Origin of the sequence: Winogradskyella psychrotolerans, assembly GCF_018860565.1 — a bacterium.
Lineage (GTDB): Bacteria > Bacteroidota > Bacteroidia > Flavobacteriales > Flavobacteriaceae > Winogradskyella > Winogradskyella damuponensis.
This window is the reverse complement of the sequence record NZ_JAHKPS010000013.1, coordinates 353,097-410,767: the sequence shown is the minus strand read 5'-3', so window position 1 is coordinate 410,767 and position 57,671 is coordinate 353,097. Positions and strand designations below refer to the sequence as shown.

The window sequence follows — 57,671 nt, the reverse complement described above, 5'->3', positions numbered from 1 at the left end:
GCCTGTAATATTTAATGAATGCTGTTGCGGACCTTAAGGCGTGTAAATATTTTTAACCAAAGAATGTTTGCGAAAACATGCAAATCCGCTTATTTTCGTGAAAATATTTTCAAAATTAAATGCTGGAATTATTGAATTTCTTTGCGTCTATTTAAAGAAATTAATAATGTATTTGTAATATAAATACTGGCAATATTTAATGTAGAACTATCTCAATTTTAAAATTTATCTATGACATTTGCTATCATAAAAGAACGTAAAAATCCACCAGACAGACGAGTTGTCTTTTCTCCTGAAACTTTAGCCGAAGCTAGAACTCAATTTCCTGAAGCTAATTTTATAATAGAATCTTCAGATATTCGTGTTTTTCCTGATGAGGCATACAGAACGTTAGGTTTTGAAGTATTAGAAGATGTGTCGCATGCCGATGTAATGATTGGTGTAAAAGAAGTGCCAATAGAACATCTAGTTCCAAATAAGAAATACTTTTATTTTTCACATACCATAAAAAAACAACCTTACAATAGAAAGCTTCTAGTTGCTATGCTAGAGAAAAATATTGAAATGTTTGATCATGAAACTATAGTGAAGAAGAGTGGAGCAAGACTTATAGGTTTTGGTCGCTATGCAGGTTTAGTTGGAGCTTACAATGGTTTTAGAGCTTTAGGATTGAGAGATAATTTATTCAATTTACCAAAAGTAGAAACACTTGCCGATTTAGATGCTGTAAAAGCAGAGTTAGATAAAATTACACTTCCTAATATCAAAATATTACTTACAGGAACAGGGAAAGTGGCTTACGGAGCAAAAGAGATTTTAGATCATTTAGGTATTAAAGAAGTTAGCGACGCCTTGTATTTAACCTCTCAGTTTACAGAGCCTGTTTACGTTATGGCAGATGTTATGGAGTATGCCAAACGTAAAGATGGTAAAGTAGGAGATAAGTACAAGTTTTATAAAGACCCTTCAGGTTACGAGAGTAATTTTATGCCTTATGCTAAGGAAACTGACTTTTTTATAGCAGGTCATTTTTATGGTAATAATGCACCTTATTTATTTACAAGAGAAGACGCCAAACATCCTGATTTTAGAATAAATTTAGTGGCAGATATATCTTGTGATATTGATGGTCCTGTAGCAAGTACTATTAGACCATCAACAATAGCAGACCCTTTTTATGGTTACGATCCTCAAAAAGAAGTCGAAGTAGATTTTGATGCAAAAGATGCCATTACAGTTATGGCTGTAGATAATTTACCTTGCGAATTACCAAAAGATGCCAGTGAAGGTTTTGGTACTACCTTTTTAGAACATGTGATTCCTGCATTTTTTAATAATGATAAAAACGAAGTTTTAAAACGCGCAAAAATCACAGAAAACGGTAAGTTAACAAAACGTTTTAGCTATCTACAGGATTATATTGATGGGAAACAATAATATTAAAACAGCTTTAGTAACAGGAGCGGCTTCAGGTTTAGGGTTTGAGTTAGCACTTTTGTTAGCTAAGGATGGTTACCATCTGGTTTTAATTGATATAGATTCAGCAAAATTAGAAGCGGCAAAAGCTAATATTTTAAAAGAGTATCCAACTCAAATTATCGTAATGGTAAAGGATTTGAGTGTTATAAATATTGCTCAAGAGATTTATGACGATCTCAATACGCTTAACATAGATGTTATTATAAACAATGCAGGTTTTGGTTTGTTTGGTACTTTTTACGAGACAGATTGGGAGCGAGGATCGCAAATGCTGCATCTTCATATTTTAACAACAACGCATTTAATAAAGTTAATTTTACCAGGCATGGTTGAACGTGGTTCGGGTAAAATTTTAAACTTATCGTCTTTAGCCGCATTTCAACCTGGTCCATTAATGGCTTTATACTATGCTTCAAAAGCTTATATTTTATCTTTTTCTGAAGCTATTTCTAACGAATTAAAAGGCACAGGAGTGACAGTGACAGCATTATGTCCTGGTCCAACAAAAACAGCGTTTCAAAGTACTGTATCTGAAGATATTGCAGAAAATAAAATAGCTTTTAATATGGCCTGCGCAAAAGAAGTTGCTCTTTATGGCTATAAAGCAATGCAAAAAGGTAAGGTCATAGCAATTCCTGGTGTGTTTAATAAGTTTTTATCTTTTCTGCCACGAGTTTTAACTCGAAATAGAACGACTAAAATTGTAAGGAAAATTCAGGATAAGAATAGAGATTGTTAATGGTTGTTTGTAGGTGTTTAAGGCTTCTATATTAGGTTGTTATATTTTAAATTAGCATGCTAATAATTAATTTTGGTTTTTTTTTAAACCTCTTTCTGAAATGTAAATTTCAAATATTAAAACGGTAATGATTCCTAGAGTATAAGCGACCAAATCTGTGACCTGAAATGTGCTTCCAAATATAAGTTTCGCAGTAAAACTATCCTCTAAATTAAAGTAGGTTAAGAATGGGGTAAGCTGAAGGAATTCTACGAGATAAGCAATTAAGAGGACGACTAATGCCGAAACCCAAATTTTCAGATTGGTACATCCTCTAATAATTGCATATAATAAAATAACACATAGATAATCGCCAATTGTATAGCGAATAAATCCGGTTTTAACGATAAAGGCAATAGCTAATTCTACGAGAAAAAGGCTGTGTGCTAATACTAAATAGTTTTTATTGAATTGTAGGTACATATTAAATGTTTATTTAACGACTATAAAAAAATAACAAATGGCAATAGGAATATTTAAGAGTAACAAACCACACGTTCTTAAAACTAGGCTTCTGTAAGTCCAGTATACAAATGCTGTAATTATTAATATCAGAAACATAATACATTGGTTATTGTGGCATAGCTAACATAATACAAGCCGGTAATAACTATTGAGTTTGTGTTTGGAAATAGTAAAAACGAAACCAATAAACAAGTGCCAAGCATAAAACTGATTAAACCAATGAGTTTGGCTGTATTAATAATATGATATAAAGTTTTCATACATTTTCTGTTAAAAAACCTCGCTCATTCTTTTGGGATAGAAGCGGAGCGAGGATCATCACACTAACTAATTATCCGTTATTCCAATCAATTTTACGAGAGACAAACATTACCGTTGCTAAGATTAAGAACAATCCAATGCTGCCAACTAATAGGGCGTAGTTTTTAAGTTGAATAATAACGTAAATAAATGAATACAAAGCAGTTAATGATAAGCCAATTAATGCCGAAAATTTAAAATTCCTAAGTATAGATTTAGAATAAAGTGTTATAAGTAATACCACAGATACACCAGCTATTAAATATGCTTTTAAGAAATTACTATGTTCTGAGATTGAAACTAATAAGGTGTAAAACATTACCAAAGCCAAACCAATCATTAAATATTGAAATGGATGAATATGGATTTTACTCATGGTTTGAATTAAGAAAAATATTAAGAATGTGAGCCCAATAACCAAGAATCCATATTTAGCAGAACGCTCACTTTTTTGATATTCATCTACTAAAACCACGAATTTAGTACCAAAAGCAAACGGTTTTAAACTAGGAACTTTCTTTAAGTATTTTTGTGAAAACGCTCTGTTTATAGATAACACTTTCCAATCTACTTTAAAGCCTTCTTTTGTTATGCTTCTGGTTTCATCATTAGGAGAATAGTTGCCTATAAATCCAGGGTCTGCCCAATTTGATGTCATTTGCATGGTTGTTGTTTTCCCAACAGGAATGGCTTGTATTTGTTCACTACCATCATAAGTTACTTTCATGTTAAACTTAAAATTGGTTTTTAATAGCGCTTCGTTTATAAATCCTGTTTCTAATTCATCTAAATGCTTGCCTGATGTATTGTCATTATAGTTAGTTTCAAAAAGATAAGGAGTGCCGTCTATGTTTATTGCCATTTCATTTTTAATACCTTTTAAGTTGGTTGTTCTAAATAAAATTGAAGCTTTTTCCCAAATGATATCCTCATTTTTAATGCCTTTATCTTTAAGGCTTGGTTGCTTGTAATTACCTTCTATTATCATGTTAGAGGTAAAAACAGCAGATTCAAAATTACCTAAATGCAAGGTTTTTGATTTCACTGAAGCATCAATATCTAGTTTTTCTGGAAATATATAAGCGAAATTAATGTGTGTTTTGGTTTCCTTTAAATAGGTCTTTGTTTTTTCATTAAAGGTTGAAGTTTCTGAATAGGTTTTATAGGGTAGTTTTAAAATAGGACCATACATCATCACCTCATTTCCCCATTTTTGATTAATCTCTTGTACAACATCTTGTTGTCTGTAAGAGCGTTCTTCAATGAGTAAATTAACGTAGGTTAAGGGAATAAGCAATACGAGAATTAAAGTACCAACCATTAGCATTCTTGCTGTGATTGAGGTTTTTAACCATTGACCAAACTTGTTAGATTGGTGTATGGGTTTTTGATTCTCGGTGTTTGGGTGTTCAGGATTTTCCATGTTGTGTGTATTTAATTTGTGGTGTTGTAAAGTACTTTGTTTTTCAAAGTGAATAGTTAAAAAAAAGGAGACATACTGAGCGTAGTCTATATATTATGTTTTGTGTATTAATTTTTCTAGGGCTTCAATATGTTTTTTAAATTCTGCTTTTCCGAGTTTAGTAACACTATATCTTGTGTTTGGTTTTCGGCCAATAAATTGTTTTTCTACTAAAATATAGTCTGCTTTTTCTAAAGCTTTGGTATGGCTTGCCAAATTGCCATCTGTAGCACCAAGCAATTCTTTCAGCATATTAAAATCGGCAAACTCGTTTACCATAAGAACAGACATAATACCAAGTCTTATCCTATGATCAAAAAGTTTATTTATGTTTGTTATTATACTCATCTTGTTTCCTGTAAAAACAGGAATTTATTTAATTTCATAAGGGGTGTCAAATTTACTATTAATCATAATAGTGTCATTTAAAACCGTAATATTAATAACGTCTTCAATTTGATACCCATTTGTATAGTATCCAAAACGTTTAGAAATAATGGTGTTGTTTTCAGAATTTTTAAATGATATGACATAACTACCATCAGAAGTTACCTTATTCATTTTTGTGATAAAATCAATCGTTTTACTTTTTCCTAAACGGATGAACTGCTGTTTAGAATCGGGTAAAATACTTAAGGAATCTATATCAAAGTTACTCTTATTTGTAATCATAAATTTTCCTTCATTAGAACGGCACGAAAACAAAAGTAAAATGGTTAAGGTGTAAACCCAAACGTTTTTTAGTTTCATTTTACGTCATATTTAAAATGCATCCAAGTGCCATAAACAATGTGCATAATACCAAAACCAATAACCCATAACCAAAATCCAAATCCTGGATAAAGCGCTGCAATAAGACCTAAAATTATTTGAATAAATCCTAAGTATTTAATATCACCAATACTATATTTTGAAGCATTTATTAAAGCTAAACCATAAAAAATAAGCATTAAGCCACCTGTTTGTCCATATTTTCCTTGACTTAAAATAATGAGTATATAAAGTCCGCCAGCAATTAATGGAATTAAAAAGTTAAAGAGTAATCGCTTAGAAGAGTTATCCCATATTTTCTCGTCATTCTTTTTTGCTTTTCTTGTGGTTAGAAAAATTCCTGTTGTGGCACTAAAAAATGCAACTAAGAATAAGATGAGCATCACAGTTCTAAAAACCCAACCATCTAATATAAGTGTTCCGTAACTGTAAGTTGTTACTAAATAATAGGTGAGTGCAGCACCAATGAGCGCATAAATGCCAGCTAAGATTCCAGACAAGCCACTTAATGAAATAAAACGAGATGATTTATTCATTAAATTTTTAATCTCACTGATATCTTTTAAATAATCTTTGTTACTCATAATTAAAGTACTTTGAAATACAAAGTAAAATAAAATTATTGAATTATACAAAACAATATTTAAAAGATATTAATTAAATAGTATTGTACACATAAAAACAGATTATAAGTGATTTGCTTAGCCACATTGAATGAACGGGATGGGAGAGGTGTTTCTTTGTTGGGCTAATCTGTTTATTCGAGGTCATTATTAATCTTAAAATCTAAGATTTTTTGATTGTTGTAATATAGGCTTAAAACTTTAGCTGATTTAGATCTGTATCTCAAAGTGGCTACAAAGTCATCAATATCACTTTTTCTTAAATTAAGTTTTTTAAGTTCTATTTCATTTTCAAATTTGTAGTATATGTTTGTTTTTTCGTTTTTGAATTTAAGTCTAATTTTTTTTTTGCTTTTAGATACAGACAATAAGCCATTTTGATTGTTAGAAAGTTGTAATCCACTTTCAAAATAGTTGTTGTAAAATATTGGGAGTTTAAAAAATGCTTCTATATCTATAGGGTGTGAAACAAACTGAAATTGAGCTTTTGCTGGTAAATGTGAAGACAATAATATTTCTGGATTTGTAAAAAAATAAAAATCATTTAATACGTTAACCCATTTGCCTGTAGTCGTGTTTTCGTAACCTGAAGAAAATGTAATGTCAATCAGTTTCCATTGATTATTGATTTTTACTGCATTCCATGAGTGATTTTTAGAATACTGTAAGTTGTCGATATCATTTACAGAGGTTTTAACAATACCGTTAATGGTTTTTACTTCAATATTAGAGCGTAAACAAAGCTCAGTAAAAAGAGCACTATAACCTAAGCATAGTGCTTTTCTATCTTTGAAAACGTGTTCTGCTTTTTTTTTTCTTCTGTAATTGTCTATGCTTATGTTAGCGTCTTTTGAATTAAAAACTAATTTTAAAACAGGTGGCCGAATAGCGTAATATTTGTTTAAATCATATGCAACATTGAGAGCAATCCAAGTGTAAAAGGCTCTTACTTTTTCTGTATCTGTTTCGAAACTATTGTTTACACGAAGTACTAATTCATCAATTTTGGAATAATTTGGATAGTTTTTTACATTTTCATCAATCAATTCGTAATTTTGAGATTGAATGGTTATAACTGAAAAGGTGAATAGAATGGTGATTAATAATTTCATAAGTCTAAAGATAAACTAATTTTACAAAAAATGAATCCAGCCGAAGCACACATTCTTAAACAATCAGAGCCTTTTAAATCTATTTTTATGCATATACAGGTTTTGGTAGAACATACTTTGCCAGAAGTAGATTTGCTATACAAATGGAGGATGCCTTGTTACTACATTGGAAAAAGACCTATATGCTATATTAATAAAACCAAAGATTATGTAGATGTTGGGTTTTGGCACTCTGCACACTTATCTAAAAAATGGGATGCTTATCTGATAACAGAAAATCGAAAAGTTGTAAAATCATTACGTTATAAAACGCTAGAAGATATTGATGATGCTGTTTTTATTTCAATATTAAAAGAAGTGGATAGTTTTAAGGAAAAGGGATTTTATCGAAAAAATTAATAACCGTTTTTTAATTGTTATGGTTTTAGGGGATTAAAATATTTGGTTGTGTAATTCTAAAAAGACCTCTATCAATCTCAGTAACTTTTAAGAGGCTTATTTTACTAAAAAGAGTCCTAAAAAAACAGCTAAAAAGCCTATGACAAAACTAGCAACCGTATAAATAGCAAAACTTGTAAAATCACCAGATTTTAAAAACACATGGTTTTCATAAGCAAAGGTAGAAAAGGTTGTAAAACCACCACAAAAACCAGTAGCTAAAAGTAAGGTCTGGCTTTGAGATAAGGTTTCGTTTTTAGCGGCCATACCAAGAATAATTCCTATTAATAAACTCCCTATAATATTAGCTGCAAATGTGCCATAAGGAATTCCTGTATTAGAGTTATTAAGCCATTTACCAATAATAAAACGGAGGACGCTACCAAAACCACCACCTAGAAATACGAGAATTAGCTGTTTCAAATTTTAGTTTAATCGTTAGTTGTTAGTTTTTTTGTCATTTTTAAATCAATCTACTTAATTTCTATATAGATTTCAGTAATCCATTTTGAAGGGTTTAGTTCATTCATTGGATCTGTGATATAGGTTTCAAGCATCGATCCGCCATCAACCATTTCTAAATTATTATTGGCAATATAAGTCATGGTCGTTTCCCATGCTTCTTTTAGGTTAGAATAATTACCCTTTAAAACAGTTTTTACAGTTCTAAAAGATTCTAGTTTTCCTGTTAAAATATCAGGATCATCAGAAACAATTTTAGAATTGGTAGGTACAGCACAAGAAAAAATAACAGCATCATTCTCTTCATCCCATTTATGATATAAAACAAAAGGAGGGCCAGCCATGGTGATATTGTGCGTTATAGCATAGGCACCAACTTTTGGTAGCATAGTTGTCATGTGTTTTTTAAAATCACCAAACTTACAAGATGTTGTGTTATATAAATAGTAACCTCCACTGTGCTGTGTAATGCCTTCAACCTTTATGCTATATACTTTCATTTCGGCCTGTATTACACTGTCTAGCTTTTCTAAACCTCTTTCGTAATCAGGACCAATTTGTTTTTCCATACCACCTGTAAATGCAGAAAACATTTTAAAACCAAAAGGTAAATCTTTTCCAGAAATAGTCCAGGTTACCTCTGTTGAGCCATCTTCGTTAGGTTCAAATTTCCAAGTAACATCAGATTTTGGGAATTCGCCAAATTGCATTTCTTGTGTAATCGTTGTATTGGGTTTTGTTTCAGTTGTAGTCATGTTTCCTATGTCATTGTCATCATTCCATTGGAAAGTACCGCCAATACCTTTAGTTTTTTCTCCTAATGTAATTATAATATCAGGTTTTGCTTCAACCCAAGCAGACCAAGATTCCCAATTTTTAAAATCAATAACATTATCATACACTACAGATTGTGGTGCATTTATGGTTCTACTTCGTGTAACTTCAAAGGAATTTGGTTGTACAGCAACATAAATTGATAACCCAATGATAAGTATTAATAGTAGTAATAGTATGTATTTTAAGATTTTCATTTTTAGGGATTAAATGGTGTTGTTTTTCAAAGATAGTCATTTTATCATATGTGATATATATGTTACATTTGTGTAGAACTAAAAACTAACAAATATGAATTTAAAATCACTATTTAAAATTTGTCTTTTTGCCTTATTAATTGTGGCATGTAAGAATGATGTAAAGGAGGAACCAACTGAAACTGTAGAAACAGCTAAAACAGACTTCAGTTTTAATGTAGAAGAGTTTGCCGATATTAAAATATTACGTTACCAAATACCAGGTTGGGATAACTTGAGTTTAAAGGAGCAAAAGTTAGTTTACTATTTAACAGAAGCAGGTCTTGCTGGTAGAGATATAATGTGGGATCAGAATTACAGACACAACCTTAAAATTAGACGTGCTTTAGAAAATGTTTATACCAAATATTCAGGTGATAAAACATCTGATACATGGAAAAATTTCACTATTTATTTAAAGCGTGTATGGTTTAGTAATGGAATTCACCATCACTATTCTAACGATAAAATAAAGCCAGATTTCTCTAGAGAAGATTTAAGAGAATTGTTTAAAGCAACAGAAACAGAGCTTGCTGAAGACGTGTTTGATGTCATTTTTAACGATAAGGATGCTAAGAAAGTGAATCAAGCAAAAGGCGTTGATAATGTATTGGCATCTGCAGTAAACTTTTATGGTCCAGATGTTACAAACGCGGATGTTCTTAATTTCTACAAAGGCAAAACATCACCTGATCCAGATAAGCCATTATCTTATGGTTTAAATTCTCAATTGGTAAAGGAAGACGGAGTCTTAAAAGAGCGTGTGTATCATTTAGATGGTTTATATGGCTCTGCTATTGCTCAAATAATTAAATGGCTAGGAAAAGCAAGAGAAGTTGCAGAAAATGAAGAACAAGGTCATGCTTTAGATTTATTAATAAAGTATTATATGACAGGTGATTTACAAACTTGGGACGATTATAACGTTGCATGGACAAAAGCAACTAAAGGTAATATTGATTACATCAATAGTTTTATTGAAGTCTATAACGATCCAATAGGTTACAGAGGGTCTTATGAGAGTATTGTTCAGATTAATGATTTTGATATGTCTAAAAAAATGGCTGTGCTTTCTGAAAATGCACAGTGGTTTGAAGATAACTCACCTTTAATGGATGCTCATAAAAAAGATAATGTTGTTGGTGTAACTTATAAAGTTGTTAACGTAGCTGGTGAAGCTGGAGATGCATCTCCAAGTACTCCAATTGGAGTTAATTTACCAAATGCCAATTGGATTAGAGCTGCTGTAGGAAGTAAATCAGTATCTCTTGGAAATATTATTCATGCCTATAATAACGCAGGTGGTTCTGGACGATTGAGAGAATTTGCAAACGATGAAGAAGAGATTCAATTAGAAGAAGAATACGGACAATTAGCAGATAAATTACACACAGCACTGCACGAAGTGATTGGTCATGCTTCAGGACAATTAAATCCTGGTGTAGGTGAAACTAAAGAAACACTAAAAACATATGCATCTACTTTAGAAGAAGGACGTGCAGATTTAGTTGGTTTGTACTATTTATACGATTCTAAATTACAAGAGCTTGGTTTAGTTGACGATTGGGAAAAAGTAGGTAAGGCTGCCTTTGATGGTTATATTAGAAATGGATTAATGACGCAGTTAATTCGTTTAAATCTCGGTGATGATGTAGAAGAAGCACACATGAGAAACAGACAGTGGGTTTCTGCTTGGGCTTACGAAAAAGGAAAAGCAGATAATGTGATTGAGAAAATTACAAGAGATGGAAAAACCTATTTTAATATCAATGATTATGGAAAATTACATGATCTTTTTGGACAATTATTAAGAGAAACTCAACGTATTAAATCTGAAGGCGATTACGAGGCTGTTGAAGCTTTAGTTGAAGGTTACGGAGTAAAAGTAGATCAAAATATTCATAAAGAAGTTATTGAGCGTAACAAGCAATTTCCTTCGCCTCCTTACAGTGGTTTTGTTAACCCTGTTTTAGAGCCAAAAATGGATAAAGACGGTGAAATTACAGCGATTAAAATTACGCAACCAAAAACATTCGCAGAGCAAATGTTAAAATATGGGAAAATCTATAGTCATCTTCCTGATGTAAATTAATAGATTGCTATTATATAATAAAAAAAGCACTTACAGTTTTGTAGGTGCTTTTTTTATATTTACAAGACCTGTATTTAGAATAATGTTAAATTGAAAAAAAGGAAGCCTATATACACTAATTTTTTATGTAAAAATTTAGTGTATTCACGAATTAGTATATCCGAATTTTCTCGTGCTCATTTTAGTTTATTACATTAGTTGCAAAATCACGCAACTAATAAACACGTTACAAGTAATTATCAAGAACCAATAGTAACTTTAAAACTTATCACCAATGAAAAAAATGAAATTATGTTATGGCATTTTAATAGGACTTATGATGTTCTCATCTTGCTCAAGCGATGATGATAATGGTAATTCCCCAAATGAAAATCAAAATGGATTTGAGTACAATGGTACTTTTTATGCTACTCAATTTGCATTTGTAAGTGATGAAAATATTGTTGACGACACACCTTCTGACATTTCAATAATACTATCAAGTGTTAATCCATTTGAGACTGACCAAAGTTCGGGATTAAACTATGTTTTTTTTGACTTTGAAGCTGTTAACTTAGACGCTGGAACTATAACTTCATTTCCAGATTATAGAATTTTAGAAAATGCAGAATTGAATTTTCTTGATATTAGTGGAGGAAATACAATCTTAGATGATACAGAAAACGGACTTATGGCTACCTCAAGTTCTGTTACAATTAATGCTGTTTCAAATACAAATATTGATTTTAATTTTTCATTTACACGTGAAGATGGAGAAATAATACATGGGAGTTATTCTGGAACATACATAGACACGAGTAATTAATAACTGTTTTAATATTGTTTAATTTTCTAGTTTAATCACTAAACGCTCTCTGATCTTCTATTGGGTATGTAGTTGCTAAATGAGTTACTTAACCATGCATTAACCAGACATAAATAATTTGCATTTATTATGAAAAAAAGCATTACAACCTTGTTAATTCTTTTGTTTTTAGTGAATTTTAGTTTTTCTCAAATTCCAATTGAAGAATACCGAACAGAAGTTGAAAATTTAAAGTCGGTAAATGAATTAGAAGCCTATTGGAATAAACTTTATCGCATTGATCAAGAAGTTTTAGTCAACACAACCGATTTAAGAATCGCAGATAGTATTTCTATTTCAAATATGATTAAAACCACTTTAATGTTTGATATTCATAAATCAAATGGCTATAAACCAAATGGTTCTAGTGGTTTGTTAACAGTACTTAATCTTTCTCATAATTATATAGGGCAATGCCAAATCGCATATTGGCCAATAATTGAAAAATGCGCGGAAATTGGAGGTGCTATTGATAGTTTTGGTGGAAAATATCCCGCATATCAACTAGAAAGTGTATCGCTTACATTTTATAACTATTCATTAATCAATCAAGAACTAAAGTATCCAGAGCTCTTAAATAAATTGAGCAAAATAAAAAGAGACCATATTGTTGATGAACTTTTAAAGTCATATCAAAATCAAAATAAATTGCGTGAATTAAATGAAGTTGCCGTTTTAAATAGTTGGTATCTTCAATCGTTCAAAAATCAAAAGGATAAAGGAGAATTTTCATTTGTAAAAATGTCAGATAATAATTTATACATAAAAAAGTACAAACGAATAGAAAAACTCGAATTGATTGAAACTAAAGAAAAATCAAAAATTTATAGGATAGAAAATGAACCTTTTGGTTGGACATACATTTATGGAAATAACGGAAGTTTATCTTTAGTTGACCATGAAAAAAATGAATTAATAAAATATACTTTAGCTAAATCAAATAACTAAACATTAACAAACACGCAGGCATTCATTATAAAACTCAATCAAAAAAAATATTAAGATGAGAAAAAGAACATTTGATATCGTTTTTATAATATTAGCAACTGCACTATTGGTCTTGTTATCGGAATACAGAATTTTAGAAAAATATATTGCTTTTTCAATAGTTCCTATCTTGATTGCGTATTTTTTAGGACAATACTCTGAAAGAAAATTTAGAAATTAAGTGTAAAGGTTTGAATTGAAAATCGTGAACTTAATGCAGAATTAAACGATTAATTTATCAATCCAAACCAAATAGTAAAAGTAGAATGATAAATTTTGGTCTTTTGCAGTTGAATATAGAAATCTATAAATCCTTATTTGCATTATTTATACTAGCGTTTTCTCTTATAACGTATTATTTTTATAAAAAGGACAATAAGGTAAAAAAAGCAAGTGCTAACACTGTATCACATTAATTAAGGGAGAAAAGTCCTTTATGAGAATCGTACCGAATTACATGTTGTTTTTCTATGCTCATAACGATTAGATTTTTAATGATTAAATTCGTGCAATGTCAGGTAGCTCATTCTATCCAGGCTCTTAAAGTCTAGAATGAATTCCTAACAAAGACTTCAGGCTATTCTGAACAACATTCTGAATCCATTATTATGAAATTAAATCTATTATCATGCGACGCTCATAGACCAGACAAAAGAGCCATAGCTAACTGTATTACTGAGATTTCTACGAATGGAAATGCATCACTGTCTAATGAGCTTACAGAGATTCTTTTAGAAGGAGACGTTGTAGATATAGAGGTGGCAGATAAAAATTCAGGCTCAGCCTTAAGAGCCTTACGAAAGCTTGATATAGATTACGAAATAGTTGAATAAAAATTGAATGAAAAATGATTCACCTCATAGTCGGAAATACAGGTTCCGGTAAAACCACCTACGCTAACGAACTCAAAAGAAACATTAAAGGTGTGGTGTTTTCAATAGATACTTGGAACAATGTCTTGTTTCTTCCAGACAAAAAAGAAACAGATGGTTTACATTGGTTTTTAGAACGCATTGAACGTTCTGAACATATGATGCTAGAGTTAATTCATCAGTTAGAGAGTTTAAAAACAGATGCCATCTTAGATTTAGGATTGTCTAAATTTGGACATCGTGAAAAGTTTAGAAAATTCGCAGAAATGAATAACTATAAAATAAAACTACATTTTCTAGATGTTTCTAAAGCCACAAGATTAGAGCGCGTAATGAAACGGAATACAGAAAAAGGTGATACGTTTGAGTTTGAAGTGACAAAAGAGAACTTCGATTTTATGGAAACCTGGTTTGAAAGACCCTCAGAAGATGAACTTAGGGATGGTTTTGTGATTTCAGAATAAAAATTAATTAAATAATCAGAATATGGATAAGCGAGAAAATTCAATAGAAATCAGTAAAACTGAATTTCGAAAAATGGGTTATCAGCTCATCGATACCATTTCTGATTTTCTCGATGATATTTCAAATCAACCCGTCACAACAACCAAGTCAACAAAAGAATTACAACAGCTATTAGGTAATTCATCTTTACCCAATAAAGGTGTTTCGGCAGATGAGCTTTTAATAGCAACTTCAAAATTATTATTTGATAATTCGTTATTAAACGGTCATCCTAAATTTTTCGGATTTATAACATCGTCAGCAGCACCAATTGGAGCTCTAGCCGATTTGCTAGCCGCTTCGGTTAATCCTAATGTAGGTGGACAAATTTTAAGTCCGATAGCCACCGAAATAGAAAAACAAACCATTACGTGGTTAGCCGAATTTATAGGAGTGTCTCCAAGTTATGGTGGGGTTTTAGTTAGCGGAGGTAATATGGCTAATTTTACGGCGTTTTTAGCAGCAAGAACAGCTAAGGCACCAAAAAGTATAAAAGAAAACGGACTTTCAAATACTTCTAAACAGCTCATTTCATACTGTTCAAAATCTACGCATACATGGATAGATAAAGCCGCGATTCTGTTTGGTCATGGTAGCAATTCTATTCGTTGGATTCCAACCGACGCTTCAAATAAAATGAATATTGAAATTTTAGCACAAACCATTAAAGAAGATATTACACAAGGCCATCAACCCTTCTTGGTTGTTGGTACAGCTGGTGATGTCAGCACTGGAGTTGTCGATAATCTTGAAGCTATTGGAACGACTTGTAAAGTTCACGATTTATGGTTTCATATCGATGGTGCTTATGGTATTCCTGCGGCTGTTATTCCTGAGTTAAAAGATTTATTTAATGGAGTAGAGGAAGCAGATTCCATAGCACTCGATCCTCACAAATGGTTGTACAGCCCTTTAGAAGCCGGTTGTACGTTGGTTAAAAATCCAAAACACTTAATAGATACTTATAGTTCGCATCCCGAATATTACAATTTTAGTTTAACAGAAGAAGGAGGTGCTTTGAATTTCTTTGAATATGGACTTCAAAATTCAAGAGGATTTAGAGCTTTAAAAGTTTGGTTGGCCTTGCAGCAAATAGGCCGTGATGGTTATGTGAAGTTAATTAGAGAAGATATATCCTTATCAAAATATTTTGCTGAATTAGCAGAACAACATTCAGAATTAGAACCTGTGACACAAAATCTAAGTATTGCAACCTTAAGATATATTCCTCAAAATATTGAAGTAAAGGGTGAAAAACGAGCCGAATATTTAAATACATTAAATGAAGCTTTAGTGAATGGACTACAAGCGGGAGGTGAGTTGTTTTTATCTAATGCTATTATTGATGAGAAGTATTGTATGAGAGCTTGCATTGTTAATTTTAGAACAACCAAAAAGGATATTGAAGAGTGTATTGAAATTATTGTCAAAGAAGGTCAAAAATTACATTCGTCACATAGTTTGACTTAGATAGCTACTATAGCTTAATCAAGTTGCTATTCGTAAGCCAAAGAAGTAATTTCTATTAACCCAATAAATCGTCTAAAGCAGGTCTTAAGTTTACATACGTAAAGTTAAAGCCTTCAGATTCTACTTTTTGAGAACTGACGCGTTGGCTTTCAAACAAAAGAATATGCATCTCTCCTAAAACGAGTTTCATAGCAAATTTTGGAATGTTGGGTAATATTAATGGTCGATGTAAAACCTTTGCTGTAGCTTTGGTTAACTCTTCATTGGTTACGGGATTTGGAGCTACACCATTATAAATACCTTCAAAATTGTTTTGTACGGCATAAACAAAAAGTGAGGCTAAATCTTTAACATGAATCCAACTTTGCCACTGTTTGCCACTTCCAAATGCTGCGCCAGCACCAAACTTAATGGGTTTTACAATTTCGGGTAAGGCACCACCATCTTTGGCTAAAACGAGTCCGATTCTAATTTTTGCAACTTTACAGCCTAAAGCTTTAAAACCATCTACAGCAGTTTCCCATTTGTCTACAACGTTACCTAAAAATGATTCTGATATTTCAGTATTTATTTCTTGGTAATATTTGGTTAAACTCGTTGGGTAAATTCCAATAGCACTAGCAGACACTACTAAGTTAACTTTATAATTGTATTTTTTTATGGTGTCTTGTAGTAGTTGTGCTGTTTTAGTTCGGCTTTCAAGTATGGCTTTTTTATAGCTATCGGTCCAACGTTTAGATATGGAAGCGCCAACCATATTGATAATTGCAGTAACGTTTTCAAAACATTTAGGATCAATTTCATTGGTGTTAGGATTCCAGTAAAACCCTTTATAGTTTTCTTTGGTACTAAGTTTAGATTTTGAAGTTGTTAAATAATGTACAGCGATGCCTTTAGCATGACATTGTTTTACAATTTCCTGCCCAATTAATCCTGTCGCTCCTGTTATTAAAACGGTCATCTTTCCTTTTTATGTAAAGATACGAAATGGGGAAGGTGTGGGTGTAGAGTTTAGTTTGGATTTAACGTTTAATAGGTCATTGTAAAAATGATTTACCTATATGGTAATCTATTTCACCAGAAATGACTGTAACTAAAGAATATTGTTTTAAAAATTTAACCTATGATGTTTAGAATGTTATAGACTCTTTTTTTGAGCTCGTAACATTTCGCGTTTTCCAGGAGGTCCAGGCAGTCGCTCTACTGTAAAACCAACAGCTTGCATAGCACGTCTTACACTTCCTTTTGCAGAGTAAGTTACTAACACACCATTCTCTTTTAGTGCATCAAACATGATTTTAAAAATGTCTTCTGTCCATAAATTTGGTTGAACGCGTGCACCAAAAGCATCAAAGTATATGAGATTAAATTCGTTTTTATCTTCTATATCCTTGAAGAATTTTTGTTGTTTTTTTAACTGAAAGCATGAAGTGATTTCATGTTGTTCCTCCCAAGACGTATTATGAAGTTTTTCAAAAATAGCGTCGTGATTTTTTGAAATTAGCTCAACATAATTTAGCTCATTTATTTCCTCTAATTGAACAGGATAAGCTTCTACCCCAACATAATTAAGTGCTAATTTTAGCTTTTCGGCTTCAATTAAAGTTAAGAAAGCGTTTAGTCCTGTACCAAAGCCTATTTCTAGAATGGAAATGGGTTTAGATGCCGAATAATTCTCAGAATAAAAAAGCAAACCATGTTTTAAAAATACGTGGTTTGCTTCTTGTATGGCACCATGAATAGAGTGGTATTGTTCGTTCCATTCTTCAATTTGTATGGTTTTAGAACCATCTGAGGTGGTAATTATTTTTCTCTTCAAATTATTGAATCAATAGTTTTTTAATTTTAGGAATAGGACCTGTACATTCTGTTTTATGGCAATTAAGACAATTCGTAATTGCTGTATTAAAACGCTCTTTTAGCTCCGTATTTGAAAGTGTATCTGCAATAGCTTCTTGTGATTCTATAAATACATTTACAAAACTCTGCCAATTTTTGGTTCTAGATTTACCATCTGTCATTTCTGCCGAATGTAATTTTAGTAAATCTAAAGGCATTGAATTTGGTGTTTCTCCTGCAACAATTTGCGCTTTTAATTGTTGGTTGTATGCGTACATTGCATTCATAAAACCTGCCATTTCAGAAGGTTGGTACATCTCGTATACGACCTTTTCTTGTGTAGGTTCTATAGGTGTTTTTTCTTCATTTTTACAATTATAAAATATTGAAAATGATAGAAATATTAGTGCGTAGTGCTTATTTTTTAAGTAGAACTCCATCAGCTTCAAAACCATATTCAAATTTAGGATCTGTAATCGCAGCAATTTCTTCTTCTGATTTACCAGCATCTTCTGCATAATGTTTTAATTCATCAACAGATGTTTCAGAAACATAAGCTTTTCCGTTCATTACAACTTCACCTTCAGCATTTAATGGCATAAAAAAACCGTAATCTTTAAATTTTACCATTATTTTATCTTCACCGTTTACATCTATAGTCATCCAACAACCTTTCTTAGAGCAAACTTCTACAATTTTTCCTCTCATTTTTGCGTTAATAGTGTCTCCTGCTTTTAAGCCTTTATAGTGTTCCATCATACGCTCTGTAGTTAAGGCATCAGCATCGTTTATTTCTTTTCCGAAAGATGCATAAGCGATTTCTTGTGTAGCTTCTTCCACTTTGTTTTCAGTAGTTTTAGCTTCGTTTTTACAAGAAAATGCTACTAAGCTAATCGCTAAAAGTAAAATGATTTTTTTCATTATTTATGAATTTTGAATTGAATTATTATCGAATTGCGAATTTAAGCAATTTAAAGGAATATTACCTTTTTTTAACGGTGCCGATTATGTATTTTTGTTGCAAAACCGCATTCAATTATGGCTATTTATACAGATAAAATCAGTGTTGAAGTATCTAAGACGTCTAAAATCGAAAATGTAGATTTTAGTGATTTAACATTTGGCCGTGTATTTACCGACCACATGTTTGTCTGCGATTATGAAGATGGTAAATGGCAAAATCCAAAGATTATGCCTTATCAAGCTATGACTTTTGAGCCATCGGCACGTGTGTTTCATTACGGACAAGCCGTTTTTGAAGGCATGAAAGCTTATAAAGATGATGATGGAAAGGTTTTTTTATTTAGGCCTAAACAAAATTTTAACAGAATTAATAAGTCGTCTGCTCGATTAGCAATGCCTGTTTTTCCTGAAAACTATTTTTTTGAAGGTTTAGAAGCTTTATTGAAATTAGATAGCGATTGGATTAAACCAGGAGTTGGTAACTCATTGTACTTACGTCCATTTGTAATTGCTACAGAACCAGCGATTTCTGCATCACCTGCTAGTACCTATAGGTTTATGATTATTTGCTCGCCTGCAAAATCGTATTATAACTCTGCAGTACGTGTTTTAATTGCAGATCATTATAGTCGCTCTGCCAATGGTGGAGTTGGTGCGGCAAAAGCGGCAGGGAATTATGCTGCTCAGTTTTATCCGACAAGTTTAGCACAACAAAAAGGATTTCAACAAGTGGTTTGGACAGATGCAGATACGCATACTTTTCTTGAAGAAGCAGGAACCATGAATGTGTTCTTTAGAGTAAATGATAAGCTAATTACAGCACCAACAAGTGATCGAATTTTAGATGGAATTACTCGTAAAAGTATTATTCAACTCGCAGAAGATTTAGGCATTACTTGTGAGGTAAGACAAATTACAGTAGAGGAAATAAAAAATGCAGCAAAAGATGGAAGCTTAAAAGAGGTTTTTGGCGCCGGAACAGCTGCGGTAATTAGTCCAATATCTGCATTTGAGCACCAAGATGAATTATTTGAAATTTCGGGTGTTGATGCAGAAGATTCTTATGCTAAATTATTTAAGCAAACCTTATTAAATATTCAACATAATTTATCTGAAGATAAGCACGGTTGGAGACATGAGGTAAAATAAAATAATAGTAATATTAAAAAGAAAAGCAGCCCATGGGCTGCTTTTTTTATGATTCTAAAATGGCTTTAATGTGAGGTTTAAAATAGTTAGGACCTTTTAAAACTTTGCCATCTTCACGATAAATTGGTTCTCCATCTGCGCCTAATTTACTCATGTTACTGCGTTGTATCTCTTCAAAGACTTCTTCTATTTTGTGCTGCATACCGTGTTCTATAATGGTACCACACAAAATGTAGAGCATATCACCTAAAGCATCTGCAACTTCAACTAAGTCATTATTATTTGCAGCTTCTAAGTATTCTTCATTTTCTTCGCGCATTAATTTGTAGCGTAACATGTTTTTTTCGTGACCTAAGTCGGCTTTAGGTGTTTCACGATGTCCTATTTTGAAAGCCGTATGAAACGCTTTTACTGCATTAATTTTGTCTTGCATAGTTGTTGTTTTAATCCTTATTTTTGCATAAAAATAAGAAGATGTTTAGTACTGGTCAATTGATTTTTGGAATATTATTTTTTATTGCATTTGTAATCGTTATTGCATATCAGTATCGTAAAGATCTTCAACTTCATAAGAAACACTATAAAGGAACCTTTTGGGTACTCATTGCTTTTATTGGTTTTATTGGTATGATTGCAGCAATTAAGTATGTTTTTATGTAATCATCTGTTTTTTAGTCTTTTTGTCTAAGATTAGTATACAATTCAAATTTTATAACTTATTTTCAGAAATATACCTCTTATTAGGTATGTTTTGGTGTGTTTTTACTTTGCATCTTTGACCTGAAAAATGATTTTTAAATCAAAAATTTATAAATCCCCTGAGATTTTATGAAAGTAGATTGCCGTTATACAAATTTTAAGATTATACTATGTGTCTTACTACTGCCATTGATATGTAATAGCCAAAAACAACAGGATTCTTTATATACAATTTGGGGGAATACGCAATTAGCTGATACTACAAGAGCTAGTGCTTACAGGGATTTTATTTACAATAATTATTTCGAAAATAAAACAGATAGTGCTTATGCTATGGCATTACGTTTAATGGATTTTACAGAAGTACATCAATTAAAAAAACACAAGGCAGATGCACTTATACTTTTAGGTAAAATAGAACATATTTTTGGAGACACTCCAAAGGCGTCAAAGCACTTTGAGTCAAGTTTGAGTATTTATAAGGAATTAAACAATAAAAGAGGGCAAGCAAAAGCTATAAATGGTTTAGGTATTTCTTATAAAAAAGTGTTTAATCTTGATGAAGCTAAAACATATTATGAAAAATCATTAGAGCTCAGTAAAGAGATTAAAGATACTATTTTAATGTCTCAATCTTTAGTTAATATAGGTAATATCTATATTTGGAGATATAAATCAGACAAAGCACTAAGTTATTATACGGAAAGTTTAAAGCTATCTAAAGCCGCTAAAAATAAACGAGAAGAAGCTGTAGCTTTAATAAATATAAGTAATGCTTATACCCAGAAACAGGATTATAAACGGTCTGAAAATTATATGAATGATGCCATAAAAATTGGAGATTCATTATATAATTATAACATTTTAGCTCATGCCTACCAAGGGTTGTGTCTTAAATATTTTAAACAAAAGGATTACGATAAGCTTATAAGTACAGCAGATAAGCTATTAGGCTATGGGCAAAAGACATTTAATGATGAAATGATTGGTTCCGCTTATTATTTTCTTTTAGAAGGCCATAAGGGAAAACGAAACTTTGATTTAACCGTAAAATATCTAGAGTTAATTAAAGATTTTAAAACCAATATAGATGATGTTCTTACAATAAGAACACTAGCAAAAATAAAAATAGATAACCACCGCACAAAAGATAGCCTTCTTCATATAAACCATACATTAAAAACAGGAATGTCGCATCAAAAGGAGAAAGCGAATCTGTTTTTAGCTTGGGGCGGAAGCTTATCAGTGCTTTCAGTTATAGCGTTTTTTATATACAAAAATATAAAGCGAAAACAACATAAGGCAGAGAAAGAACGTCAAGATGAAATTGATGAAAAAGAAAAAATTCTAAAAGATTTAGAGCTATCTACGATTGATGCTATGATTGAAGGTCAGGAAAAAGAGCGCAAACGTTTGGCTGCCGACTTACACGATAGTGTTGGTGCTACTTTGGCAGCAGCAAAATTACAGTTCGATTATTTAGTGAATCATCAAAAAGATACTGCAGATTCAGAAGAGCTCACAAAAAAAATAAGCACATTATTAGAAACGGCCTATGTTGAAATTCGCTCTATGGCACATCTAAAAAATTCTGGTGTAATTGCAAAAAATGGTTTACTACCAGCTGTAGAAAAATTAGCAAAAAATGCATCCGGAATAAACGGGTTAGAGTTTGAAGTTCAGAGTTTTGGTTTGGATCAGCGTTTAGATAATTCGTTAGAAATTTCAATTTTTAGAATTATTCAAGAATTGGTAACTAATATTATAAAGCACGCTAAGGCAACTCAAGGAACAATTCATATTACGAATCACTCTGATAATCTCAATATTATGGTCGAAGATAATGGTGTTGGCTTTAATCCTAAGCAACTATCTAAAGTAAAATCGAAAATGGGAATCACTAGTATAGATAGGCGTGTAGAGTCTTTGGGTGGAGAGTTTACAATTGAGTCTGAAATAAGTAAAGGAACAACAGTAATAATAGATCTGCCATTATGATAACAATAGCTATAGCCGAAGACCACCAGTCTTTTATAGATGGTATCAAATTGCTTTTAGAATACGAAGAAGATATAGAAATTGTAGGCACTGTAAACGATGGTGAAGCGCTTTTAGATTTAGTACGCCTTAAACAACCTAATGTGGTGATTACAGATATAAGAATGCCAAAAAAGGATGGTATTACGGCAACAAAAAAGATAAAAAAAGAATGGCCACACATAAAAATATTAGGCTTTACAATGTTTGATCAAAAAGATGCCATTAAGCAAATGTTAGAAGCAGGAGCTTCTGGGTATTTATTAAAAAACTCACCTTTAGAAGAGGTTCTGAAAGCCGTAAGATCGGTATATGAAGGCAATACTTATTTTGACGCTAACATTGAAATAGAAGTAGAGAATGATGCCAATAAAAAGGCAAAAAGCATTCTAACGAAACGACAAGTTGAAATCTTAAGTTTAGTAGCACAAGGAAAAACATCTCGAGAAATTGCAGACGAACTTTTTATAGGTGTGCATACCGTTGAAACACATCGTAAAAACATGATTCGAATTCTTGGACTTCATGGTAAAGGAGAGTTAATGCGTTATGCTTTAGAAAAGAAGTATAGGTTTTAAGATTATTACCAGCTTGCTATATGTCAATTCCAGAGCAAAAGTATATCCTGTTATCGGCATATTATTAAAGCAACTAAAATTTTAACCTTTAAAAAGGTTTTATATCTAAAAAAAAAACTCAAACTCAATTATAATTCTAATTTAGCTATTAACCAACCTTAATGTATTATGAAACATAAAAAACTATTAAACATTTCTTTTTTTCTCTTAATTCTTAATTTATCCTACGGCCAAAGTTATGTTGGTCATTCTATTGATAATTATTCTGGTATCCAAGGTGTAGTTTACAATCCATCGAGTATTGTGGGCTCTAACTTAAGAGCTGATGTAAACTTAGTATCTGCTAGTATCTTTGGAGGTAGCGATTATTTTGGAATAAATGCCAGTGATATTATAAATTCTAATGGTAGTTTTGATTTTGAAGAGGATAGTGAAAAATTCTCAAGTAATTCTAATAACTTTTTTTTAAACGCAGACATTGTCCTGCCATCGTTTATGTTCAACCTTACTAAAAAGAGTAGTATTGGTATCGTAACTAGAGCAAGAGCAAACTTTAATATTAATAATATAAATGGAGAGCTTTATGAAGTCATTGCAGATGATTTTAATTCAGATGAAGACTTTGACTTCGATTCTAAAAACTTAAATGGTACAGTGCATGCATGGGCAGAAATAGGATTAGCCTATGGTAGAATACTTATGGAGAAACCTAATCATATCTTAAAAGGAGGTGTGACCTTAAAATACCTCCAAGGTGCAGGTAGTGTATTTATGAGCAGTCCTGGTTTACAGGGAAACTATGTGGCATCAACAGAAACATTAACAACTCAAGGTGTTTTAAATTACGGTACAAGCCAAGATTTTGATAACGATGATATAGATTTTAGTAATCTTACCTCTGGTTTTGGTTTAGATATTGGCTTTACTTACCAATGGTATAAGGAGCGTGAGAATGATGATCTTCCTACTTACAAAGATCCTTATAAATTAAAAGTGGGTGTCTCTGTTACAGATATTGGTTCTATAAATTATGATAATTCTACTGTTAATAGTTACGATTTAGATGCCACGGTAAATACGGCAAATTATGAAGACGATGTAGAAGACTTTTTAGATTCTAACTATGCAACTGTAGAAACTAACAAAGCAGCAAAAATAAACTTGCCAACGGCATTACATTTACTTATAGATTACAGACTGACAAAAAAGTGGTTTGTGAGTGCGCAAGCAGATTTGTCTATGATAAAAAAAGAATCAGAGTTAAGTACTTCTGTTCTTAATACGGTAACTATGGCACCAAGGTTAGAAACAAAATGGTTTAGCTTTTACGCACCGCTTAGTTTTAGGCAATATGGAGATGTGTCTTTTGGAGGTGGTATTCGATTAGGACCTTTAACGGTAGGTTCTGGATCTGTTTTTACAAACCTTTTATCTGATAGTTCTAAAACTACAGATGTTTATTTGGGGTTAAAGATTCCGTTGTATAGATAATATTAGATATAAAAGATAAATTAAAAAATACCCAATAGCGGGTATTTTTTAATTTATAGCGTTTTGTAAATTTACAGAGCTATTAATCAGTAAATTATAATATTATGAAGCAATTAAAAATTTTATCTGTTCTTTTTATTTTTGTTATTTTTTCAACCTCTTGTAGTAAAGATGATGATGAAGCCAGTGATTTTGATGGTAGTATAGAGTCTGTTAAAGACTTTTTTACACCAGAACTTGTAGTCGCATTAGAAGACCTTGGCTTCAATATTAATCAAGGAGATACTCCTCCAAATATAGAAGGATCTTATTTGTCTGCACCTGTTAAGCTAGAAGCCTCAACAGTATCTGGAGATTTTGTAGGTAAAAGTTTTCCAGATTATACTTCTATTTTTTCAAACCAAAATAATAGTCGTTTAAAAATAGATTTTAATGGCATGGGGGGCAGCCAAACAGACGAAGGTTATGGGTCTTTAATTTCTGGAACTGATAATGAATTTTCGGTTTACTTAAAACTTACTTCACAAATATCTGGATCTGTAGAAGTGGTGTCTGCCTATGCTATATCTGGTAGAATGACCGATAATGGTATCGAAGATTTTCAAATGGCTATTTTAATGTTAGATGACAAAGGTGATCCAGACGGTGTCTACATTGATAACAATACAGGTAGGTTACTATACGATACAGATAACTTTTCAGAAAAAATTAATTAAAAACCTAAATTATGAGAATTTAAAAATTTATCTCTCTTTTAATAAAAAAAGCAGCCATTTTAATAAAAAGCAGCCATTTTAATGACTGCTTTTTTTTGTGATAACAATGGGATCTTTTAAGCTTTATTTGCAGTTAAAGTTACTTTTAACTCAATGTCATCGTTAATAAATTTATCTCCTAAATTATCAAAGAATGATTTAGAGCCATATTCAACATTCCACTTAGAACGATCTATTGTAAACGTTTCACTTGTTAGCGTTAATTTATCACCATTAACAGTTGTTGTTACAGGGATACTGATATTGTTTGTAGCGTCTTTTAATGTTAAATTGCCAGATAGCATAGTTTTTCCATCTTTAGTTTCAATTCCTGTAATCTGAAATTTTGATACAGGATATTTTTCTACATCAAAGAAATCAGCACTTGATAAGTGTCCTACTAATTTGGCATTACCTTCTTTTTCTACTGGAATATCTAAAACAGTAATACTAGTCATGTCAATAGCAAATTTACCACTTTCAATAGCTCCGTCATTAACATTTATTATTCCTTCTTTAATGTTAATTGTGCCATTATGAGTGCCAGTTGGTTTAAAACCTTTCCATTCAATAGTAGAACCATCGGTATTGACATTGTATGTTACAGACATAGCTTCAGCAACTGCCGCTTCTGCAGCTTTCTTCGTTTCTGCTTCTTTTGCTTTATCACCACAACTTGTAAATGTAATTATAGTAATTAGCGTAAAAATGTTTAAAAAATTAGATTTCATGTTAGTGTTTTTTTATTAGAGTTGTTAAAAACAAAGATATGAAATACTGTGTTTCATGTATGATAAAAAAATGTTAATGACATTTTGACATTTTTATAATAATGGCAGTACTTTTGCCTATCTAATTGAAAGTTAAAAAAGAACTCAAAATGAGTAAAAGAGATAAAAACAATAAGGTTGAGGATCCACAAGTAGAGGATCAAGCAACAACTACTGCAGAAGCTGATGTTGAAACACAAGAAAACGAGATGAAATCTCCAGAAGAACAATTACAAGATCAACTGGTTGCTGAGAAGGATAAATTTATGCGTTTGTTTGCTGAATTTGAAAATTACAAAAAGCGAACTACAAAAGAACGTATAGAATTGTTTAAAACAGCAAGTCAAGACGTTATGATGTCTATGTTGCCTATTTTGGATGATTTTGAACGTGCTTTAACACACATAGAAGACGATAAAGAAGCCGAAGAATTAAGAAAAGGTGTCTTATTAATTTACAATAAGTTAGTAAGTACATTAGGGCAAAAAGGCTTGTCTAAAATAGAAGTAAGACAAGGAGATGTCTTTAATGCTGACAACCACGAAGCAATTACCCAAATTTCTGCTCCAAGCGAAGACTTAAAAGGAAAAATTATTGATGTTGTAGAACATGGTTATAAGTTGGGAGATAAAGTCATTCGTTTTCCTAAAGTGGTAATTGGGCAATAAAATTAAAAAAAAGAGTTTTCCTTTATACGGAAACGAACAATAAAGCATTCGATGAAAGAAGATTATTACGATATATTAGGCATAAGCAAAGGAGCTTCTGATGCAGAGATAAAAAAAGCATATCGAAAGATGGCTTTAAAATATCATCCAGATAAAAATCCAGATAATACTGAAGCAGAAGAAAAGTTTAAGAAAGCAGCTGAAGCTTATGAAGTCTTAAGTAACGCTGATAAAAAAGCACGTTATGACCAATTTGGTCATCAAGCCTTCAACGGTGGCGGTGGTGGCGGCTTCGGTGGCGGCGGAATGAATATGGACGATATCTTTAGTCAGTTTGGCGATATTTTCGGAGGAGGCTTCGGAGGTAGAGGCGGTTTCAGTGGCTTTGGCGGAGGTGGCAGACAGCGCGTAGTTAAAGGTAGTAATTTACGTATTCGTGTAACGTTAACTCTAGAAGAAGTCGCTAACGGTATTGAAAAGAAGATAAAAGTAAAGCGTAAAATTCAAGCGCCAGGAACAACGTACAAAACGTGTAGTACCTGTAATGGATCTGGTCAGGTTACAAGGGTTACTAATACTATTTTAGGCCGAATGCAAACTGCAGCAGCTTGTCCAACTTGTGGAGGAGCAGGTCAAAGTATTGATAAAAAACCTTCAGATGCAGATGCACAAGGTTTAAAAGTGTCTGAAGAAACCGTAACGGTTAAAATACCAGCTGGTGTTGTAGATGGTATGCAACTAAAAGTAACAGGAAAAGGTAACGATGCACCTGGAAATGGTATTGCTGGTGATTTGTTAGTTGCCATACAGGAAGAAGATCACCCAACATTAAAACGAGAAGGTGATAACTTACATTACGATATGTATGTTAGTCTTCCAGATGCCGTATTGGGTAACTCAAAAGAAATAGATACCGTAACCGGAAAAGTAAGAATTAAGATTGAAGCTGGCGTGCAGTCAGGTAAGATATTAAGATTACGTGGCAAAGGTATACCTAGTATTAATGGGTATGGTAAAGGAGATTTATTGGTTCATGTAAATGTCTGGACACCAAAGACTTTAAATAAAAAGCAAAAAGACTTTTTTGAAAGTATGAAAGAAGATGAACATTTTGAGCCTAAACCTGAAAGTTCAGATAAATCTTTTTTCGAAAAGGTAAAAGATATGTTTTCATAAGCACATCTATTTAATAAAAAATAGTATATTTGAATTATCGCTAATGCTAATTAGCGGTAATTTTTCTTTTTCATAGCAATTTTTTCCCATCCTTATTTAGTTATAAGGGTGGGTTTTGTTTTTATAATATTCGATGTTTTAGCGCATTATAAAAAAGAATAATTAGTAAGGTTTTTATTCTTTATAACTCTTCAACATTTAATATATTTACATACGAACCTATTTATAAAAAACTAATTGAATATGAATGACTTATTAGTCGCAAATTCTGTATCAAAAAATTTTGGGGATTTTAAGGCGTTAAATAAAGTTTCTATTGCGGTACCAAAAGGTAGTATTTTTGGCTTACTAGGGCCAAATGGCGCAGGGAAAACAACGCTAATTCGTATTGTAAATCAAATTACAATGCCAGACGAAGGCACTGTGCTATTAGATGGAAAAACATTAAAGCCAGAACACATTAGAGATATTGGTTATTTACCAGAAGAACGAGGCTTATATAAGTCTATGAAAGTTGGTGAGCAATGTTTGTATTTAGCACAATTAAAGGGTTTAAGTAAATCTGAAGCTAAAACAAGATTAAAATATTGGTTCGATAAGTTAGAAATTGGAGACTGGTGGAATAAAAAAATTCAAGAATTAAGTAAAGGACAAGCACAGAAAATACAGTTTGTAGTAACGGTTTTACACCAACCTAAATTATTGATTTTTGACGAACCTTTTTCAGGTTTTGACCCTATAAATGCGAATCTTATTAAAGATGAAATCTTACAGCTTAGAGATGAAGGAGCAACGGTGATTTTTTCAACCCATCGTATGGAATCTGTTGAAGAATTATGCGATCATATTGCTTTAATTCATAAATCTAATAAGGTTTTAGATGGTAAACTGAATGATATAAAACGCCAATACAAAACAAATACGTTTGAAGTAGCCTTAGAGTCCCCAAATAAGGAAAGAGTACTTTCAGAAATTCAAAATACTTTTGAAGTGCTTCCTGCAACGTTTAAAAATTTGAATAACGATATTAAATTGAATGTGAAAATAGGAGAAAACACATCACCAAATGATTTATTGTCGTTTTTAACCTCAAAAGCAGAAGTACATCATTTTGTAGAAGTTATACCTTCAGCTAATGACATTTTTATTCAAACTGTAAAAAATAACTAAAAATGAATCATTTACCACTCATTATAAAGCGTGAATATTTAACAAAGGTTAAGAATAAGTCATTCATTATAATGACCTTTTTAAGTCCTTTAATAATGATAGCGCTGATTGCAGTTGTTGCTTATTTATCACAATTAAATAACGATAAGCAACGTACAATTTCGATATTGGATGAAACCGGTTATTTGTCTGATATTTTTCAAAATACTGAAAATACAACTTACACCAAATTAAACGGATTAGATTTAGATGATGCTATAGCTTTGGTTAAAGAAAAAGAAGATTACGGACTTTTGCATATTGCTAAAGTAGATGCTTTGGATGCCGTTTCTAATAATGTAAAATTCTATTCAGAAGAGTCGCCTTCATTGAGTATTATGTCTGGTTTAGAACGAAAAATTGAAAAGCGTTTGCAAGAAATAAAATTGCAAAAAGATGGAGTGACACTTACTCAAATAGAAGCTTCTAAAACCAATGTAGATATTGCTCAAGAAAGTTTTGAAGGTGAGAAAAGCTCTAAGATAGACAATGTGGTCAAATTGGCTTTTGGAGGTATTGCAGGGTATTTGCTATTTATGTTCATAATTATTTATGGTAATATGATCATGCGAAGCGTAATAGAAGAAAAAACCAGTAGAATTATTGAAGTAATTATTTCTTCCGTTAAGCCTATTCAATTAATGATGGGTAAAATTATTGGGACGTCACTAGCCGGTGTTACGCAGTTTGCTATTTGGGTTATTTTAGGCGGCGTTTTAATGATGGTAGTGTCTTCAATTTTTGGAATAGATTTGTCACAAGCCTCTACACCACAACAAGAATTAATGAACCAAGCTATGGAAGCCGAAGGAGCGCAAGCCATGGCAGAAAATTTAATTACTGCGATTAGCAACTTGCCATTAGCAAACCTTGTAGTTGCCTTTATGTTTTTCTTTATCGGAGGTTATTTATTGTATAGTTCTTTATACGCAGCAATTGGTGCAGCGGTAGATAATGAAACAGATACACAACAATTTATGCTGCCAATATTAATGCCATTAATTTTAGCCGTTTATGTTGGTGTATTTACCGTTATTGAAGATCCTCATGGAACGGTTTCAACCGTATTCTCGTTTATTCCATTTACATCTCCTGTGGTAATGTTAATGCGTATTCCGTTTGGTGTGCCGCTTTGGCAACAAGGCTTATCATTAGTGTTACTAATAGGAACATTTATTCTTGCAGTTTGGTTTGCAGCTAAAATTTATCGCGTAGGTATTTTAATGTACGGTAAAAAACCAACCTATAAAGAATTATTTAAGTGGTTGAAATATTAATTAATGGTTCAAGATTTAGAACATATTGAAGATACGATTACCAATAGTAGTTTTTGGGAAGCAACTAAAAATTTCTTAGGATTACACATGAATATCGGTAACGATATTAGTATTTCAATTCTTGATGTTCTCGTTATCATTACAGCTATTTTTATTACAACAGTTGTATTAAGAATAGTTTTAAAAATAATGATAAGAAAGATACCAGAAGAAAATAAAGGTAAGTTTGGTGTTGTATATGGGTATTTTAGATGGCTTGTATATATTATAATATTCTTAATAACCTTACATAGTGTAGGTGTAAATATAACAGCTGTTTTTGCAGCTTCTGCAGCACTTTTAATAGGTATTGGTTTAGCCTTGCAAACCTTATTTCAAGATATTATATCAGGTATATTTATTATAATTGATCAATCAGTACATGTAGGTGATATAATTGAAATTGATGGTAAAGTAGGTAGAGTAGAGGAAATTAAACTACGAACAACAAGAGCCGTAACCATTGATAATAAGGTGCTTGTAATTCCTAATCATTTGTATTTAGAAAACAGTTTATACAATTGGACACAAAATGGAAATACAACTCGCGAAAGTGTAGAAGTTGGTGTAGCTTATGGCAGTGATGTTCAGTTGGTAAAGAAATTGCTGTTGCAAGCAGCAAATACAAATGAGCGTGTGCTTTCAGAACCAGCACCATCAGTCATTTTTACAAATTTTGGAGACAGTTCTTTAGATTTTAAGGTTTCATTTACAATAGCAGACAGTTTTAAAGCGCAGTTTCCTAAAAGCGATATTAGGTTTGAAATCGATCGTCTTTTTAGAGAGAACAATGTTTCTATTCCGTTTCCTCAACGCGATATTCATATTATTAAAACATAAAATATGTTAGTGATTTTAATCGATTGAAGTATTAAAATTAGTTATAAAATAAAATAGAGTTATGCCAAAAATATTAATTATAGAAGATGAAGCTGCAATTCGCCGCGTATTAGTAAAAATACTTTCTGAAGAAAATAGCACGTATCAAGTTGAAGAAGCAGAAGATGGTTTGGTTGGTATTGAAAAAATAAAAAAGAACGATTACGATTTAGTATTGTGCGATATTAAAATGCCCAAAATGGATGGTGTAGAGGTATTAGAAGCAGCTAAAAAAATAAAGCCAGAAATACCAATGGTAATGATTTCTGGACATGGAGATTTAGATACGGCAGTAAATACAATGCGTTTAGGAGCTTTTGATTATATCTCAAAACCACCCGATTTAAACCGGTTATTAAATACCGTTCGTATTGCTTTAGATCGAAAAGAACTCGTTGTTGAGAATAAGATGCTTAAGAAAAAAGTAAGCAAAAACTACGAGATGATTGGTGAGAGTGACGGCATTGCGCGTATAAAAGATATGATTGATAAGGTTGCACCAACAGATGCAAGAGTATTAGTTACAGGTCCAAACGGAACAGGAAAAGAGCTTGTTGCGCATTGGTTACACCAAAAAAGTGACCGTTCAAAAGGGCCAATGATAGAAGTGAATTGTGCTGCAATCCCTTCAGAGTTAATAGAAAGTGAACTGTTTGGTCATGTTAAAGGAGCATTTACATCTGCTGCAAAAGACAGAGCAGGTAAGTTTGAAGCAGCTAATGGAGGTACCATTTTTTTAGATGAAATTGGTGATATGAGTTTGTCTGCGCAAGCCAAAGTGTTACGTGCTTTACAAGAAAGTCGTATACAACGTGTTGGTAGTGACAAGGATATAAAAGTAAATGTAAGGGTAATAGCTGCAACCAATAAGAATCTTAAAAAGGAAATCGAAGACGGTAAATTTAGAGAAGATTTATATCACAGATTAGCTGTAATTTTAATTGAAGTTCCTGCTTTAAATGAAAGAAGAGAAGATATTCCTTTACTGATCAATTATTTCACAGATAAAATTTCTAAAGAGCAAGGCACATCTAAAAAATCATTTTCTGAAAAAGCGATAAAATTGCTTCAGAATTATGACTGGACAGGTAATATTCGTGAACTCCGAAATGTGGTAGAGCGTTTAATCATTTTAGGAGGAACTGAAGTTAGTGAGAGTGATGTAAAAGCATTTGCTTCAAAATAAAATGTATAAATATGAAAGATATTAGCATTGATGATTTTAAAATTTCGTCTCCAATAAATATTAAGGACTTGCAAACGTCCTTCGATTTAGAAACAAAGAAAAAGAAGATTGAGCGTGAACTTAGAACGGTTAGCGAAAACTTAGCAGACATACAAAACACCATGTATGCACATGGTAAATATGCCGTTTTAATGTGTATTCAAGGTATGGATACAGCAGGTAAAGATAGTTTGATTCGTGAGGTTTTTAAGGAGTTTAATGTTAGAGGAATTGTGGCTCACAGTTTTAAAAAACCTACAGAGTTAGAATTAAAACACGATTACCTATGGCGGCATGTCATTGCACTGCCAGCAAGAGGGAAATTTGGCATTTTCAATAGAACACATTACGAAAATGTATTGGTAACAAGAGTACATCCAGAATACTTAATGTATGAGAACATGCCAAACGTTAAAACAGTTGAGGATGTTACTGAAGCATTTTGGGATAAGCGTTTTAATGAAATCAATAATTTTGAAAAACACATTGCAGATAATGGAACGATAATTTTTAAGTTTTTCCTAAACATTTCTAAAGACGAACAAAAAAACAGATTACTAAGACGACTTGAAAAACCAGAAAAAAACTGGAAATTCTCACCAGATGATTTAGACGAACGTTTATGCTGGGATGCATATCAAACTTACTATGAAGATGTCTTAAACCGAACTTCTAAATCACATGCACCTTGGTATAATATTCCTGCAGACGACAAACCAACGGCAAGATATATTGTAGCTAAAATTCTTTACGATACTTTAAAAGAATACAAAGATATTAAAGAACCAGAATTACCGGCACATCAAAAAGCAAATATAGATTCTTACAAACAGCAATTAGAAAATGAAGACTAAACTATTTACAATAATTTTATGTTGTTTTTTAACATTCAATTATGCACAAGAAGATGAAACTGTATTAAGAACACTATATACAGCATCATTAACAGATGGTATGAGTTACGAGTGGTTAGATCATTTGTCTAATGAAATTGGCGGACGATTATCAGGTTCTAAAAATGCTGAGTTAGCTGTTCAATACACAAAAGCAGAACTTGAAAAATTAGGTCTAGATAAGGTGTGGTTACAGCCGGTTATGGTTCCAAAATGGGAAAGAGGCGAAAAAGAAAAAGCATTTTTTGAAGTTGCTGGTTTTGTTAACGAAGTTAATATTTGTGCTTTAGGTGGTTCTGTTGCGACTCCAAAAGATGGGATTTCTTCAGAGGTTGTAGAAGTTCAGAATTTTGAAGAATTAGCCGCCTTAGGAAAAGAGAATATAGAGGGTAAAATTGTGTTTTACAACAGACCAATGCAAGCCGATTTAATAAGCACGTTTAATGCTTATGGAGGTTGTGTAAATCAGCGTTATGCTGGAGCCATGGAAGCTGGTAAATATGGAGCGGTAGGTGTTATTGTAAGATCTATGACTTTGCGTCAAGACGATTTACCACATACAGGAAGTATGAGTTATGGAGATTTACCTGTTAATCAGCGTATTCCCTCTGCAGCAATAAGTACTAATGATGCAGATTTACTGAGTAAAGCATTAAAGAAAAATAAAGGAATTCAATTCTATTTTAAACAAAGTTGTCAGCAATTTGAGGATGTGTTATCTTATAATGTCATTGGTGAAATTACTGGAAGCAAATTTCCAAATGAATATATTATTGTTGGTGGTCATTTAGATTCTTGGGATTTAGGAGATGGAGCACACGATGATGGTGCTGGAGTGGTGCAGTCTATGGATGTATTAAGACTTTTAAAGAAAAGTGGCATTACTCCAAAACGAACTATCAGAGTCGTTTTATTTATGAATGAAGAAAACGGTTTACGTGGTGCTACGGAATATGCCAAAGTGGCTAAAGAAAAAAATGAAAATCATATTTTTGCCTTAGAAAGCGATGCTGGTGGTTTTACTCCAAGAGGCTTTTCGTTTGCAGCAAATGAAACTAATTTTAATCAAGTACTAGGTTGGAAAGCTTTATTTAAACCTTATTTAATTCATTATTTTGAATTAGGAGGAAGTGGCGCAGATGTTGGACCATTAAAGTCAGAAACCAATGTATTGGCAGGTTTACGACCAGATTCGCAGCGTTATTTTGATCATCATCATGCTGCAAATGATACGTTTGAACATGTTAATAAACGCGAATTAGAATTGGGGGCCGCAACAATGGCATCGTTAGTATATCTGTTTGATAAATATGGCGTTAATCCAATTACAAATCATCGTAAAATTAAGGAGTAATAAGATATGAATAAATTGTGCTTAATTCTAATGTCAATGGTTTCTATTAATAGTTTTTTGCAAGACAAAGACCAACTTCCATACTACGAAATTCCTGATTATCCTGAAACATATACAGCAGGTACAATAGCTGCAAGAATGGTAGATGCTTTAGGATTTCGGTTTTATTGGGCTTCAGAAGGTTTAACAGAAAAAGATTTAGCATACAAAGCTAATGCTGATGGTAGAACCTCATTAGAAACTATTGAGCATATCTATAGTTTGTCTAAAACCATCGTTAATTCTACTTTAAAACAATCCAATTCTAGAGCAAAAGAAGATTTAAGTTATTCAGAATTACGATCTAAAACATTACAAAACTTAAAAAAAGCTGCAGATATTTTGCGAGAGAGTGATGATATCTCGCAATACAATATCATTTTTGGTGATCGCGAAATTCCATTTTGGAATCAGGTCAATGGTCCAATTGCAGACGCAATTTGGCATTGTGGCCAATTATCTATTTATAGACGGTCAACTGGTAATCCGATGAGTCCTAAAGTAAATCATTTTAGTGGTAAAATTAAGGACTAAATCATAATCATTGAGTATTATATCTAAAACAATTGTGTGTTTTTATGTTGAAAAAAGAGACTTTTAATTTAGTCTTTTTTTTCGCCTTCATCTTCTTTTTTCATTTTAATATATTTAGAGACTAATCGCATTCCTAATCTTGCAAAAAGGATTACGGCAAATACCAATACAATATCTAATCCTGTCATTATTTTATATTAATTACCTGTTGCTGGAAGGGGAAATTGAGGTGCTTTAACTTCAGGTTTACTTCGTAACTGTGTCATTAATTCCTTAACGGCTCTTTCGAGTTGAGGATCGTTTCCATTAGATAATGCTTTTGCATCTTGCCTTACTTCAATATCTGGAGCGACTCCTTCATTCTCCGCAATCCATTTGTTGTTTATAGGATCAAATACTGCATTGTCAGGTGCTGTTAAACCTCCGCCGTCAATTAAAGCATAATGTGTTGACGATTTTACCAAGCCTCCCCAAGTTGTCATACCTATGAGTTTTCCAACATTTTGTTGTCTAAACACCCAAGGGAAAAAATCTCCACCAGAACCAGCAAGTTCATTTATCAATAATACTTTTGGACCTAATATACCTGCAGGCAAGGTTAATGGTTTGCCATTGGGTACTTCATTGGTTAAGCCTGCTCTTAAGCTTCGCGTCATTAAATCTACCATATAATCATCTAGTAAACCACCACCATTAAAACGCTCATCTATAACAGCCCCTTCTTTATCTTGCTGTGCAAAGTAATATCTGTTGAAAGATACAAACCCTGGACCTCCTGTATTTGGAACCCAGATATAACCGAGGCGTCCATTTGATAGTTTGTCGACTAACCTACGATTGTCTTCCACCCAAGTCCGTTGTCTCAAAGAGTTTTCGTTAGAAATAGGTTCTACAATTTCAGTCCAATGGCCTTTAAATTCAGGTTTGTCATTAATATGTAAAAGGGTTTGTTTTCCTGATGTACCATCTAGATACTTGTAAAAATTGTCGCCAGCCTTTATTTCGTTCCCGTTAATACCCACAATATATTGGCCTTCTTTTATGTTTAGTCCAGGCGCATCTAGTGGTCCTGTTAAGCCTGGATTCCAACTTTCTGTTGTGTATATACGGTCAATTTTCCAATGGCCTTTATCTAGTGTTAAATCGGCTCCGAGTAATCCTGTTGTAGAACGTTCTACATCTGGATAATCACCTCCAAACACAAAGCTGTGACCAACGGATAACTCACCATTTACCTGATCTAAAATATAATATAAATCTGTACGATGCTTTATAAACGGAACCAATGGAGCGTAACGTTTATATACAACGTTCCAATCACGTCCATGCATGTTGGGATCGTAAAAATAATCGCGCTCGTATCTCCAAGCCTCTTCAAACATTTGTTCCCATTCGGCAGAACGATCTAATTTCATTTGTAAATTAACCTTAAGACGTTTGCCTCCTTTTGCATCGCTACCGCTTGTGCTTATAACTTGCCAATCTCCATTAATTTGAGCAAGCATGTGTTCACCATTTGTGGTTACAGAAACTGAACGTATGCCAGAAGCAAATTCTTTGCTTTCTTGTTTTTCAAGATTAAATTTATGTAGTGTTGCGCCTCTGTCATTTGGAATGTATTCTGAAATAAACATTGATCCTTTTGGACCAGCAATGATATAACCATAATTTCTTGAAGGTATTGAAAGCGCTAGCGTACGACGACCAATAGCTTCAAAATCTATAATCATGGATTTATTTTCGTCGTCCTTCTTTTCTTTATCTTCTTTTTTTGCTTTGTCTTCACTTTTGCTGTCGTCCTCTTTTTTTATGTCTTCTTCATCACTTTTGGGTTTAAAAGGGGAATCGTCGTTAGCATCTAAATTAATGACATAAGCGGAGTAGGCTGGGTTTGCTGTCATAGAGCTTGTATTAGCCCAACCAGAACCAAGAGCTACATCGGTACTCGCTAAAAAGTAGAGTTGTTTTTTGTTTAAATCCCAAGCCGGTGAAAATGAATCGGCAAAAGGATCTGTAATTGGAGTTGTTGTGTCGTTTTCAATAGAGTAGATATAAATCTGTCTAAAGTTATTTGAAGCCGATTTTTCATAAGCAATCCATTTACTATCTGGTGACCATTTTAATTCAATACTGCCACGCTCTAGGTTAGTGCCGCCTATGTCAAAGGTTTTTATTTTTTTTGTCTCTAAATTCACAAAACGCAAGCGCACGTCATCATCAACAAAGGCAATGTGCTTTCCATCCGGAGACCATGTTGGGTTCCAACCCAATTTAGATTCTCCAATAGAAATGACTTCAGGTTTTGATAAACCATTCTGATCTGAAATCATTAACGCATAATTCTTTCTATCGGCATCAGAAAACCAAGCTATTTTATCTCCTTTTGGTGACCAAATAGGACGTCTATCTGCTATGCCAGAGCTCTTAGTAATATTTCTTGAATCACCGAATTCTACAGGAATTGTAAAGATATCGCCACGAGATTGCATAATCGCTCGTTTACCATTTGGAGATAAAGATGCTGAACGTGTGCTATTAGAAACATCCTCCCATTTGGTTTCAGCCCAAGGAAAATCACCAACCACAGTAATTGATAATTGGGTGTGTTTACCTGTTGAAATGTTCATGGTGTGTAAATATCCATCACGTTCATAAACCAAAGTATCTCCATTACCACTTAACCATTTAATATCAGAACCTTTAAAGGTTGTGATTTGCTCAATTGATTTTGTCTTCAGATTGTAAGACCAAATATTAGCGACTAAATCGCGATCTGATAAAAAATAAATGTGATCGGCTAACCACAAAGGCTGAATGTCTGTTGTTTTTTTATTAGGTAGTAAAACTTCGTTCTGAGTTTTTAAATCTAAAATAATAAGTGGTGTATTTTGGCCGCCTCTATAGGCGCGCCATTCTTCATCCCAACGATCCATTTTATCTAAAATTAATTGCGTTCCATTTGGTGAATACGACCCATCATTACTCCATTGTTTGGTAAGTAATTTTGGAGCGCCACCTTCAACTGAAATTGTATAAAGGCGATTATATGGACGTGGAGCTGTTGCTCTGTTACTTGCAAATAAGACGTGCTTTCCGTCGTTGGTCCAACCTCTAACTGTAGAACCACTAGGATGCCAAGTTAAGCGTTTTGGTTCTCCTTCATTTTTAGAAACGACGTAAACATTGTTTGTGCCAGCTCTGTTAGAACTAAATGCAATCCAATTACCATCTGGTGAAAAGTATGGGTTGGATTCCACAGCAGCAGTCGAGGTAATGCGTTTAGCTTCGTTAGAATTTAATGCCGAAATCCAAATATCACCACCATAAGTATATGTGATATGGGTTTGACTGATATCTGGTTGTCGTAGTAATCTTGTCCCTTGAGCAAATGTAATTAGGTTTGATAGTAGGAATAAAAGAGCGAAAAATGAGGTTTGGAAATTTGTTTTAAACTTTAACTTCATGTGAGGTAATGGATTAAATTAAAAGGTTGTCGTTCTAAAGTTACAAATAAGAGTGTTAAGAGCATAAATTAAAGTCTCTTTTAAAAGAAATGACTAAATCATTTATTGAATTTCGTTATAATTCAAATGCAGTTATAACCTTTAGAAATATGAGATTTTAAAGGAAATTCTGTTTTTTTAGTGAAGTTGAGAACCTCTTGAATACTATGAGTTTGTAAATATTAAAATTATTGAGGTCGTTTTAGTTACTTGTATTTAAAGTATTGGCACTGAAAAATTAGGTGGGTTTTGACTGGTTTTCTTCAGTCTTACCATATTCTTCAGTATAAATTTTAACCAAAGCCATAAAAATACTTATAAGTAAGGGGCCAAAAATCAAACCGATAAATCCAAATAATGGCACTCCTACAATAACACCTATTAGGGTAACTAAAGGATGTACATCATCGAGCTTTTGCAACACATACAAGCGAATAATATTATCAGTAGAACCGACAACAACAATACCATAAATTAAGATGCCCCATGCTTGAGCCGATTGGCCACTAGATAAGGTTAATATAAAGACAGGAATTATACCTACAAAAGTACCTATAAAAGGGATCATGGATCCAATGGTAACTATGACAAACCAAAATAACGGATCTTCAACTCCAAAAATTAAAAAACCAATCAACGCTATAATTCCTTGTGCTATGGCAACCAATGGAATTCCAATGGCATTCGATTTGACCATGGCTTGGATCTCGCTACCAATTTCAGAAATATTTTTATTATTCATTGGAATGTAGTTTTTAAGCGATTGCCTTAATTGCTTACGATTGGTGAGCATAAAATAAAGCATAAAGTACATTAATCCTAAAGCAACAAGTAAGTTAAACGTATTGCCAGCCATACTTTGTGCGCTTTCAGAAAGCCATGTGGTGATTGCTTCAGTATCAATTTGAGAATTAATGTCAAAGCCCGTTTTAAATTTTAATTGTCCGACTTGATCTTTAAACGCATCAATAACTTTTTCACTATTACTAGCTACATCCGAAATTTTGTTTCCTAGCATAATACCAAAACCCGTTAGAGGTACCATTATAATAATGAAGGAACTAAGCATCAAGGTTAAAGCAGCTAGCGTAGGATTCCAATTGTAGGTATTAACTAATCGTTTCATTAGTTTTCGAAGCAATATGTAAAATGTAATTGCGCCTAAAACACCGCTCAAGTATGGTAACATTTCACCAAAAATTAGACTTCCAAAAAGTATAATTAATAGTAAAATGAAAATTTGACGAATTATTTTAGGCGCAATTTGTGTCATTGGAAGAGTGTTTTAGTCTTCTCAAAGGTAATTGCAAACTATCTATAGGCTTACTTTAATCCCGTAAAATGTTAACTCAGATAACTAAATTATATGGCAATTTCAATTTGATTATGTAAGATGTCTTCAAAGACTTCACGTTTTCTAATGAGTTGCGCCTTACCTTTATATAGCAATACTTCGGCAGGTCTGTAACGCGAATTGTAATTGCTGGCCATAGAGTAACAATAAGCTCCGGCATTTTTAAAGCAAAGAATATCTCCTTCGTTTATTTCCGAAATCCGCCTGTTATTAGCAAAAGTGTCCGTTTCGCATATGTAACCAACAACCGAATAAAAACGTTCACGCCCTTTAGGATTAGAAATGTTTAAAATATCGTGTTGAGAACCATATAACATTGGTCTTATTAAATGGTTAAATCCGGAATCTATTTGAGCAAAAACTGTAGAGGTGGTTTGTTTTACAACATTTACTTTAGCCAAAAAGACACCAGCCTCACTCACTAAAAATTTACCAGGTTCAAAAGCTAAGGTTAAATCTTTACCGTATGCTTTACAGAATTCATTGAAGCGTTTTGATAGTTTGTCTCCTAATTCTTCAATATTGGTTTCTATGTCTCCTTTTTTATAAGGCACTTTAAATCCTGAACCAAAATCTATAAACTCAAGCGTTTTAAAGTTCTTAGCCGTTTCAAATAAAATCTCGCTGGCATATAAAAATACATCAATATCTAGAATATCACTTCCTGTATGCATGTGAATACCGTTAATATTCATCTTTGTATTTTCTACAATACGTAATAATAAAGGAATCTGATGTATAGAAATTCCAAATTTGCTATCTATATGACCAACCGAAATATTAGTATTTCCTCCAGCCATAACATGAGGATTTATTCGAATACAAACAGGAATTTTTGGATGTTTGGTTCCAAATTGTTCTAAAATAGAGAGGTTGTCAATATTTATCTGAACGCCTAATTTTGCGGCTTCTTCAATTTCTTCAAGAGATACTCCATTAGGTGTAAAAATGATATCTTCAGGTTTAAAACCAGCTTTTAATCCTAATCGTAGTTCTTGAATGGAAACAGTATCAATTCCAGATCCAAGTTTGTTAAACAATTTTAAAACAGAAATATTAGAAAGTGCCTTAACAGCATAATTAAGCTTTAATTGTTTTACCTTACTAAATGCTTTTGTTAATCGTTTATATTGAGATTCTATTTTTTCAGCGTCATAAACATAAACTGGACTTCCAAAATCTTTAGCAATTTGTAACAAGGTACTTTCTTTCATTCTTTATTTTTCTTAAAGTTATTTGGCGAAAATAGTTGTAATCCTTTCTATAAACATAAAAAATAAAAAAATATAGCTATTTTTACACAAAATGTTAAATAATAAACAATATGAAGACTATTGCATCTTGTGTTCAAGATATTATTGTTGCTAGTCCGTTTTTAGAAGAAGGCTTGTCTCGGGAGATTATTAACTTTTCAGCTTTGGCAAAAGAGCTAAATACACCTATTTCTAAAATGTTACGAAAACCAGTAAAAGATGGTGCTATTATGATGGCACTACGACGGTATCAGCAACCTTTAAATCTTGAAAACTCTAAAAGTTTAAAGAAAACCTTTAGTCAATTAGGAGATATTACGGTACGGTCTAACTTAAGTGATTTTACATTTCAAAATTCAAAAACATTAATCCATAGTCACTCTCAAATTTTAGAAAAGATTAGTGAAAATCATCAAATATTTTATGCCTTTACGCGTGGTATGTTTGAAAGTAATATTATCATTTCAACTTCTGAAAAAGAAGATATGCTCAAAGCATTTAAAAATGAAACACAAATAGGTTTAAAAGAAAAACTATCTGCTATTAGTATTTATTTACCTAAGGGGAGTTCTAAAATAGTTGGCTTATATTATCAAATATTTAAGCGCTTGGCATGGGAAAATATTACTTTATATGAAGTGGTTTCTACAACAAATGAGTTTACTATTGTAGTAGAGGATTATTTGGTAGACAAGGCCTTTTCTGCTATTAAGCGTTTAATAGATTAATCCTATAATTTAGAAAATGAGAAACCTATATAAATCAATTTTAAAAACAATTGGTAGAAACTATTAGTATGCTTATTTTTGTTGGACCAATAAATTTCTGATTAAAAATGAATTTACACGAATATCAAGGAAAAGAATTATTAAGCAGTTTTGGAGTACGAATCCAAAGAGGAATTGTAGCCCAAAGTGCTAAAGAAGCTGTTGATGCAGCAAAGCAATTAACAGCTGAAACTGAAACAGGTTGGCATGTTATAAAAGCACAAGTTCATGCAGGTGGACGTGGAAAAGGTGGAGGCGTTAAATTGGCCAAAAACCTTAAAGAAGTTGAAGAAATTGCAGGACAAATCATAGGAATGGATTTGGTAACACCTCAAACTTCTGCAGAAGGAAAACGTGTTCATCAAGTTTTAGTTGCTGAAGATGTTTATTATCCAGGTGAAAATGAGCCAGACGAATATTATATGTCTGTTTTATTAAATCGTGCAACTGGAAGAAATATGATTGTATATTCTACAGAAGGTGGAATGGACATTGAAACTGTTGCCGAAGAAACACCAGAATTAATACATAACGAAGAGATTGATCCTTCAACTGGTATATTACCTTTTCAAGCACGTCGTATTGCTTTTAACTTAGGTTTATCAGGTACTGCTTTTAAAGAAATGACAAAATTTGTAACAGCTTTATATACAGCTTACGATAAATCGGATGCGTCTTTGTTTGAAATTAACCCAGTATTAAAAACTAGTGATAGTAAAATAATGGCTGTTGATGCTAAAGTAACTTTAGATGCTAACGCATTATACAGACATAGAGATTTAGCTGAATTACGTGACTTACGTGAAGAAAACCAAATTGAAGTTGAAGCAGGTGCTTTAGGTTTAAACTATGTAGACTTAGACGGAAACGTTGGTTGTATGGTAAATGGTGCTGGTTTAGCAATGGCTACTATGGATTTAATTAAGCAAGCAGGTGGTGAGCCAGCTAACTTTTTAGATGTTGGTGGTACTGCAGATGCAGCTAGAGTAGAAGCAGCGTTTAAAATTATATTAAAAGATCCTGCTGTAAAAGCCATCTTAATCAATATTTTTGGTGGAATTGTACGTTGTGACAGAGTTGCTCAAGGTGTTATTGATGCTTATAAAAACATGGGGAATATTAATGTTCCTATCATTGTACGTTTACAAGGAACAAATGCAGATATCGCAAAAGAATTAATTGACAATTCTGGATTAGATGTAATGAGTGCTACTGAGTTCCAAGAAGCAGCTGATAAGGTGCAACAGGTTTTAGGATAGTATTATTTTTATACTAGACAGTTAATTATAAATTAAAAAGGTTCTCAAATTTGAGAACCTTTTTTGTTAGTTATAAATGTAATCCACATTCCGTTTTGGGATTGTTATTCCATCGTCCACTCCTATCTTTTCCAGGCACTGTACAATGCTTACAACCAATAGAATGATAACCCTTTGCAACTAAAGGGTGAAAAGGGAGTTGATGTTCTTCAATATAAGCATCTCTTTCTTTTTTTGAAACATCCAATAAAGGGTAGAATTTTAAAATATTACCACGTATTTCAAAAATATCTAAAGATGCTCTGTGATCACTTTGCCACTCCATTAAGCCAGACATCCAAATTTTATAATGTTGTTTAATACGGTCTAAAGGCTGTACCTTATTTATAGAACAACAGAAATCAGGATTCTTTTTCCAAGTTTCATCTTTGGTGGTAAACTCGTGTTCTTCTTTAATTGCAGATACAGATTTTACATTGAGATTGTACTTAGCTTGTAAAATGGATTTGTACTTTAAAGTATCATCAAAATGGTAACCCGTATCAATAAAATAAATTTCTTGCTTTAGGTTCGTATCAGACACTAATTTTAACAAAAATGCAGATGTAGCAGCAAAAGAACTTGTGACCATAACATCTGTAGTCTCAAAATCTTTATACAGTTGTGCTATACGTTGGCAAGACGTAAGTGGCTTATACTTTTTATTTAATGCTTTTATATCTTCAATAGAAAAATACTGTTGTGGATCAATTTTGGGTGTTGTTTCAAGCATAGATAAATTTCTTCTGTTGAGTACAAGTTATTAACTTAAATTTTAAGTAAAAAATTTACTTCTAAATTTTATGGATATTTTAATTTACTCCTTCTTTTTTTTAGGTTTTGGCATTGGACCTCTTAAATGGATGATTAATCCATTTAAAAAATTTCGTAGAATTTGATCTCCACATTCCATATATTTAGGATGGTCTTCATTTCTGAACATCGCATTAAGTTCACTTTTAGAAATTCTGAAGTCAACTAATGATAAGATTTTTACAATATCATCATCTCTTAGTTTATGTGCTACTCTTAGCTTTTTAAAAATGTCGTTGTTTGTCATTTTAGAGTTTTAATTATGTTGTTTGTGATATAAAGTCTGTTATTTTTAATAGTAGGAAATTAAGGTTTTTTATTTAACCAATCATAGGCTTTATTAAAATTTGTAGCCCATAATTTTTCATTATGTTAGCCTCCTTCAACAATATGATTTTCAATATGTGTTTCCTTAACTCCTTTAAATTTTAATAATTTAAGCATTTCTTCTAATTTCGGAATCATAGTTTCTCCTTCATCAGTACCAGCTAAAAAATAAAATTTTGAAGTTTTTGGGATGTCAGTTGATGCTACCATGTCGAAAATTTCAGGATTAATCCAAAATGAAGGTGAAAATGCTACAGCGGTTCCAAATGTTTCAGGATATTTTATTGCAGCATAGAATGATATTAAGCCACCTAAAGACGACCCAAATATTGTAGTGTTTTCTGTTTCTGATTTTGTTCTATAGCTAACATCAATATGAGGCTTTAAGGTGTTTTTTATAAATTTTAAATAGGAGTCACCTTTTCCGCCACCATACTTTTCATGTTTATATGGAGTGAGTTCATTTATGCGTTTTTCATTGCCATGTTCTATGCCAATAATTATACTTTGGTTATCTATTAATGTATCCATATATTCATCGACTTCCCATTCACCTACATAAGATGTTGTAGCATCAAATAAATTTTGTGCATCATGCATATAAATCACAGGATACGATTTTTCTGATTTTTCGTATTCTGAAGGCAAATACACCCAAATTGTTTTCGACGTATTTAATTGAGGAGCAGTAATTGAAAACTGTTTAACTTGTTTAGAAGCAGTGCTTTGAGCTGTTAGTTGAGTGGTTGTAAATGCTAAAATAAGCAGGTATAAATACGGTAATTTCATCCTGTTGCTTGTCTTGTGAGTTGACAAAAGTTTAAAAAAATCGACTAAGTACATTTAATTTTTCGACAAGATACATTATATCAACGACAATAAAATAAACAACCTCTGTAACTTTACAGTATTAAATAATCCCCTCATAATAATGATAAATCGTGCTGAAAAACTGAGCTTACTTTCTGAAATGATAGCATTCGCTCAAACAGATGAAAATATAAGGACTATTGAATATAATTTTTTATTCAGTATTGCCAAACAATTAGATATATCTAAAGAAGATTTTGAATACCTTTTTAATCATCCTGTAACATATGTTAACTTAAAATCTCATAGTGAAAGGATTGTTCAATTTCATAGATTAGTACTTCTAATGAATTTAGATCACAAAGTCGCACCAAAACAATTGGTTAAAATTCACAATTTTGGATTACGAATGGGATTAAGTCATGAATCAATTAACCGCGTTCTAGATTTAATGGATAGTTTTCCTAATAAAATTGTACCACCAGATTTCTTGATTGATATTTTTAAAGTGCAGTATAACTAGTATTCAGTTTGCAGTCTCAATGGTAATTTTAAAAAGCTATCCTATTTAAATATATGCTTAATTTTTAGAACAATCTCTCTGTGAATCTTTGTGCCTTCTCTGTGTAATAATTTCAGTTTTAGTCTCAGTCTCAGTCTCAGTTTTTAATCTTGAAATTTAGTTATTGAGTTTCGGAATGTTTTCTTCTTCGGAACTTTATGTAAAATCTTCCAATCTTCCGTCAATTTTTTTAGCTTCACACTTCACACTTCACACTTCACACTTCACACTTCACACTTCACACTTCACACTTTTTACTGAGCAACTGACTACTGTTTTACACCTTTAACTTCTCTAACTTACTCTGATAGGCTGTAATTTCATCTCTAAAACGAGCGGCTTCTAAAAAGTCTAAAGCCTTTGCAGCTTGTTCCATTAATTTGCGTCGTTCTCTAATTTTCTTTTCGAGTTCTTCTTTTGTTAAATATTCGCTTTCTGGTTCTGCAGCTATTTGCGCATCTAATTCTGTCCGATAAGTACTTACGGAGTTTTTAGTTAATGCACTATCTAAACTCTTATTTAAAGCTTTAGGAACAAGATTGTGTTTTGTATTGTATGCAATTTGTTTTTCACGACGATAATTAGTCTCATCAATAGTTTTTTGCATGCTTTTTGTAACTTTATCAGCATACATTATAGCTTTTCCATTTAGGTTTCTTGCGGCTCTACCAACAGTTTGCGTTAGTGAACGCGCAGATCTTAAAAAACCTTCTTTGTCAGCATCTAATATAGCTACAAGTGATACTTCGGGTAAATCTAGACCTTCACGCAGTAAGTTAACACCAACCAAAACATCAAATACTCCTTTTCGTAAATCTTGCATAATTTCAACACGCTCCAGAGTATCTACATCACTATGGATGTATCGGGTTCGTACTGAAATTCGAGTGAGGTATTTCGTCAATTCTTCCGCCATTCGTTTGGTCAACGTGGTTACTAAAGTCCGTTCGTCTTTTTCAACACGATTTTGAATTTCTTCAATTAAATCATCAATCTGATTTAGGCTTGGGCGCACTTCAATAATAGGGTCTAATAAGCCTGTTGGACGAATGACTTGCTCTACATAAACACCATCTGTTTTTTGCATTTCGTAATCGGCTGGAGTTGCTGATACATAGATTACTTGGTTTTGTAGCGCTTCAAATTCTTCAAACTTTAAAGGTCTGTTGTCCATGGCTGCTGGCAATCGGAAACCATAATCAACTAAATTAACTTTTCTGCTTCGGTCACCTCCGTACATGGCATGAACTTGTGAAATGGTCACGTGACTTTCATCAACCACCATTAAAAAATCATCTGGAAAATAATCGAGTAAACAGAAAGGGCGTGTTCCTGGTAATCGTCCGTCTAAATATCGCGAATAATTCTCAATACCTGAACAATACCCTAATTCTCTAATCATTTCCAGATCGAATTCTGTACGCTCTTTAAGACGTTTGGCTTCAAGATGTTTACCAATCTCTTTAAAGTAATCGTATTGTTTTACCAAATCTTCTTGAATATCTTTTATTGCCGCATTTAGTACATCAGGTGATGTTACAAACATATTTGCAGGATAGATATTTAGACGATCGTAGCGTTCTATAACTTCGTTGCTTCTGGCGTCAAACGCTTCAATTTCTTCAATTTCATCACCAAAGAAGTGAATTCTAAACGCATGATCAGCATAACCAGGAAACACATCTACGGTATCTCCTTTTATTCTAAAGTTTCCGTTTTTAAATTCAGATTCCGTTCTAGAATATAAACTTTGAACCAGTTGGTGTAATAATTTAGTACGAGAAATAACTTGATCGCGTTCTATAGAGATGACATTCTTCTGAAATTCTACAGGATTTCCAATACCATATAAACACGATACTGAAGCAATCACAATCACATCACGACGACCAGAGAGTAGGGAAGATGTGGTACTTAAACGCATCTTCTCTATTTCTTCATTGATAGATAAATCTTTCTCAATATAAACGCCAGAAACGGGAATGTATGCTTCGGGTTGGTAATAATCGTAGTACGACACAAAATACTCAACAGCATTCTCAGGAAAAAACTGTTTGAATTCTGAGTAAAGTTGTGCTGCTAAAGTTTTATTATGTGCCAAAACCAAAGTTGGTCGTTGTACTTCTTCAATCACATTGGCAACAGTAAAGGTTTTACCAGAACCAGTAACACCCAAAAGGGTTTGGTATTTTTCGTTGTCGGTAATTCCTTTTGCTAGTTTTTTAATAGCTTGTGGCTGATCACCAGTAGGTTTAAATTCAGACTCAATTTTAAATCGCATACTGCAAAGTTACGATAAAGCGCTTATAATTTAATTGTGAAGCGCGTTACAATTGCGTTAAAATAAAACGGACTTCAAGATTTAAACTCTGAAGTCCGTTTTATAGATTGTTGAATATGGATACTTTTTTTATATGAGATGTACGTGTAATAGGCTTTAATGTTTTAAAGCAAAATGCCCTCTAAGTTCTTTACCATTTTTTAATGTAATTAAATACCAGAAATCATTGGATTCTAGTAGTTCTCCATTGTAATAGCCATCCCAAGAATATTGTGAAGGGATTAATTGTTTGATAAGCTTACCGTATCTATTAAAAATAAGTATTTCTTTTACAATGCTATTTCTGTCAATAACGGTCCAGAAATCATTAGTAGTATCGTTATTAGGAGTGAAAAAGACAGGAATGAAAAGATCTTCTTCAATTTCAAAAGAGAGTGTTTTTAAAACACAACCGCTACGGTCTTGAACATATAGCAGGTGTAAACCAGTTGTAAGGTTATTAAAGATATTAGATATTTGAAAATCGTTGCCATCTATAGCATATTCGTAATCTAAAGACGTATCTGTCATGTTTACAGTAAGTGTTCCTTCGTTTATGAAAATATTAAATTCATCTAAAGTAAAATCTACAGCATCGTTAATAGTAATATCAAAACTACTTTCGTTAGAGCAGGTATTTGGAGCTGTGCCTATGTCGTTATAAATGTATAAGGTTTGTGAGTTTGTAATAATATCTCCAGCATTGCGTTGCGTTCCTGTACCGTTTGTTCCTGTAAAATAATTACCATTGCTTAGTGCTGGTAATATAAATTCAGAACATATAGTTTGGTTAGCAAGCGTATCTACATTTGGTGCACCAGTAATAGTAATATCAAAACTACTTTCGTTATTGCAAGTGTCTGGAGCTGTACCAATTTCAACATAGATATAGATGGTTTGTGAGGTTGAAATGGTATCTCCCGCATTTAGAGGTGTACCTGTACCATTTGGTTCTGTATAGTAGTTGCCATTAGTAAGTGTTGGTAAGGTAAATGAACCACACTCTGATTGATTAGAAAGCGTATCTATATCAGGAGTCCCACTCACTGTTACGTCAAAACTACTTTCATTAGAGCATGTATTTGGTGCTATACCTATTTCATTGTAAATATAAATGGTTTGTGATGTTGAAATAATGTCACCAGCATTGAGCGGAGTACCTGTCCCGTTTGAACTTGTAAAATAGTTACCATTTGTCAGTGTAGGTAAGGTATATCCTGAGCACACATCTTGATTAGTAATGGTATCTATATCAGGTGCTCCTGTGATAGTCACTTCAAAACTACTTTCATTAGAGCATGTATTTGGTGCTATACCTATTTCATTGTAAATATAAATGGTTTGTGATGTTGAAATAACGTCACCAGCATTGAGCGGAGTACCTGTCCCGTTTGAACCTGTAAAATAGTTACCATTTGTCAGTGTAGGTAAGGTATATCCTGAGCACAAATCTTGATTAGCAATGGTATCTATATCAGGTGCTCCTGTAATAGTCACTTCAAAACTACTTTCATTAGAGCACGTATTTGGTGCTGTTCCTATTTCGTTATAAATGTAAATGGTTTGATTTGTTGAAATAACATCACCAGCATTTAGTTGTGTTCCAGTGCCATTAGTACCTGTGAAATAGTTGCCATTTGTTAGTGTAGGTAAGGTGTAATTTGAGCATGTGGTTTGGTTTGAAAGCGTATCTACAGCTGGACTATCAATAATTAATAGCGCAGCATTCGTTATTAGCAGACAAGAATTATAGGTGACTTCACAGTAATATTGATTTCCATTAAAACTTAAAGGAGCATTAGTGATATCCAACCAGCTGTTTTGTGGGTCAGAGTATGGACTAGCATTAGGAACATTTATCCAATTTCCAGAACTATCAAGAACTTTCCATTGGTATTGGAATATACTATTATTTAAAGATGTCGTAAACGTTACAGAACCATTCTCACAAATGGTTTGGGTTATTGGGTCAATAATATTTGGTATGTTATTTGTAATTGGATCTGCTGTATGTGATCCTAAATCTGAGCAATTTTCACTAGATTGAATAGACCAATCACTACTATCATATGTCGTTTGAGGTAGTGGTGCATCTGCGTTTCTAACAACAGTATAACCTCTTTCGTCAGGTGCGTTTACAATATCAATAAGATTTCCGTTTTTAAAGAGTTTGAATTCATCATTATCATTAATCCCTGTAGGAATATTGAAATCTACATCTAGAGGAGAACAATCATTGCCGCTTCCCATTTGAATGATAAATGTATCTAGTGGTGGAATTGTTCCTGTAATGTTATTAAAAACATTATTAGGTGTTGGGTTTCCTACATCACCATAGCGTTCTATGACATAAATATTATCTAAAACCACAGGAGCATTTGTAGGATTATAAAGTTCTATAACTGCATAGTCTCCGCTATTGGCATCAAATATTTCTGAAATATAAATATCGGCAGGTTCACAATCTGAAGTTATCAACGTAAAATCTGCAGCAGATGTCCCAGTGCACCCTCCATTACTTACAATTGAAAAGCTAGAAGTATCGCTTATACCAGCAGGTATAATAGCAGTAATTTGATTGTCATTTATAATGGTGAATGTAGTGTTAACCCCATCGATAGAAACCGAAGCAGTAGCATTAAAATTACTACCACTAATTGTAATCAATGTGTTTTCCGGTCCACTAGAAGGTGTAAATGTATTAATTATTGGAGCAGGGCAAAAGTTATTATCTGTTATAGCATCGCTACCCATTATGGCATAAGCGTTCGTTATAAAAAATAAACTTAAGACGTAGGTATAGTGAATTAATAAATTAATGCGCGTCATTACTTCAAATTAAACGTTGAAAAATAATTGATTTATTTATTGAGGTACACCCAACCTGTATAAGGTTTAGAACTTGTATTAGGCTCATTTAAATATAATACGTAGAAGTAAGTGCCCACAGGTAGTATTTTATCTGTATGCATTAAGCCTTTATTTGCTGTTCCGAACCATTTTTTAGTATTGTTGCCTTCAAAAACTAAAGTACCGTATCGGTTATAGATTTCCAACTTATGGTTGGTGTAGACATCATATAGACCTTGAATGTTAAACCAATCATTCTTGTTGTCATTATTAGGTGAAAAACCATTTGGTATAATTGGTTCATCTACTAATGCAGCAATGTTAAAATCGATGGACTTAATAATACAACCATTAGAATCTTGTACATATAAGGTGTGAGTACCTTCAGAAATATTTGTAAATGTATTTTCACTTTGAAAACTAGAACCATCAATGGCGTATTCGTAATTTATTGTTGTGTCAGTCATGGTTATCGTTATTGAATCTTCATTGATGTCAATATTCGAATCCGTTAAAGTAAAATCTGTAGAAGGATAAATTGTAACATTAAAGCTGCTTTCGTTATTACAAGTATCTGGAGCTGTACCAATTTCATTAAAAATGTAAATGGTTTGTGAAGTTGAAATAATAGCGCCAGCACTAAGTTGTGTTCCTGTGCCATTGGTTCCTGTAAAATAGCTGCCATCTGTAAGGTTTGGTAAAATAAATTCAGAACAAATAGACACATCAGAAAGGGTATCTACATTTGGCGTGCCAGTAACATTAATATCAAAACTACTTTCGTTAGTACAAATATTAGGAGCAACTCCAACTTCATTATAAATATAAATGGTTTGTGATGTCGATATGATATCTCCTTCATTTAAAGCTGTACCATTACCATTAGCAGCGGTAAAATAATTTCCATTAGTAATACTTGGTAACACATATTCAGAACAAACAGTTTGGTCTGCTAATACACTTACTAATGGGTTTCCACTAATAGAAACGGTGAAGCTAGATTCATTTTGGCAGGTATTAGGAGCAGTGCCAGATGTGTTAAAAATATAAATGGTTTGGAAAGAGGTTATAATATCTCCGGCATTAAGCTGAGTTCCTGTACCGTTAGGTCCTGTATAGTAATTTCCGTTAGTTAACTCAGGTAATGTATAATTAGAGCATACAGTTTGGTTTGGTAAAGTATCTACTTCAGGATTAGAAACCTCAAGTTGAGCCGCATCTGAAACAAGGTTACAACTTACAGATGATAGTAAACAGTAATATTGAAGCCCATTAAAACTAGCAGGTGCATTAGTAATGGTTAGGGTGTTGGTAGTTGCACCAGAATAATTACTGTCGTTGTTGACATTTACCCAGTTTCCTGAAGCGTTAAGAACTAGCCATTGGTAAGTATATGAGCCTGTATTTACAGCTACAGAAAAAGTTGCTGTACCATTTTCGCAAATGTCCTGATTATTAGGTTGTGTAATATTTGGAGTAGAACTCGCATCGGCAGTGTGCGATCCTAAATTTGAGCACTCTTCAACCTCTAATAATAACCATTCGTTAAGGTTAAATGTTGTACTTGGAGCAGATGCATCTGCATTTCTAATAAAAGTATAGCCCACTTCATCATCTGTATGCATGATATCTATGATAGCTCCGTTTTTTAGTAATTTAATTTCATCATCTTCATTAATACCAGCAGCTACAGATGTACCAACAGTTAAGCCACTACACGTATTGCCTGTACCACCCATTTCGATAATATAAGTACTAAGAGGCGCAATAGAACCTTCTAGTGGGATTGTAGCACTTGGAGCAACATTACCAATATCTCCAAAACGTTGCACTTCGTAAACTGAATTTAAACTTATAGTTGTATTGGTTGGATTGTAGAGTTCTATAACACCATAACTTCCTCCGTCAGAATCATAAACTTCTGAGATATAAATCTCATCAGCAGAAGTGCAATCAGAATTAATTAAAGTAAAATTAGAAGAGGTTGTTGTATTACATCCTCCAGAAGTTGTAAGCGTTATATTAGACATATTAGAAATTCCAGAAGGAACAAAAACTGAAATTTGAGTATCACTTAGTATTGAAAAGGGAGCATTAACACCATTAAAGTCTACTGTTGTTGTCGTAGTAAAATTACTTCCATTTAGTGTAATTTCTGTATTTACAGGTCCACTAGAAGGATTAAATGTATTTATTATTGGCGCCGGACAATCTATATCGATAATAGAATTATTAGAACTATATAAAAGGTGCGCGTTAATTAATAGGGTAATTGTAAGTAGAAAAAATCGGTTATTCATTTCGTTATTTTAAGCGGTAAAAATAGATTAGTAATACGTTTTTATTGTTAAGCCTCGGTTAATATAATTATCTTTTTAATGTAAAATGACCAGTGTAAGTTTTGCCATCTATAAAATTGGCAATAAACCAATAATCGTCACTTGGGAGTGGTTCGCTATTTAGAGTTCCATCCCAACCAGCAGTCATTGCATTTTGTTGCGTAATTAATTTGCCATAGCGATTAAAAATTTGAATTGATGTTATTTGATTGAATTGTGCATCCGTGCCTATAACTTGCCAAGTAGGATTGTCATCATCTCCATTTGGTGTGAAGAATTTAGGGAACCCTAAGACTGATATAGTTGCTTCAATAGCATCACAACCATTTTTATCTTTAATATAAACGGTGTGAAAACCTTGAGAAACATTAGTAAAGACAAAGTTATCTTGATAAAATCCATTAGTATCATCTAAAGCTATTTCATAATCACCTGTACCAGAAACAGTAATTGTAACTGTATTATTGGGAGCAACACCAGTAACACTAATTCCTTCAAGAGTTGCGGATTCGGAGGGTAATACGGTTATTGTTCTACTAGAAGAGCAACCGTTTGGATCTGTAACAATTACAGTATAATTGCCAGGTTCTGTAAGGTTGTAAAATGAGGTGTTTATATCTGTAACAGTTCCATTAAACTGCCATTCGTAATAATAATTATTAGGTAAATCATTAAGAACACCTCCATATATAGTTAAAGGTTCTGAAGAATCTATACAATAAATATGTGTTTCATCAGCCTCTAATAAAGGTGTATAAAGTATATTAAGGTTTACGGTAGAAATACTATAACATTGATTGTTAGTACTCACTTTTACATAAATAGTTTGAGAATTTGCTATACTATTTTCAAATGTATTAGAAAGCGCATTGGTTTCATTAAACGCATCTTCTTCGGTTTCGTAATAGGTTACATTAGAATCAACCGGAATTTGATCTAAAATAGAAGCTTCAATTTCAGATAAATCAAAGGTTGTAAAACCATCTGTAACATCGCCGTCACACCCTTGTAAATCTGGAATAGTTAAAATATTATTTGACCTTTGTAATTCTAATTCTGAGATATTAAAACAATTAGATTGATTAACAATTCGTGCATAAACGGTTTGGAAAGGGGAGGTGTTTTCAAATGTTTCAGGATTTGCAATTGCATTTATGTTTGCAATAGCATCAGCTTCTGATAAGAAAAAGTTATCCACATAAATATCTTGGTCTCCGTTAGTTAAATCGTTAGAAGCATTAAATAAATTATAAGTGGTTATACCATCTTGATTTAAATCACATTCAATTAAAATAGCATCAGATTCAAGAGGTAATGAAGCATATTCTATTATCACTTCGCCATAAGCAATACAACCATTAGCAAGCGTTACTTCTACAGTATAAGTTCCTGCCTCTGTAACGGTATAAGTACCACATGTGCCACAAATAAGAGAACCACCTTGTACTAGTACGTTATCTTTATACCAATCATAAGTGTTTTGCCCATTTTGATAAGCGTTTAATTCTAATGTTTCGCCTTCGCAAAGAGCGTTTTCAGTAGCAATAAGTCGGTTTGGTCCAATATCGGAAGACAACTCAAAACTACTAGCTTCTAAAAAAACAACAGAGTCATATCTGTAGTTATTTTCGTCTGCTATTACTAATTTAACATGATATGTTTCATTGGGTACTACATTTGCAGTTGCTGTTAAAATCGCAGTCTGGCCATTAAAGTTTATAGGTGAATCAGCTCCGTTAAAACTACCAAAAAAGGTCTCGTTTTCAGGAGGACAGCTACCAGGAACTCCCGGAGAAACCGTTGTTACTTTTACAGGAATGTCTGTATTTGGTACTAAAGCAATATTTTCATAAGGGGTTTGGTTATCGTCAGGACGAATTAAAAACCCAAATAAATCTGAATATTGACAGGTATTAGCATTGTTTTCTTGATATTCTTCAGAAGCAAAAATATATCTGAAGCTAATTTGTGAAGCAACAGACGTAAATTCAAATTCTAAAATGGTAGCGTTTATTGTTCCAGATTCATTCAGTGCATTTTCTAAGTCAGCATCTCCATTCCAATTTGGTGCATTATCATCACTTAAATTATTATTTGGCCCTGGGACATTATTTAATCTTCCTGTACTTAAAACTATACCGCTTTGAAAAGGAAAAGTAGAACCTGTGGCATCAAAATAGCCATAGCTTTGATCTGCTCCACCAAAATCGCCCCCAACAACATTAGTTACAGTAACATTATCTATACAATCACTATCAATTAAAATATCCTCTACAAGTTGTTGAGGCGTATAGGTTTGGCTATCTATCGTAATGTTTTGAGAATACGTAAATAAAGATACCAATAAGGCAATTAAAAGGATTATTTGCTTCATTTTTAATTTAAGGGACAGCGAAGATAAGTAACTAACTTTTATTGGGATTAAAAAAAGGTGTTAAAGGTCGTAACTTAACGACGTAATGTAAAATGACCTTTCACTTCAAAAGCAACATTACCTTGTTTTATTTCTGCTAAAAACCAATAATCACTGGCAGGCATATTGTAACCATTATATGTGCCATCCCAACCTTGTGTATGTGAACCTAGCTGTTTTAGAAGTTTTCCGTAACGGTCAAAGATGTAAATCGTACTTCCTGGTAATGTTTCAATACCAACAATATGCCAGGTTGGATTTTGTGCATCACCATTAGGAGTAAAAAATGGAGGAGCATCAACTACAACCACTTCTTTAGTTACTTCGGCACAACCATTTAAATCAATAATAGTTACTGTATGATAACCTAAAGCTACATTTTCAAAAACAGGAGATTCTTGAGGGGCACCATCGTCTAAAATATAAAGATAGTTGCCAATTCCAGAAATGGTTATCGTAATATTGTTTGGGTCTGAAAAATCAACAGTTTCGGTAAGTTCTATCGTTGCAGATTCAGATTCTATAACATTGAAAATACTTGTGGTGGGACAGTTAAATTCTGAATAAACTGTTACAGAATAAGTGCCAATTTCTGTGATTTCAATTTCAGGACTTGTTTGGTTTGTAGACCATAAATAGGTGTCAGTGGTATAAGACGTTTCTGCAGAAACCGTTAAAGGTAAGTTGTCTATACAAATAACCTGATCTGGAATATTGACATAAGGTTTGCGGTTTACAATCAATGAAAAATCGACAAAATCATAACATCCTGTTAAATTGTTTTCTATGCGAGCTGTGATAATTTCGTTGTTATACCCATCATAAGATGCGCTGTTGATATAATTTAGTCCTTCTTCGGCATCCACAGTATTGTTATAATAAGTAATACTATAATTATTTGAATTTTGATTGCCTAAAATAATGGCTGTTTGTTGGTTTAAATTGAAATTAAAATGTCCATCAAAATCATCGTCACATGTAGTGAGATTTGGTGGTTGATTGGCTATAGGTAGTGGGTTTACACGTAGCTCAATTGGGAAAACATAAAAACAATGTGTGGTGCTGAATTCTACACGCGCATATATAATATCATTTGTATTTGTATAACTATAATTAGTGTCTAATTCATTTTCATTAGCATTAGCGTCAATTTCAGAAGCGAAATAACTAAAAAGCACATTAAAATTGTTGTTTGAAATCTCTTGATTTAGAGTGGTTAAGTCGAAACTGTTAGTGGCGTTTTCACAAATATCAAATACATTGATAGCATTAGTTGCTGGTGGCAGATTTACATTTAATTCTAGAGGAACATAAGTGTAGCAAAGGGCTGTTGTATTGTAGATTTTTATAAAAACGGTTTGTGGATTGCTAATGTTAGAATAATTTTCAGGATTTAAAATAGGGTTACTATCAGTTTGTAAATCGTCAAATGTTTTAAAATAAGAGATATTATTATCAGGGTTTGATGTTGCAAATAAATCACTTTCAGCTGATGTTAAATCGAAAGTTGTAATGGCGTCATAATTATTGTCGCAGACTATGAGTGGTTCTGGTATATTAGGATGAGGATTTACAATTAAAGTAAAATCAGTTAAACTAAAACACCCTGTTTCATTATTTTCAATTCTTACAATAATTAATTGTTCATTTGACCCTGTGTATAAAGGCCCTATAGAATTATCACCACTTTCTGCATTTTCAGTATTAAGGTGATAGCTTACTGTAAAATCATTTGAACTTTGCGTTCCTAAAACAGTAT

Annotated in this window: 52 protein-coding genes (1 of these 52 only partly in view); 27 read left to right on the top strand and 25 right to left on the bottom strand. The window is 32.7% G+C overall.

Annotation, left to right across the window (positions count from 1 at the left end):
- Positions 1 to 231: 231 nt before the first annotated feature.
- Positions 232 to 1,437: an NAD(P)-dependent oxidoreductase gene (locus tag KO504_RS06385; RefSeq protein WP_215925495.1), complete on the top strand. Its 1,206-nt coding sequence runs from the start codon at positions 232 to 234 to the stop codon at positions 1,435 to 1,437.
- Complete coding sequence (locus tag KO504_RS06380; protein WP_215925494.1) at positions 1,424 to 2,218, top strand: SDR family NAD(P)-dependent oxidoreductase; 795 nt, start codon at positions 1,424 to 1,426, stop codon at positions 2,216 to 2,218. The genes KO504_RS06385 and KO504_RS06380 overlap by 14 nt, the downstream gene beginning before the upstream one ends.
- 66 nt (positions 2,219 to 2,284) lie before the next feature.
- Here the strand turns inward: KO504_RS06380 and KO504_RS06375 are convergent, their stop codons facing one another.
- The 6 genes from KO504_RS06375 to KO504_RS06350 all read right to left on the bottom strand — a co-directional run bounded on the left by KO504_RS06375 (position 2,285) and on the right by KO504_RS06350 (position 6,990).
- On the bottom strand, positions 2,285 to 2,680 hold the full coding sequence (locus tag KO504_RS06375; protein WP_215925493.1) for a DUF2809 domain-containing protein: 396 nt from the start codon (positions 2,678 to 2,680) through the stop codon (positions 2,285 to 2,287).
- Positions 2,681 to 3,053: 373 nt separating this feature from the next.
- Entirely contained in the window at positions 3,054 to 4,445 is a 1,392-nt protein-coding gene (creD, locus tag KO504_RS06370; protein ID WP_215925492.1) for a cell envelope integrity protein CreD, read from the bottom strand.
- Between the two features lie 93 nt (positions 4,446 to 4,538).
- Positions 4,539 to 4,832 carry a winged helix-turn-helix domain-containing protein gene (locus tag KO504_RS06365; protein ID WP_215925491.1) on the bottom strand — a complete coding sequence of 98 codons (294 nt, stop codon included), beginning with the start codon at positions 4,830 to 4,832 and terminating at the stop codon, positions 4,539 to 4,541.
- A gap of 24 nt (positions 4,833 to 4,856) precedes the next feature.
- A complete protein-coding gene (locus KO504_RS06360) occupies positions 4,857 to 5,234 on the bottom strand; it encodes a hypothetical protein (RefSeq protein ID WP_215925490.1) in 378 nt (125 codons plus the stop codon).
- Positions 5,231 to 5,839: a hypothetical protein gene (locus tag KO504_RS06355; RefSeq protein ID WP_215925489.1), complete on the bottom strand. Its 609-nt coding sequence runs from the start codon at positions 5,837 to 5,839 to the stop codon at positions 5,231 to 5,233. Before KO504_RS06355 ends, KO504_RS06360 begins: the two co-directional genes overlap by 4 nt.
- 173 nt (positions 5,840 to 6,012) lie before the next feature.
- Positions 6,013 to 6,990 (bottom strand): transglutaminase domain-containing protein, encoded by a 978-nt coding sequence (locus KO504_RS06350; RefSeq protein WP_215925488.1) that lies wholly within the window; start codon positions 6,988 to 6,990, stop codon positions 6,013 to 6,015.
- A 30-nt stretch (positions 6,991 to 7,020) separates the two neighbouring features.
- Here KO504_RS06350 and KO504_RS06345 point away from each other — a divergent pair, with 30 nt between their 5' ends.
- Positions 7,021 to 7,389 carry a DUF1801 domain-containing protein gene (locus tag KO504_RS06345; protein ID WP_215925487.1) on the top strand — a complete coding sequence of 123 codons (369 nt, stop codon included), beginning with the start codon at positions 7,021 to 7,023 and terminating at the stop codon, positions 7,387 to 7,389.
- Positions 7,390 to 7,485: 96 nt separating this feature from the next.
- Here the strand turns inward: KO504_RS06345 and crcB are convergent, their stop codons facing one another.
- Both crcB and KO504_RS06335 read right to left on the bottom strand, forming a co-directional pair.
- Complete coding sequence (gene crcB / locus KO504_RS06340) at positions 7,486 to 7,851, bottom strand: fluoride efflux transporter CrcB (protein ID WP_215925486.1); 366 nt, start codon at positions 7,849 to 7,851, stop codon at positions 7,486 to 7,488.
- Between the two features lie 50 nt (positions 7,852 to 7,901).
- Positions 7,902 to 8,921: an SRPBCC family protein gene (locus tag KO504_RS06335; protein WP_215925485.1), complete on the bottom strand. Its 1,020-nt coding sequence runs from the start codon at positions 8,919 to 8,921 to the stop codon at positions 7,902 to 7,904.
- A gap of 94 nt (positions 8,922 to 9,015) precedes the next feature.
- Here KO504_RS06335 and KO504_RS06330 point away from each other — a divergent pair, with 94 nt between their 5' ends.
- The 6 genes from KO504_RS06330 (at position 9,016) to KO504_RS06305 (ending at position 15,729) form a co-directional block, all read left to right on the top strand.
- A complete protein-coding gene (locus KO504_RS06330; protein ID WP_215925484.1) occupies positions 9,016 to 11,052 on the top strand; it encodes a dipeptidyl peptidase 3 in 2,037 nt (678 codons plus the stop codon).
- A gap of 274 nt (positions 11,053 to 11,326) precedes the next feature.
- Complete coding sequence (locus KO504_RS06325; RefSeq protein WP_215925483.1) at positions 11,327 to 11,857, top strand: hypothetical protein; 531 nt, start codon at positions 11,327 to 11,329, stop codon at positions 11,855 to 11,857.
- 129 nt (positions 11,858 to 11,986) lie between these two features.
- Complete coding sequence (locus KO504_RS06320; protein WP_215925482.1) at positions 11,987 to 12,844, top strand: hypothetical protein; 858 nt, start codon at positions 11,987 to 11,989, stop codon at positions 12,842 to 12,844.
- A gap of 647 nt (positions 12,845 to 13,491) precedes the next feature.
- On the top strand, positions 13,492 to 13,716 hold the full coding sequence (locus KO504_RS06315) for a hypothetical protein (protein WP_215925481.1): 225 nt from the start codon (positions 13,492 to 13,494) through the stop codon (positions 13,714 to 13,716).
- A 14-nt stretch (positions 13,717 to 13,730) separates the two neighbouring features.
- Positions 13,731 to 14,219 carry an AAA family ATPase gene (locus KO504_RS06310; protein WP_215925480.1) on the top strand — a complete coding sequence of 163 codons (489 nt, stop codon included), beginning with the start codon at positions 13,731 to 13,733 and terminating at the stop codon, positions 14,217 to 14,219.
- A gap of 22 nt (positions 14,220 to 14,241) precedes the next feature.
- Entirely contained in the window at positions 14,242 to 15,729 is a 1,488-nt protein-coding gene (locus tag KO504_RS06305) for a pyridoxal phosphate-dependent decarboxylase family protein (RefSeq protein WP_215925479.1), read from the top strand.
- A 55-nt stretch (positions 15,730 to 15,784) separates the two neighbouring features.
- Here the strand turns inward: KO504_RS06305 and KO504_RS06300 are convergent, their stop codons facing one another.
- From KO504_RS06300 to KO504_RS06285, 4 genes are all read right to left on the bottom strand, one after another.
- On the bottom strand, positions 15,785 to 16,690 hold the full coding sequence (locus tag KO504_RS06300) for a TIGR01777 family oxidoreductase (RefSeq protein WP_215925478.1): 906 nt from the start codon (positions 16,688 to 16,690) through the stop codon (positions 15,785 to 15,787).
- Positions 16,691 to 16,867: 177 nt separating this feature from the next.
- The gene (mnmD, locus tag KO504_RS06295) at positions 16,868 to 17,548 is read right to left on the bottom strand and encodes a tRNA (5-methylaminomethyl-2-thiouridine)(34)-methyltransferase MnmD (protein ID WP_215925477.1); all 681 of its coding nucleotides are present in this window, start codon (positions 17,546 to 17,548) and stop codon (positions 16,868 to 16,870) included.
- 1 nt (position 17,549) lies between these two features.
- A complete protein-coding gene (locus KO504_RS06290) occupies positions 17,550 to 18,023 on the bottom strand; it encodes a hypothetical protein (RefSeq protein WP_215925476.1) in 474 nt (157 codons plus the stop codon).
- The gene (locus KO504_RS06285) at positions 17,986 to 18,489 is read right to left on the bottom strand and encodes a DUF4920 domain-containing protein (RefSeq protein ID WP_215925475.1); all 504 of its coding nucleotides are present in this window, start codon (positions 18,487 to 18,489) and stop codon (positions 17,986 to 17,988) included. Before KO504_RS06285 ends, KO504_RS06290 begins: the two co-directional genes overlap by 38 nt.
- A gap of 117 nt (positions 18,490 to 18,606) precedes the next feature.
- Here KO504_RS06285 and KO504_RS06280 point away from each other — a divergent pair, with 117 nt between their 5' ends.
- Positions 18,607 to 19,680: a branched-chain amino acid aminotransferase gene (locus tag KO504_RS06280; protein WP_215925474.1), complete on the top strand. Its 1,074-nt coding sequence runs from the start codon at positions 18,607 to 18,609 to the stop codon at positions 19,678 to 19,680.
- Positions 19,681 to 19,726: 46 nt separating this feature from the next.
- Here KO504_RS06280 and KO504_RS06275 read toward each other — a convergent pair whose 3' ends face one another.
- Complete coding sequence (locus tag KO504_RS06275; RefSeq protein WP_215925473.1) at positions 19,727 to 20,113, bottom strand: nucleoside triphosphate pyrophosphohydrolase family protein; 387 nt, start codon at positions 20,111 to 20,113, stop codon at positions 19,727 to 19,729.
- Positions 20,114 to 20,154: 41 nt separating this feature from the next.
- On the opposite strand from KO504_RS06275, the gene KO504_RS06270 reads away from it, so the two are divergent.
- The 5 genes from KO504_RS06270 to KO504_RS06250 all read left to right on the top strand — a co-directional run bounded on the left by KO504_RS06270 (position 20,155) and on the right by KO504_RS06250 (position 25,201).
- A complete protein-coding gene (locus tag KO504_RS06270) occupies positions 20,155 to 20,340 on the top strand; it encodes a hypothetical protein (protein WP_215925472.1) in 186 nt (61 codons plus the stop codon).
- Between the two features lie 168 nt (positions 20,341 to 20,508).
- Positions 20,509 to 22,377, top strand: a complete 1,869-nt coding sequence (locus tag KO504_RS06265) for a tetratricopeptide repeat-containing sensor histidine kinase (protein ID WP_215925471.1) — start codon at positions 20,509 to 20,511, stop codon at positions 22,375 to 22,377.
- The gene (locus KO504_RS06260) at positions 22,374 to 22,994 is read left to right on the top strand and encodes a response regulator (RefSeq protein WP_215925470.1); all 621 of its coding nucleotides are present in this window, start codon (positions 22,374 to 22,376) and stop codon (positions 22,992 to 22,994) included. The genes KO504_RS06265 and KO504_RS06260 overlap by 4 nt, the downstream gene beginning before the upstream one ends.
- Before the next feature lie 168 nt (positions 22,995 to 23,162).
- On the top strand, positions 23,163 to 24,485 hold the full coding sequence (locus tag KO504_RS06255) for a DUF5723 family protein (RefSeq protein ID WP_215925469.1): 1,323 nt from the start codon (positions 23,163 to 23,165) through the stop codon (positions 24,483 to 24,485).
- A 104-nt stretch (positions 24,486 to 24,589) separates the two neighbouring features.
- The gene (locus KO504_RS06250; protein WP_215925468.1) at positions 24,590 to 25,201 is read left to right on the top strand and encodes a hypothetical protein; all 612 of its coding nucleotides are present in this window, start codon (positions 24,590 to 24,592) and stop codon (positions 25,199 to 25,201) included.
- A 116-nt stretch (positions 25,202 to 25,317) separates the two neighbouring features.
- On the opposite strand, the gene KO504_RS06245 is transcribed toward KO504_RS06250, so the two are convergent.
- Positions 25,318 to 25,971: a YceI family protein gene (locus KO504_RS06245; protein ID WP_215925467.1), complete on the bottom strand. Its 654-nt coding sequence runs from the start codon at positions 25,969 to 25,971 to the stop codon at positions 25,318 to 25,320.
- 149 nt (positions 25,972 to 26,120) lie between these two features.
- On the opposite strand from KO504_RS06245, the gene KO504_RS06240 reads away from it, so the two are divergent.
- From KO504_RS06240 to KO504_RS06200, 9 genes are all read left to right on the top strand, one after another.
- Positions 26,121 to 26,678 (top strand): nucleotide exchange factor GrpE, encoded by a 558-nt coding sequence (locus KO504_RS06240; RefSeq protein ID WP_215925466.1) that lies wholly within the window; start codon positions 26,121 to 26,123, stop codon positions 26,676 to 26,678.
- Between the two features lie 51 nt (positions 26,679 to 26,729).
- Positions 26,730 to 27,854 (top strand): molecular chaperone DnaJ, encoded by a 1,125-nt coding sequence (dnaJ, locus tag KO504_RS06235; protein WP_215925465.1) that lies wholly within the window; start codon positions 26,730 to 26,732, stop codon positions 27,852 to 27,854.
- Positions 27,855 to 28,097: 243 nt separating this feature from the next.
- A complete protein-coding gene (locus tag KO504_RS06230; RefSeq protein ID WP_215925464.1) occupies positions 28,098 to 29,024 on the top strand; it encodes an ABC transporter ATP-binding protein in 927 nt (308 codons plus the stop codon).
- Between the two features lie 2 nt (positions 29,025 to 29,026).
- The gene (locus KO504_RS06225) at positions 29,027 to 30,340 is read left to right on the top strand and encodes an ABC transporter permease (RefSeq protein ID WP_215925463.1); all 1,314 of its coding nucleotides are present in this window, start codon (positions 29,027 to 29,029) and stop codon (positions 30,338 to 30,340) included.
- Between the two features lie 3 nt (positions 30,341 to 30,343).
- Positions 30,344 to 31,219, top strand: a complete 876-nt coding sequence (locus KO504_RS06220; RefSeq protein ID WP_215925462.1) for a mechanosensitive ion channel family protein — start codon at positions 30,344 to 30,346, stop codon at positions 31,217 to 31,219.
- 61 nt (positions 31,220 to 31,280) lie between these two features.
- The gene (locus KO504_RS06215; RefSeq protein ID WP_215925461.1) at positions 31,281 to 32,444 is read left to right on the top strand and encodes a sigma-54-dependent transcriptional regulator; all 1,164 of its coding nucleotides are present in this window, start codon (positions 31,281 to 31,283) and stop codon (positions 32,442 to 32,444) included.
- Positions 32,445 to 32,455: 11 nt separating this feature from the next.
- Complete coding sequence (locus tag KO504_RS06210) at positions 32,456 to 33,337, top strand: PPK2 family polyphosphate kinase (protein ID WP_215925460.1); 882 nt, start codon at positions 32,456 to 32,458, stop codon at positions 33,335 to 33,337.
- Entirely contained in the window at positions 33,327 to 34,730 is a 1,404-nt protein-coding gene (locus KO504_RS06205; protein ID WP_215925459.1) for a M20/M25/M40 family metallo-hydrolase, read from the top strand. Before KO504_RS06210 ends, KO504_RS06205 begins: the two co-directional genes overlap by 11 nt.
- Before the next feature lie 6 nt (positions 34,731 to 34,736).
- Positions 34,737 to 35,303 carry a hypothetical protein gene (locus KO504_RS06200; protein ID WP_215925458.1) on the top strand — a complete coding sequence of 189 codons (567 nt, stop codon included), beginning with the start codon at positions 34,737 to 34,739 and terminating at the stop codon, positions 35,301 to 35,303.
- A 197-nt stretch (positions 35,304 to 35,500) separates the two neighbouring features.
- Here KO504_RS06200 and KO504_RS06195 read toward each other — a convergent pair whose 3' ends face one another.
- The 3 genes from KO504_RS06195 to lysA form a co-directional block, all read right to left on the bottom strand.
- Positions 35,501 to 38,767, bottom strand: coding sequence for a S41 family peptidase (locus tag KO504_RS06195; protein ID WP_215925457.1), 3,267 nt, complete (start codon positions 38,765 to 38,767; stop codon positions 35,501 to 35,503).
- Positions 38,768 to 39,044: 277 nt separating this feature from the next.
- Positions 39,045 to 40,079, bottom strand: a complete 1,035-nt coding sequence (locus KO504_RS06190; protein ID WP_215925456.1) for an AI-2E family transporter — start codon at positions 40,077 to 40,079, stop codon at positions 39,045 to 39,047.
- Between the two features lie 89 nt (positions 40,080 to 40,168).
- Entirely contained in the window at positions 40,169 to 41,374 is a 1,206-nt protein-coding gene (lysA, locus tag KO504_RS06185; protein ID WP_215925455.1) for a diaminopimelate decarboxylase, read from the bottom strand.
- Positions 41,375 to 41,484: 110 nt separating this feature from the next.
- Between lysA and KO504_RS06180 the strand changes: the two genes are divergently transcribed.
- The gene (locus KO504_RS06180) at positions 41,485 to 42,141 is read left to right on the top strand and encodes a hypothetical protein (protein ID WP_215925454.1); all 657 of its coding nucleotides are present in this window, start codon (positions 41,485 to 41,487) and stop codon (positions 42,139 to 42,141) included.
- Between the two features lie 107 nt (positions 42,142 to 42,248).
- Positions 42,249 to 43,439, top strand: coding sequence for an ADP-forming succinate--CoA ligase subunit beta (gene sucC, locus KO504_RS06175; protein ID WP_215925453.1), 1,191 nt, complete (start codon positions 42,249 to 42,251; stop codon positions 43,437 to 43,439).
- A 70-nt stretch (positions 43,440 to 43,509) separates the two neighbouring features.
- Here sucC and KO504_RS06170 read toward each other — a convergent pair whose 3' ends face one another.
- From KO504_RS06170 to KO504_RS06160, 3 genes are all read right to left on the bottom strand, one after another.
- Positions 43,510 to 44,211, bottom strand: coding sequence for a phosphoadenylyl-sulfate reductase (locus KO504_RS06170; protein ID WP_215925452.1), 702 nt, complete (start codon positions 44,209 to 44,211; stop codon positions 43,510 to 43,512).
- Positions 44,212 to 44,295: 84 nt separating this feature from the next.
- Positions 44,296 to 44,538, bottom strand: a complete 243-nt coding sequence (locus KO504_RS06165) for a DUF1456 family protein (protein WP_215925451.1) — start codon at positions 44,536 to 44,538, stop codon at positions 44,296 to 44,298.
- A gap of 125 nt (positions 44,539 to 44,663) precedes the next feature.
- On the bottom strand, positions 44,664 to 45,407 hold the full coding sequence (locus tag KO504_RS06160; RefSeq protein ID WP_215925450.1) for an alpha/beta hydrolase: 744 nt from the start codon (positions 45,405 to 45,407) through the stop codon (positions 44,664 to 44,666).
- 142 nt (positions 45,408 to 45,549) lie between these two features.
- Between KO504_RS06160 and KO504_RS06155 the strand changes: the two genes are divergently transcribed.
- Positions 45,550 to 45,951 carry a TerB family tellurite resistance protein gene (locus tag KO504_RS06155; RefSeq protein ID WP_215925449.1) on the top strand — a complete coding sequence of 134 codons (402 nt, stop codon included), beginning with the start codon at positions 45,550 to 45,552 and terminating at the stop codon, positions 45,949 to 45,951.
- A 316-nt stretch (positions 45,952 to 46,267) separates the two neighbouring features.
- On the opposite strand, the gene uvrB is transcribed toward KO504_RS06155, so the two are convergent.
- The 5 genes from uvrB to KO504_RS06130 form a co-directional block, all read right to left on the bottom strand.
- Complete coding sequence (gene uvrB, locus KO504_RS06150) at positions 46,268 to 48,271, bottom strand: excinuclease ABC subunit UvrB (protein WP_215925448.1); 2,004 nt, start codon at positions 48,269 to 48,271, stop codon at positions 46,268 to 46,270.
- Between the two features lie 156 nt (positions 48,272 to 48,427).
- Positions 48,428 to 51,139 (bottom strand): T9SS type B sorting domain-containing protein, encoded by a 2,712-nt coding sequence (locus KO504_RS06145; RefSeq protein WP_215925447.1) that lies wholly within the window; start codon positions 51,137 to 51,139, stop codon positions 48,428 to 48,430.
- 32 nt (positions 51,140 to 51,171) lie between these two features.
- Positions 51,172 to 53,460 (bottom strand): gliding motility-associated C-terminal domain-containing protein, encoded by a 2,289-nt coding sequence (locus tag KO504_RS06140; protein ID WP_215925446.1) that lies wholly within the window; start codon positions 53,458 to 53,460, stop codon positions 51,172 to 51,174.
- A 67-nt stretch (positions 53,461 to 53,527) separates the two neighbouring features.
- Positions 53,528 to 55,873: a T9SS type B sorting domain-containing protein gene (locus KO504_RS06135; protein ID WP_215925445.1), complete on the bottom strand. Its 2,346-nt coding sequence runs from the start codon at positions 55,871 to 55,873 to the stop codon at positions 53,528 to 53,530.
- Between the two features lie 74 nt (positions 55,874 to 55,947).
- Positions 55,948 to 57,671, bottom strand: the final stretch of a protein-coding gene (locus tag KO504_RS06130) for a T9SS type B sorting domain-containing protein (RefSeq protein WP_215925444.1). 4,777 nt of this gene lie beyond the right edge of the window; 1,724 of the gene's 6,501 nt are visible here — the last part of the coding sequence; its start codon lies beyond the right edge, outside the window — the gene reads right to left on this strand; the stop codon is at positions 55,948 to 55,950.

Excerpts from the sequence above, each read along its gene's own strand:
- KO504_RS06385 (WP_215925495.1), top strand. The coding sequence starts at position 232 with ATGACATTTGCTATCATAAAAGAACGTAAAAATCCACCAGACAGACGA.
- KO504_RS06380 (WP_215925494.1), top strand. The coding sequence starts at position 1,424 with ATGGGAAACAATAATATTAAAACAGCTTTAGTAACAGGAGCGGCTTCA.
- KO504_RS06375 (WP_215925493.1), bottom strand. The coding sequence starts at position 2,680 with ATGTACCTACAATTCAATAAAAACTATTTAGTATTAGCACACAGCCTT.
- creD (WP_215925492.1), bottom strand. The coding sequence starts at position 4,445 with ATGGAAAATCCTGAACACCCAAACACCGAGAATCAAAAACCCATACAC.
- KO504_RS06365 (WP_215925491.1), bottom strand. The coding sequence starts at position 4,832 with ATGAGTATAATAACAAACATAAATAAACTTTTTGATCATAGGATAAGA.
- KO504_RS06360 (WP_215925490.1), bottom strand. The coding sequence starts at position 5,234 with ATGAAACTAAAAAACGTTTGGGTTTACACCTTAACCATTTTACTTTTG.
- KO504_RS06355 (WP_215925489.1), bottom strand. The coding sequence starts at position 5,839 with ATGAGTAACAAAGATTATTTAAAAGATATCAGTGAGATTAAAAATTTA.
- KO504_RS06350 (WP_215925488.1), bottom strand. The coding sequence starts at position 6,990 with ATGAAATTATTAATCACCATTCTATTCACCTTTTCAGTTATAACCATT.
- KO504_RS06345 (WP_215925487.1), top strand. The coding sequence starts at position 7,021 with ATGAATCCAGCCGAAGCACACATTCTTAAACAATCAGAGCCTTTTAAA.
- KO504_RS06335 (WP_215925485.1), bottom strand. The coding sequence starts at position 8,921 with ATGAAAATCTTAAAATACATACTATTACTACTATTAATACTTATCATT.
- KO504_RS06330 (WP_215925484.1), top strand. The coding sequence starts at position 9,016 with ATGAATTTAAAATCACTATTTAAAATTTGTCTTTTTGCCTTATTAATT.
- KO504_RS06325 (WP_215925483.1), top strand. The coding sequence starts at position 11,327 with ATGAAAAAAATGAAATTATGTTATGGCATTTTAATAGGACTTATGATG.
- KO504_RS06320 (WP_215925482.1), top strand. The coding sequence starts at position 11,987 with ATGAAAAAAAGCATTACAACCTTGTTAATTCTTTTGTTTTTAGTGAAT.
- KO504_RS06315 (WP_215925481.1), top strand. The coding sequence starts at position 13,492 with ATGAAATTAAATCTATTATCATGCGACGCTCATAGACCAGACAAAAGA.
- KO504_RS06310 (WP_215925480.1), top strand. The coding sequence starts at position 13,731 with ATGATTCACCTCATAGTCGGAAATACAGGTTCCGGTAAAACCACCTAC.
- KO504_RS06305 (WP_215925479.1), top strand. The coding sequence starts at position 14,242 with ATGGATAAGCGAGAAAATTCAATAGAAATCAGTAAAACTGAATTTCGA.
- KO504_RS06300 (WP_215925478.1), bottom strand. The coding sequence starts at position 16,690 with ATGACCGTTTTAATAACAGGAGCGACAGGATTAATTGGGCAGGAAATT.
- KO504_RS06290 (WP_215925476.1), bottom strand. The coding sequence starts at position 18,023 with ATGGTTTTGAAGCTGATGGAGTTCTACTTAAAAAATAAGCACTACGCA.
- KO504_RS06285 (WP_215925475.1), bottom strand. The coding sequence starts at position 18,489 with ATGAAAAAAATCATTTTACTTTTAGCGATTAGCTTAGTAGCATTTTCT.
- KO504_RS06280 (WP_215925474.1), top strand. The coding sequence starts at position 18,607 with ATGGCTATTTATACAGATAAAATCAGTGTTGAAGTATCTAAGACGTCT.
- KO504_RS06275 (WP_215925473.1), bottom strand. The coding sequence starts at position 20,113 with ATGCAAGACAAAATTAATGCAGTAAAAGCGTTTCATACGGCTTTCAAA.
- KO504_RS06270 (WP_215925472.1), top strand. The coding sequence starts at position 20,155 with ATGTTTAGTACTGGTCAATTGATTTTTGGAATATTATTTTTTATTGCA.
- KO504_RS06265 (WP_215925471.1), top strand. The coding sequence starts at position 20,509 with ATGAAAGTAGATTGCCGTTATACAAATTTTAAGATTATACTATGTGTC.
- KO504_RS06260 (WP_215925470.1), top strand. The coding sequence starts at position 22,374 with ATGATAACAATAGCTATAGCCGAAGACCACCAGTCTTTTATAGATGGT.
- KO504_RS06255 (WP_215925469.1), top strand. The coding sequence starts at position 23,163 with ATGAAACATAAAAAACTATTAAACATTTCTTTTTTTCTCTTAATTCTT.
- KO504_RS06250 (WP_215925468.1), top strand. The coding sequence starts at position 24,590 with ATGAAGCAATTAAAAATTTTATCTGTTCTTTTTATTTTTGTTATTTTT.
- KO504_RS06245 (WP_215925467.1), bottom strand. The coding sequence starts at position 25,971 with ATGAAATCTAATTTTTTAAACATTTTTACGCTAATTACTATAATTACA.
- KO504_RS06240 (WP_215925466.1), top strand. The coding sequence starts at position 26,121 with ATGAGTAAAAGAGATAAAAACAATAAGGTTGAGGATCCACAAGTAGAG.
- dnaJ (WP_215925465.1), top strand. The coding sequence starts at position 26,730 with ATGAAAGAAGATTATTACGATATATTAGGCATAAGCAAAGGAGCTTCT.
- KO504_RS06230 (WP_215925464.1), top strand. The coding sequence starts at position 28,098 with ATGAATGACTTATTAGTCGCAAATTCTGTATCAAAAAATTTTGGGGAT.
- KO504_RS06225 (WP_215925463.1), top strand. The coding sequence starts at position 29,027 with ATGAATCATTTACCACTCATTATAAAGCGTGAATATTTAACAAAGGTT.
- KO504_RS06220 (WP_215925462.1), top strand. The coding sequence starts at position 30,344 with ATGGTTCAAGATTTAGAACATATTGAAGATACGATTACCAATAGTAGT.
- KO504_RS06215 (WP_215925461.1), top strand. The coding sequence starts at position 31,281 with ATGCCAAAAATATTAATTATAGAAGATGAAGCTGCAATTCGCCGCGTA.
- KO504_RS06210 (WP_215925460.1), top strand. The coding sequence starts at position 32,456 with ATGAAAGATATTAGCATTGATGATTTTAAAATTTCGTCTCCAATAAAT.
- KO504_RS06205 (WP_215925459.1), top strand. The coding sequence starts at position 33,327 with ATGAAGACTAAACTATTTACAATAATTTTATGTTGTTTTTTAACATTC.
- KO504_RS06200 (WP_215925458.1), top strand. The coding sequence starts at position 34,737 with ATGAATAAATTGTGCTTAATTCTAATGTCAATGGTTTCTATTAATAGT.
- KO504_RS06195 (WP_215925457.1), bottom strand. The coding sequence starts at position 38,767 with ATGAAGTTAAAGTTTAAAACAAATTTCCAAACCTCATTTTTCGCTCTT.
- KO504_RS06190 (WP_215925456.1), bottom strand. The coding sequence starts at position 40,079 with ATGACACAAATTGCGCCTAAAATAATTCGTCAAATTTTCATTTTACTA.
- lysA (WP_215925455.1), bottom strand. The coding sequence starts at position 41,374 with ATGAAAGAAAGTACCTTGTTACAAATTGCTAAAGATTTTGGAAGTCCA.
- KO504_RS06180 (WP_215925454.1), top strand. The coding sequence starts at position 41,485 with ATGAAGACTATTGCATCTTGTGTTCAAGATATTATTGTTGCTAGTCCG.
- sucC (WP_215925453.1), top strand. The coding sequence starts at position 42,249 with ATGAATTTACACGAATATCAAGGAAAAGAATTATTAAGCAGTTTTGGA.
- KO504_RS06170 (WP_215925452.1), bottom strand. The coding sequence starts at position 44,211 with ATGCTTGAAACAACACCCAAAATTGATCCACAACAGTATTTTTCTATT.
- KO504_RS06165 (WP_215925451.1), bottom strand. The coding sequence starts at position 44,538 with ATGACAAACAACGACATTTTTAAAAAGCTAAGAGTAGCACATAAACTA.
- KO504_RS06160 (WP_215925450.1), bottom strand. The coding sequence starts at position 45,407 with ATGAAATTACCGTATTTATACCTGCTTATTTTAGCATTTACAACCACT.
- KO504_RS06155 (WP_215925449.1), top strand. The coding sequence starts at position 45,550 with ATGATAAATCGTGCTGAAAAACTGAGCTTACTTTCTGAAATGATAGCA.
- uvrB (WP_215925448.1), bottom strand. The coding sequence starts at position 48,271 with ATGCGATTTAAAATTGAGTCTGAATTTAAACCTACTGGTGATCAGCCA.
- KO504_RS06145 (WP_215925447.1), bottom strand. The coding sequence starts at position 51,139 with ATGACGCGCATTAATTTATTAATTCACTATACCTACGTCTTAAGTTTA.
- KO504_RS06140 (WP_215925446.1), bottom strand. The coding sequence starts at position 53,460 with ATGAATAACCGATTTTTTCTACTTACAATTACCCTATTAATTAACGCG.
- KO504_RS06135 (WP_215925445.1), bottom strand. The coding sequence starts at position 55,873 with ATGAAGCAAATAATCCTTTTAATTGCCTTATTGGTATCTTTATTTACG.